48 protein-coding genes, 1 pseudogene and 1 riboswitch (2 of these 50 only partly in view) are annotated in these 57671 nt (G+C 73.6%); of the genes and pseudogenes, 26 read left to right on the top strand and 23 right to left on the bottom strand.

The window, feature by feature from the left end; genetic code table 11:
* Both EYB28_RS02040 and EYB28_RS02035 read left to right on the top strand, forming a co-directional pair.
* Nucleotides 1–158 carry the final stretch of a discoidin domain-containing protein gene (locus EYB28_RS02040; RefSeq protein ID WP_240930345.1) on the top strand. 3112 nt of this gene lie to the left of the window's left edge, so 158 of the gene's 3270 nt are visible here — the last part of the coding sequence; the start codon falls outside the window, past its left edge; its stop codon occupies nt 156–158.
* A 188-nt stretch (nt 159–346) separates the two neighbouring features.
* Nucleotides 347–931, top strand: a complete 585-nt coding sequence (locus EYB28_RS02035) for a DNA-3-methyladenine glycosylase I (RefSeq protein WP_166844425.1) — start codon at nt 347–349, stop codon at nt 929–931.
* 25 nt (nt 932–956) lie between these two features.
* Here EYB28_RS02035 and EYB28_RS02030 read toward each other — a convergent pair whose 3' ends face one another.
* Genes EYB28_RS02030 through EYB28_RS02010 form a run of 5 tightly spaced genes read right to left on the bottom strand, consistent with a single transcriptional unit; the run spans nt 957 to nt 6318 of the window.
* A complete protein-coding gene (locus EYB28_RS02030) occupies nt 957–2033 on the bottom strand; it encodes a LacI family DNA-binding transcriptional regulator (protein WP_166844423.1) in 1077 nt (358 codons plus the stop codon).
* Nucleotides 2034–2070: 37 nt separating this feature from the next.
* Nucleotides 2071–3267 carry an ABC transporter permease subunit gene (locus EYB28_RS02025; protein ID WP_240930344.1) on the bottom strand — a complete coding sequence of 399 codons (1197 nt, stop codon included), beginning with the start codon at nt 3265–3267 and terminating at the stop codon, nt 2071–2073.
* Nucleotides 3264–4067 carry an ATP-binding cassette domain-containing protein gene (locus EYB28_RS02020; protein ID WP_166844421.1) on the bottom strand — a complete coding sequence of 268 codons (804 nt, stop codon included), beginning with the start codon at nt 4065–4067 and terminating at the stop codon, nt 3264–3266. Before EYB28_RS02020 ends, EYB28_RS02025 begins: the two co-directional genes overlap by 4 nt.
* A complete protein-coding gene (locus tag EYB28_RS02015; protein WP_166844419.1) occupies nt 4064–5203 on the bottom strand; it encodes a sugar ABC transporter substrate-binding protein in 1140 nt (379 codons plus the stop codon). Before EYB28_RS02015 ends, EYB28_RS02020 begins: the two co-directional genes overlap by 4 nt.
* Complete coding sequence (locus EYB28_RS02010) at nt 5200–6318, bottom strand: ROK family transcriptional regulator (protein ID WP_166844417.1); 1119 nt, start codon at nt 6316–6318, stop codon at nt 5200–5202. Before EYB28_RS02010 ends, EYB28_RS02015 begins: the two co-directional genes overlap by 4 nt.
* A gap of 297 nt (nt 6319–6615) precedes the next feature.
* On the opposite strand from EYB28_RS02010, the gene EYB28_RS02005 reads away from it, so the two are divergent.
* The 4 genes from EYB28_RS02005 (at nt 6616) to EYB28_RS01990 (ending at nt 13667) form a co-directional block, all read left to right on the top strand.
* Complete coding sequence (locus tag EYB28_RS02005; RefSeq protein ID WP_166844416.1) at nt 6616–7914, top strand: ABC transporter substrate-binding protein; 1299 nt, start codon at nt 6616–6618, stop codon at nt 7912–7914.
* A 142-nt stretch (nt 7915–8056) separates the two neighbouring features.
* Nucleotides 8057–8959, top strand: coding sequence for a carbohydrate ABC transporter permease (locus EYB28_RS02000; RefSeq protein ID WP_166844414.1), 903 nt, complete (start codon nt 8057–8059; stop codon nt 8957–8959).
* Complete coding sequence (locus EYB28_RS01995) at nt 8956–9861, top strand: carbohydrate ABC transporter permease (protein ID WP_166844413.1); 906 nt, start codon at nt 8956–8958, stop codon at nt 9859–9861. Before EYB28_RS02000 ends, EYB28_RS01995 begins: the two co-directional genes overlap by 4 nt.
* A gap of 152 nt (nt 9862–10013) precedes the next feature.
* Nucleotides 10014–13667, top strand: a complete 3654-nt coding sequence (locus EYB28_RS01990) for a discoidin domain-containing protein (RefSeq protein ID WP_166844411.1) — start codon at nt 10014–10016, stop codon at nt 13665–13667.
* A gap of 52 nt (nt 13668–13719) precedes the next feature.
* Here the strand turns inward: EYB28_RS01990 and EYB28_RS01985 are convergent, their stop codons facing one another.
* Together EYB28_RS01985 and EYB28_RS01980 are read right to left on the bottom strand one after the other, a co-directional pair.
* Nucleotides 13720–14406 (bottom strand): GntR family transcriptional regulator, encoded by a 687-nt coding sequence (locus EYB28_RS01985; RefSeq protein WP_205710815.1) that lies wholly within the window; start codon nt 14404–14406, stop codon nt 13720–13722.
* A 96-nt stretch (nt 14407–14502) separates the two neighbouring features.
* The gene (locus EYB28_RS01980; protein WP_166844407.1) at nt 14503–15321 is read right to left on the bottom strand and encodes a hydroxypyruvate isomerase family protein; all 819 of its coding nucleotides are present in this window, start codon (nt 15319–15321) and stop codon (nt 14503–14505) included.
* A gap of 69 nt (nt 15322–15390) precedes the next feature.
* On the opposite strand from EYB28_RS01980, the gene EYB28_RS01975 reads away from it, so the two are divergent.
* From EYB28_RS01975 to EYB28_RS01945, 7 genes are all read left to right on the top strand, one after another.
* Nucleotides 15391–17493, top strand: coding sequence for an alpha-amylase family protein (locus tag EYB28_RS01975; protein ID WP_166844406.1), 2103 nt, complete (start codon nt 15391–15393; stop codon nt 17491–17493).
* Nucleotides 17494–17560: 67 nt separating this feature from the next.
* Complete coding sequence (locus EYB28_RS01970) at nt 17561–18427, top strand: NAD(P)-dependent oxidoreductase (protein WP_166844404.1); 867 nt, start codon at nt 17561–17563, stop codon at nt 18425–18427.
* Entirely contained in the window at nt 18424–20418 is a 1995-nt protein-coding gene (locus tag EYB28_RS01965; protein ID WP_166844402.1) for an alpha-amylase family protein, read from the top strand. The genes EYB28_RS01970 and EYB28_RS01965 overlap by 4 nt, the downstream gene beginning before the upstream one ends.
* Nucleotides 20419–20506: 88 nt before the next feature.
* Nucleotides 20507–21799, top strand: coding sequence for an ABC transporter substrate-binding protein (locus EYB28_RS01960; protein WP_166844400.1), 1293 nt, complete (start codon nt 20507–20509; stop codon nt 21797–21799).
* 10 nt (nt 21800–21809) lie between these two features.
* The gene (locus EYB28_RS01955; protein WP_166844398.1) at nt 21810–22763 is read left to right on the top strand and encodes a carbohydrate ABC transporter permease; all 954 of its coding nucleotides are present in this window, start codon (nt 21810–21812) and stop codon (nt 22761–22763) included.
* A complete protein-coding gene (locus EYB28_RS01950; RefSeq protein ID WP_166844396.1) occupies nt 22756–23661 on the top strand; it encodes a carbohydrate ABC transporter permease in 906 nt (301 codons plus the stop codon). The genes EYB28_RS01955 and EYB28_RS01950 overlap by 8 nt, the downstream gene beginning before the upstream one ends.
* Complete coding sequence (locus EYB28_RS01945; RefSeq protein WP_166844394.1) at nt 23658–24632, top strand: D-2-hydroxyacid dehydrogenase; 975 nt, start codon at nt 23658–23660, stop codon at nt 24630–24632. The genes EYB28_RS01950 and EYB28_RS01945 overlap by 4 nt, the downstream gene beginning before the upstream one ends.
* A 22-nt stretch (nt 24633–24654) precedes the next feature.
* Here the strand turns inward: EYB28_RS01945 and EYB28_RS01940 are convergent, their stop codons facing one another.
* The 3 genes from EYB28_RS01940 to EYB28_RS01930 form a co-directional block, all read right to left on the bottom strand.
* Nucleotides 24655–25095 (bottom strand): MauE/DoxX family redox-associated membrane protein, encoded by a 441-nt coding sequence (locus EYB28_RS01940; protein ID WP_166844393.1) that lies wholly within the window; start codon nt 25093–25095, stop codon nt 24655–24657.
* A gap of 124 nt (nt 25096–25219) precedes the next feature.
* Nucleotides 25220–27091: a glycoside hydrolase family 2 protein gene (locus EYB28_RS01935; protein WP_166844391.1), complete on the bottom strand. Its 1872-nt coding sequence runs from the start codon at nt 27089–27091 to the stop codon at nt 25220–25222.
* Nucleotides 27092–27165: 74 nt separating this feature from the next.
* Nucleotides 27166–28305: a LacI family DNA-binding transcriptional regulator gene (locus tag EYB28_RS01930; RefSeq protein ID WP_166844389.1), complete on the bottom strand. Its 1140-nt coding sequence runs from the start codon at nt 28303–28305 to the stop codon at nt 27166–27168.
* 124 nt (nt 28306–28429) lie between these two features.
* Here EYB28_RS01930 and EYB28_RS01925 point away from each other — a divergent pair, with 124 nt between their 5' ends.
* The 4 genes from EYB28_RS01925 (at nt 28430) to EYB28_RS01910 (ending at nt 33710) form a co-directional block, all read left to right on the top strand.
* Nucleotides 28430–29851: an extracellular solute-binding protein gene (locus tag EYB28_RS01925; protein WP_240930343.1), complete on the top strand. Its 1422-nt coding sequence runs from the start codon at nt 28430–28432 to the stop codon at nt 29849–29851.
* Between the two features lie 14 nt (nt 29852–29865).
* The gene (locus EYB28_RS01920) at nt 29866–30828 is read left to right on the top strand and encodes a carbohydrate ABC transporter permease (protein WP_166844387.1); all 963 of its coding nucleotides are present in this window, start codon (nt 29866–29868) and stop codon (nt 30826–30828) included.
* A 1-nt stretch (nt 30829) separates the two neighbouring features.
* Nucleotides 30830–31753 (top strand): carbohydrate ABC transporter permease, encoded by a 924-nt coding sequence (locus EYB28_RS01915; protein WP_240930342.1) that lies wholly within the window; start codon nt 30830–30832, stop codon nt 31751–31753.
* 646 nt (nt 31754–32399) lie between these two features.
* Nucleotides 32400–33710 (top strand): ABC transporter substrate-binding protein, encoded by a 1311-nt coding sequence (locus EYB28_RS01910; RefSeq protein ID WP_166844386.1) that lies wholly within the window; start codon nt 32400–32402, stop codon nt 33708–33710.
* 27 nt (nt 33711–33737) lie between these two features.
* On the opposite strand, the gene EYB28_RS01905 is transcribed toward EYB28_RS01910, so the two are convergent.
* Nucleotides 33738–34769, bottom strand: coding sequence for a LacI family DNA-binding transcriptional regulator (locus EYB28_RS01905; RefSeq protein WP_166844384.1), 1032 nt, complete (start codon nt 34767–34769; stop codon nt 33738–33740).
* Between the two features lie 120 nt (nt 34770–34889).
* On the opposite strand from EYB28_RS01905, the gene EYB28_RS01900 reads away from it, so the two are divergent.
* On the top strand, nt 34890–36044 hold the full coding sequence (locus tag EYB28_RS01900) for a Gfo/Idh/MocA family protein (RefSeq protein ID WP_166844382.1): 1155 nt from the start codon (nt 34890–34892) through the stop codon (nt 36042–36044).
* Nucleotides 36041–37132: a Gfo/Idh/MocA family protein gene (locus tag EYB28_RS01895; protein ID WP_166844380.1), complete on the top strand. Its 1092-nt coding sequence runs from the start codon at nt 36041–36043 to the stop codon at nt 37130–37132. The genes EYB28_RS01900 and EYB28_RS01895 overlap by 4 nt, the downstream gene beginning before the upstream one ends.
* A 61-nt stretch (nt 37133–37193) precedes the next feature.
* Here the strand turns inward: EYB28_RS01895 and EYB28_RS01890 are convergent, their stop codons facing one another.
* The 6 genes from EYB28_RS01890 to EYB28_RS01865 all read right to left on the bottom strand — a co-directional run bounded on the left by EYB28_RS01890 (nt 37194) and on the right by EYB28_RS01865 (nt 42780).
* Nucleotides 37194–38300, bottom strand: a complete 1107-nt coding sequence (locus EYB28_RS01890) for a hypothetical protein (protein WP_166844378.1) — start codon at nt 38298–38300, stop codon at nt 37194–37196.
* Between the two features lie 109 nt (nt 38301–38409).
* Nucleotides 38410–39279, bottom strand: coding sequence for an SDR family oxidoreductase (locus tag EYB28_RS01885; protein WP_166844376.1), 870 nt, complete (start codon nt 39277–39279; stop codon nt 38410–38412).
* A gap of 122 nt (nt 39280–39401) precedes the next feature.
* Nucleotides 39402–40088, bottom strand: a complete 687-nt coding sequence (locus EYB28_RS01880) for a response regulator transcription factor (RefSeq protein WP_205710814.1) — start codon at nt 40086–40088, stop codon at nt 39402–39404.
* 37 nt (nt 40089–40125) lie between these two features.
* Nucleotides 40126–41370 (bottom strand): sensor histidine kinase, encoded by a 1245-nt coding sequence (locus EYB28_RS01875; RefSeq protein ID WP_166844375.1) that lies wholly within the window; start codon nt 41368–41370, stop codon nt 40126–40128.
* A gap of 132 nt (nt 41371–41502) precedes the next feature.
* Nucleotides 41503–42150 (bottom strand): 1-acyl-sn-glycerol-3-phosphate acyltransferase, encoded by a 648-nt coding sequence (locus EYB28_RS01870; protein WP_166844374.1) that lies wholly within the window; start codon nt 42148–42150, stop codon nt 41503–41505.
* A gap of 60 nt (nt 42151–42210) precedes the next feature.
* Nucleotides 42211–42780, bottom strand: a complete 570-nt coding sequence (locus EYB28_RS01865; protein ID WP_166844373.1) for a TetR/AcrR family transcriptional regulator — start codon at nt 42778–42780, stop codon at nt 42211–42213.
* A gap of 108 nt (nt 42781–42888) precedes the next feature.
* Here EYB28_RS01865 and EYB28_RS01860 point away from each other — a divergent pair, with 108 nt between their 5' ends.
* Nucleotides 42889–43731 (top strand): alpha/beta fold hydrolase, encoded by an 843-nt coding sequence (locus EYB28_RS01860; RefSeq protein WP_166844372.1) that lies wholly within the window; start codon nt 42889–42891, stop codon nt 43729–43731.
* A gap of 4 nt (nt 43732–43735) precedes the next feature.
* Here the strand turns inward: EYB28_RS01860 and EYB28_RS01855 are convergent, their stop codons facing one another.
* A complete protein-coding gene (locus tag EYB28_RS01855) occupies nt 43736–44968 on the bottom strand; it encodes an NYN domain-containing protein (RefSeq protein ID WP_166844371.1) in 1233 nt (410 codons plus the stop codon).
* Between the two features lie 109 nt (nt 44969–45077).
* Between EYB28_RS01855 and EYB28_RS01850 the strand changes: the two genes are divergently transcribed.
* Nucleotides 45078–45980, top strand: coding sequence for an NADP-dependent oxidoreductase (locus EYB28_RS01850; RefSeq protein ID WP_166844370.1), 903 nt, complete (start codon nt 45078–45080; stop codon nt 45978–45980).
* Here EYB28_RS01850 and EYB28_RS01845 read toward each other — a convergent pair.
* Entirely contained in the window at nt 45970–46380 is a 411-nt protein-coding gene (locus EYB28_RS01845) for a nuclear transport factor 2 family protein (RefSeq protein WP_166844369.1), read from the bottom strand. The genes EYB28_RS01850 and EYB28_RS01845 overlap by 11 nt on opposite strands.
* Nucleotides 46381–46528: 148 nt before the next feature.
* Nucleotides 46529–46635, top strand: a riboswitch (SAM riboswitch).
* A gap of 5 nt (nt 46636–46640) precedes the next feature.
* Between EYB28_RS01845 and EYB28_RS01840 the strand changes: the two genes are divergently transcribed.
* The 3 genes from EYB28_RS01840 (at nt 46641) to EYB28_RS01830 (ending at nt 51012) form a co-directional block, all read left to right on the top strand.
* Nucleotides 46641–47651 (top strand): methylenetetrahydrofolate reductase, encoded by a 1011-nt coding sequence (locus EYB28_RS01840; protein ID WP_166844368.1) that lies wholly within the window; start codon nt 46641–46643, stop codon nt 47649–47651.
* Nucleotides 47652–47722: 71 nt separating this feature from the next.
* A complete protein-coding gene (gene metE / locus EYB28_RS01835; protein WP_166844366.1) occupies nt 47723–50122 on the top strand; it encodes a 5-methyltetrahydropteroyltriglutamate--homocysteine S-methyltransferase in 2400 nt (799 codons plus the stop codon).
* A gap of 386 nt (nt 50123–50508) precedes the next feature.
* Nucleotides 50509–51012, top strand: a complete 504-nt coding sequence (locus tag EYB28_RS01830) for an FBP domain-containing protein (RefSeq protein WP_166844365.1) — start codon at nt 50509–50511, stop codon at nt 51010–51012.
* A 107-nt stretch (nt 51013–51119) separates the two neighbouring features.
* Here the strand turns inward: EYB28_RS01830 and EYB28_RS20250 are convergent.
* Nucleotides 51120–51206 (bottom strand): annotated as a pseudogene (locus tag EYB28_RS20250) (ATPase); the annotation flags it as partial.
* Between the two features lie 300 nt (nt 51207–51506).
* Between EYB28_RS20250 and EYB28_RS01815 the strand changes: the two are divergent.
* Nucleotides 51507–51932: an Hsp20/alpha crystallin family protein gene (locus tag EYB28_RS01815; protein ID WP_166844363.1), complete on the top strand. Its 426-nt coding sequence runs from the start codon at nt 51507–51509 to the stop codon at nt 51930–51932.
* Between the two features lie 90 nt (nt 51933–52022).
* Here EYB28_RS01815 and EYB28_RS01810 read toward each other — a convergent pair whose 3' ends face one another.
* The 3 genes from EYB28_RS01810 to EYB28_RS01800 form a co-directional block, all read right to left on the bottom strand.
* The gene (locus EYB28_RS01810) at nt 52023–52244 is read right to left on the bottom strand and encodes a hypothetical protein (RefSeq protein WP_166844361.1); all 222 of its coding nucleotides are present in this window, start codon (nt 52242–52244) and stop codon (nt 52023–52025) included.
* A gap of 95 nt (nt 52245–52339) precedes the next feature.
* Entirely contained in the window at nt 52340–56410 is a 4071-nt protein-coding gene (locus EYB28_RS01805) for a phosphodiester glycosidase family protein (RefSeq protein WP_166844359.1), read from the bottom strand.
* Nucleotides 56411–56578: 168 nt separating this feature from the next.
* A complete protein-coding gene (locus EYB28_RS01800) occupies nt 56579–57064 on the bottom strand; it encodes a MarR family winged helix-turn-helix transcriptional regulator (RefSeq protein WP_166844357.1) in 486 nt (161 codons plus the stop codon).
* A 39-nt stretch (nt 57065–57103) separates the two neighbouring features.
* Here EYB28_RS01800 and EYB28_RS01795 point away from each other — a divergent pair, with 39 nt between their 5' ends.
* Nucleotides 57104–57671, top strand: the 5' portion of a protein-coding gene (locus tag EYB28_RS01795; protein WP_166844355.1) for a DMT family transporter. It continues 410 nt past the right edge of the window; only the first 568 of its 978 coding nucleotides appear in the window; it begins with the start codon at nt 57104–57106; its stop codon lies beyond the right edge, outside the window.

Raw genomic sequence — 57671 nt, 5'->3', positions numbered from 1 at the left:
ACGACCACAAGTCCGGCTACGGCATCTGGGCCAACCCGCTGCCCGAGCCCCGCCAGGGGCCCGCCGTCGGGTCGGCGACGTTCACCGACCTCACGTTCTCGGGCAACGACCAGGACGTCCGGAACGAGACGTCGACGTTCGAGATCGTGCGCCGCTGACACGACGAGCGTCTCTGTTCGTCAGGATCCGGAGCATGGATCCTGCCGAACAGAGACGCTCGATCGGCGTGCGGGTCAGCGGTGGGGACAGGCTCGTCACGGTGAAATGCCGCCCCCACGACATGGGCGCTGCACCGGCCTGTGGAGGAGGGCGCCCGCTGTCGGCGCCTCCCGGCACGATGGACCGCATGACGACGCCCCCTCCTGCCCCGCCGGCGGCCGCCCGCTGCTTCGGCGACGACGACCCCCTGTACGCCGCGTACCACGACACGGAGTGGGGGGTGCCGGTGCACGGGGAGGCGGAGCTGCTCGAACGCATCGCCCTGGAGGGGTTCCAGTCGGGGCTGTCGTGGCTGACGGTGCTCAAGAAGCGGCCCGCGTTCCGGGAGCTGTTCCACGGCTTCGACCCCCAGCGGGTGGCCGCGTTCACCGGCGACGACGTCGAGCGGCTGCTGGGCGACGCGCGGATCATCCGCAACCGCCAGAAGATCGAGGCCACCGTGGGCAACGCCCGGGCGCTGCTCGCGCTGCACGCGGAGGGGCGCACCCTGGACGAGCTGTTCTGGTCGTTCGCCCCGCCGTCGCGCGCCGAGCGCGTCGCCACCTGGCAGGACGTCCCGGCGACCACCCCCGAGTCGGCGGCGCTGGCGAAGGCCCTCAAGGCCGTGGGGTTCCGCTTCTTCGGCCCCACGACGGCGTACGCGGCCATGCAGGCCTGCGGCCTGGTGGACGACCACCTGGCCACGTGCCCCGTCGTCACCGGCGGGCGATAGGCGGCACCCGACCCGCGGGGCGGGGTCAGCCGGCCGGCGGTGGCACCTCGCCGCTGCCGCGCGGCACCAGGCGCGTCGGCACCACCACGAGCTGCGCCGGCCGGTCCGGGTCGGCCGCCCGGGCGACGGCGAGCGCCGCGGCCCGCCGTCCCATCTCCGCGGCGTCGTACCCGACGACGGTCACGTCGAGCAGGTCGGCGAGCTCGAAGTCGTCGAACCCGACGAGGGCCACGGCGGCCGCACCGGGCGCACCGTCCCGGCGCTCCCGCAGCGCGTGCAGCGCGCCGACGGTGATCTTGTTGTTCGCCGTGACGAGCGCCGTCGGGGGCTGCGGCAGCGCGAGCAGCTCCGTGACCAGGTCGCGGGCCCGGTCCGCGTCGTGCGCACCGTCGCGCACGTACCGGTCCGGGTCGGGCACCCCCGCCTCGGCGAGGGCGGCCACGAACGCCTCCCGGCGCTCCCGAGCCGTCCAGAGGCGGGGGACGTCGGCGACGAGCCCCACGCGCCGGTGGCCGGAGGCCAGCAGGTGCTCGACGGCCGCGCGCATGCCGCCCCGGTTGTCGATGACGACGGTGTCGGCGTCGACACCCGCGGCCGGCCGGTCGATGAGGACGACGGGCAGCCCGGCGTCGAGCTCGGCACGCAGGGCCGCGTGGTCGTCCGAGGTCGGGGTGACGACGAGGGCGCCCACGCGCCGCTCCGAGAGCTCCTCGGTGAGCAGCACCTCCCGCGCGGCGTCCTCGTCGGTGCTCGCGGTGATGAGCTGCAGGCCACGGCCCCGCAGCTCGCGCTCGATGCCGCTGGCGATCGCGGAGTAGAAGGGGTTGGCCAGGTCGCCGGTGACGAACCCGACGAGGCGCGACGACCCGCCGCGCGCGAGGTCCGCGGCGACCGCGTTGCGGCGGAACCCGAGGTCGTGGGCCGCCGTCCGCACACGGTCGCGCGTGGCCGCGGCGACGTTGGGCTCGTCGTTGAGCACGCGGGAGGCCGTCTTGAGACTCACCCCGGCCCGTGCGGCGACCGCGGCGAGCGTAGGACGCCGGGCGCGCCGGCCGCCCTCGGTCCTCGCCGGCGCCACCGCCGTCTCGCCACCGTCAGCCATCGTGCCTCCCTGGAGGGTCGTGCCCGCGGTGCGGGCGTCAGGTCTCCCGCCGCCGGCGCAGGATCGTGTCGATCACGATAGCCACGACCAGGACCGTCCCGGTCACCATGGACTGCGTCGCCAGGTCGAGGTCGAGCAGCGTCAGCCCGTTGGCGATCGACTGGAGCACGAGGACGCCGACCAGGGCGGACCAGGCGCTCCCCCGGCCGCCGAACATGCTGGTGCCGCCGATGACGGCGGCGGCGATCGCGGTGAGGTACGTGTCGGCGCCGCCCGTGCCCTGGTTGGCCGCGGCGAGGCGTCCCGCGGCCAGCACGCCGCCGAGGGCGGCCAGCGTGGAGCAGGCCACGAAGCACGACACGACGGTCCGGGTCACGGCGATGCCGCCGAGCCGGGCTGCCCGGCGGTCGCTGCCGACGGCGCGCACGGACCGGCCCCAGCGGGTACGCCGCAGCAGCACGTCGACGGCCACCACCAGCGCGACGAACAGCACCACGGACCAGCCGACGCCTCGCCCGGTGCCGAGGTAGGCGACGGTGCCGGCGAGCACGAGGGCGAGCAGCCCGGTGCTCGCCAGGACGCGCCCGACCGACGGCGCGGGCAGGTCCGCGCGCACGCGGCGCGACCGGTCGGCGAACCGCAGCGCCCCGGTGACCAGCACCACGCCGGTGACGAGCGCCCACGCGACGGCCGAAGGGAGGAACCCCTGCTGGACGGTGCGCACCAGCCACGACTCGAACGGCAGGTTGATGGACCCGGCGGGCCCCAGCACGCGCGTCTGCACGCCTGCGAGGAAGAGGAGGCCGCCGAGCGTGAACACGAAGCTCGGCACGCCGAGCCGCGCGGACAGCATCCCGTACCCGAACCCCACGGCGACGCCGACCGCGAGCGCCACCAGGATCGCCAGGGCGACCGGCCAGCCGAGGTCGACGGTGCCGACCGCCACGACGGCCGCGGCGAGCCCGCTGACCGACCCGACGGACAGGTCGATCTGCCCGACGAGCAGCACGAGCACGACGCCCAGCGCGATGACGCCGACGGGGACGCTCTGCAGGGTGAGGTTGACGAGGTTCTCCGCCGAGAGGAACGCGGGGTCGACGGCGCCGAGCACGACCCAGATCACGACGAGCGCGCCGAGCATCGGGAGCATGCCGAGCCGCCCGGCCCGCGCCCGCGCGGCGAGCTGGGAGGACAGGCCTTGTCGGGCGGCCGACGCCCGCTCCAGGGCGCTCACGACGCCACCGTCCGGCGTCCGGCCGTGCTGCCGCGGCCATGCCCGCCGGGGCGCACCGCCCCGGTCATGGCGGCGAGGAGGTCCTCGTAGGAGGCGTCGCCGGTGAAGACGTCGTGCACGCGCCCGAGCCGCAGCACGAGGATGCGGTCCGCGACGGCCTGCAGGTCGGTGGCCTGGTGGCTGACGAGGACGACGGCGTGGCCGCGCTCGCGCAGTCGCACCACGAGGTTGAGGACCTCGGCGGTCTGCCGGACGCCGAGCGACGCGGTGGGCTCGTCGAGGACGACGACGCGGGGCGAGCCGAGCAGCGCCCGGGCGATGGCGACCACCTGGCGCTGGCCGCCGGACAGGGTGCGCACGGGTTCGCGCACCGAGGGCACGCTGGCCCCGAGCTGGTCGAGCAGCGCCCACGCCTGGCGCTCCATGGCGACCTCGTCGAGGAGCGGGCCACGGCGGGTCTCGTGGGCGAGGAACAGGTTCTCCACGACGTCCAGGTCGTCCATGAGCGCCAGGTCCTGGAAGACGGTGGCGATCCCGAGGGCGCGGGCGGTCGCGGGCGGGTCGAGGACGACGGGCGCTCCGTCGAGGAGGACCTCGCCGGCGTCGGGGCGGTGAGCACCCGCGACGACGCCCGCCAGCGTCGACTTGCCGGCCCCGTTGTCGCCGACGACGGCGAGGACCTCGTGGGGGTGCACGTCGACGTCCACGTCGACGAGGGCGTCGACCCCGCCGAAGCGTTTGGACACTCCGCGCAGGGAGAGGACGGGGGCCGGCCGGGACCGGTCGTGGTGGGCGGTCACGGGGCGGGCTCCTCGTCGAGCAGGCCGGCCGACCGGCAGGCGTCGGCGTACGGCGGGGTGCAGATGTCGTCGGTGGTGTGCACGTGACCGTCGACGATGACGCGGCCGACGTCGTCGACGCCGACCGCGCGGGGGGCGAGCAGCAGGGTGGGCACGCCGCGGATCGTGGCGGTGGCGCGGGGGGACTCGCCGCGCAGCACGCGCACGGCGAGCTCGGCGGCGGTGCGGGCCTGCTGGTCGGTGGCCTTGTAGACGGTCATGTACTGGTCGCCGCTGACGACGCGCTGCACCGCGGCGAGCTCGCCGTCCTGCCCGGTCGTCGGCGGCACGGGGTCCAGGCCGGCGGCCTTCATGGCGGCGACGGCACCGCCGGCGATCCCGTCGCTGGCGGCGAAGACGCCGTCGACCCGGCCGCCGTAGCGGGTGAGCATCGCCTCCACCCACTCGGTCGCCTTGTCGGGGCTCCAGTCCGGTGTCTCGTACTCCGCGAGCACCTCGATGTCCTCTCCGTCGAGCGCACGGTGGGCGCCGGCCGCGAGCGCCTTCGCGTTGGGGTCGGTCGACGCGCCGTGCACGAGCAGGACGCCGGGCCGGCGCCCGTCGCCGTCGTGCCCGTCGCCGTCCTGCCCCGTGCCGTCCTGGTCCGCGCCGTCCCGCACGGCCCCCACGAGCGCCTCACCCATGAGGTAGCCGATGAGCTCGTTGTCGAAGGAGACGTAGTAGTCGGCGCCGTCGACGAACCGATCGTAGGCGACGACGGGGACCCCGAGCCGGTGGGCCTGCGCGACGACGCCCGCGGCGGCCACGCCGTCGACGGCGTCGAGCACGAGCACGTCGACGCCGCGCGCGAGCATCGACTCGGCCTGCTCCTGCTGGGCGGCGACGTCCTGGGCGGCGTTGGCGTACAGCACGCGGCACGCGGGGCAGCGCTGCTCGACGACGGCGACGAACGTCGGGTGGTCGCTGGTCTCGTAGCGCGCCGTCTTGGCCTCGGGCAGCAGCAGCCCGACGGTGCCGGTGCGCAGGCCGGGGGACGCCGCCTCACCGGGGGCGTCGTCGTCGGCGGGCGCTCCGCACCCGGCGAGGAGGGCGGCGGTGGCGAGGAGCGCGGCGAGCAGCGCGCCGAGGCGGGTCATGCGCTCACCCCCAGCGCGCCGCCCACGCGGGCCCGGTCGAGCGCGAGGGTGAGGGCGCCGCGCACCTCGGCGGTGGCGCCGTGCTCGGAGGGCACCACGCTCACGGGCCCGGAGACGCTCGGCATGGTGCGCTGCTCGACGACGGTCCGCATCGGTCCGAGGAGGATCTCGCCGGCGTCCGCGAGCTGGCCGCCGACGACGACGATCTCCGGGTCGACGAGGTTGCACAGGCTGGCGGTGGCGACGCCGAGGTGCTGGCCGGCGTCGAACAGCACCCGGCGGCAGCCGGGGTCGCCGGCGCGTGCGGCGTCGATGACGTCGCGCAGGGTCAGGGGCCCGCGGCTCTCGGACAGCATGGCGAGCAGGACGCCGGCGCCGGCGAAGGTCTCCAGGCAGCCGCGGTTGCCGCAGCGGCAGATGGGGCCGTTCTCGTCGATCGTCACGTGGCCGATCTCGCCGGCGACGCCGCCGCGGCCGTGCACGATCCGCCCGCCGAGCACGATGCCGCCGCCGATGCCGTGCGAGACGCGCAGGTACGCGACGGCGTCGTGCCCCGCGCCGGCGCCGGAGCGGGCCTCGGCGAGCGCTCCGAGGTTGGCGTCGTTGTCGACGTGGACGGGGGCGCCGAGGTCGTCGGAGAGCGTGCCACCGACGTCCACCTCGTCCCAGCCGCGCATCATGCCGACGGTCGCGATGCGCCCGGTGCGCACGTCGACCGGCGCGGGGACCCCGACGCCGACGCCGAGCAGCTCGTCGGGGGCGGCGTCGACGTCGAGCAGCATCTCGCGCACGAGCAGGGCGGCGCGCTGCAGCCCGGTGTCGGCGCGGTGGTCCGGCGCGAGCGGCATGCGCTGGTCGGCGAGCACGCGCATGGACGCGTCGGCGAGGGAGACGCGCAGGGACCGGGTACCGAAGTGCACGCCCGCGACGAGCCCGAGGCCGCGCGCGAGGGTGACCTGCAGCGCGCGGCGGCCGTTGCGGGTGGAGTGCGCGGTGTGCAGCACGCCGGCGGCGGTGAGCTCCTTGACGATGTTGGAGACGGTGGCCGGCGACAGGCCGGTGACGCCGGCCAGCTCGATCTGCGTGAGGGAGCCACGCTGCTGGACGGCGCTCACGATCCGGGCTCGGTTGGCCTCACGCAATGAAGTCTGGGAGCCCGGGGTCACCCGGTCTGCGCGCACCCGGTCAGGATAGCGGCCGACCTGGCCACGTCCACGGCACCGCCACGACCGTTGAATCTACGAACCTCACGCAAAGATCACGATCCGGCCACTCTTGCGTTCACTTCTTGACACCAAGATTCTCCGGCGCCTTGGATGGGCGTCGGGACAGGGCGCACGGACGCGCCCCACCGGCGGGAGCGACGAGGTCGCCGCCGGCGCCCACACCGACGACGGCGTAGGGGAACGACGATGCGACTGAACCGCAGGACCAGCGCGACGGTGGCCGGCGCCGCCCTCGTAGGCCTGGCACTGACCGCGTGCGGCGGCGGAGGCGACGACGGAGGCGGCGGCACCGACGAGACCGGCGGCGGCGACGCCAGCGAGGTGGAGGTCTTCACCTGGTGGGCCGCCGGGTCCGAGAAGGCCGGCCTCGACGCGCTCGTGGGCGTGTTCGAGGAGCAGCACCCGGACACGGAGTTCGTCAACGGCGCGGTCGCCGGCGGCGCCGGCTCCGCGGCGAAGGACCTGCTCCAGACCCGCCTGCAGGCGCAGGACCCGCCGGACACGTTCCAGGCGCACGCCGGCGCCGAGCTGCAGGACTACATCGACGCGGCCCAGATCGAGGACGTCTCGGACCTGTACGACGAGTTCGGGCTCACCGACGCCTTCCCCGCCGACCTCGTCGACCGCCTGTCCACCGAGGACGGCGCCATCTACTCGATCCCGTCGAACATCCACCGCGCCAACGTCGTGTGGGCCAACCCCACGGTGCTGGAGGACAACGGCGTCGACCCCGAGGCCACCTACGACGACCTCGACGCCTGGATGGCGGACCTCGACAAGCTCCAGGACGCGGGGGTGACCCCCCTGTCGGTCGCGACCACCTGGACGCAGGTGCACCTGCTGGAGACGGTGCTCCTCGCCGACCTCGGCGCCGAGGCCTACTCGGGCCTGTGGGACGGCTCCACCGACTGGGAGGGCAGCGAGGTCACGGCTGCCCTCGAGGACTTCGAGCAGCTCATGGGCTACACGAACTCCGACCGCGACGGCCTGGACTGGCCCGAGGCCACCCAGATGGTCATCGACGGCCAGGCGGCCTTCAACGTCATGGGCGACTGGGCCGTGGCCGCGTTCGAGGAGCAGGACAAGAAGCCGGGTGACGACTACACCTACTTCCCGGTGCCCGGCTCGGACGGCACGTTCGACTTCCTCGCGGACTCGTTCACCCTCCCGGTGGGCGCCCCGCACCCCGGTGGCGCGAAGGCGTGGCTGGAGACCGTCGGCTCGGCCGAGGGCCAGGAGGCGTTCAACAAGGCCAAGGGCTCCATCCCGGCCCGCACCGACGTCGACATGTCCACGTTCGGCGAGTACCAGCAGTCCGCGGCCGAGGCCTTCGGCAGCGACACCATCGTGTCCTCGCTCGCGCACGGCGCCGCGGCCCCCGTCGCGACCCTCAACGCGATCTCGGACGCGACGAGCAAGTTCACCACCGGCGCCTCGGACCTCGCGGCGTACCAGTCCGAGCTGGCCGCGGCCGCTCAGGGCTGACCCCCGACCGCCGGGCCCCAGACCGGCAACGACGTCGCGCGCCGTCTCCCCCCGGCGGCGCGCGACGTCGTCCCCGCCGGCCGCGCGGCCACCCCTGGGCCGCGCGGGCCGGCACCCCCGCCCCTCCACCGGGAAGACCACCATGCTCAAGTCGCTCCGCCGCGCGGGACCGCCGCTGCTGATGCTCCTGCCGTCCCTGATCCTCGTCGGCGTCTTCGTCTACGGGCTCATCGGCGTCAACTTCTCCACGTCCGTCACCGACAACCACACCGCGGCCCAGGCCACCGGCCAGGAGCCGTCCTCCGTCGTGTGGTTCAGCAACTACCTCGACCTGCTCGGCACCGAGGCGTTCCAGCACTCCCTGCTCAACCTCGTGCTGTTCACGGTGACGTTCCTCGTCGGCACCATGCTGATGGGCTTCGGGTGGGCGTGGCTGCTCGACCGCCCGATCCGCGGCGAGGGCTTCTTCCGCTCGATCTACCTGTTCCCGATGGCCGTGTCGTTCGTCGCGTCCGGCGTCGTGTGGCGGTGGCTGCTCAACTCCAACCAGGGCGAGAGCGCCTCCGGCCTCAACCGGCTGTTCCAGATGATCGGGCTGGACTTCCTGCAGAACAACTGGTGGAACAACGTCACCTTCGGCATCCTCGCCATCGCGATCCCCGCGATCTGGCAGCTGTCCGGCTACGTGATGGCGCTGTTCCTCGCCGGCTTCCGCGGCATCCCCGAGGAGCTGCGCGAGGCCGCGCGCATGGACGGCGCCAGCGAGTGGAAGCTGTACCGGCACGTGCTGTTCCCGCAGCTGTCCCCGATCGCGCTGTCGGCCCTGATCATCATCGGCCACATGTCGCTGAAGTCGTTCGACCTCATCATGTCGATCTCCAAGCCGGCGAACTACCAGACCAAGGTGCCCGCCGTCGACATGTTCGTGTTCAAGTCGAGCTTCGACTACGCGAACGCGGCCGCCGTCGGCGCCATCCTGCTCATCATCGTGGCCGTGGTCATCGTGCCCTACCTGGTCCACTCCAACCGATCGGAGAAGCGATGACCGCCGTCACGCCCGGGACCGCCCCCACGGCCTCGACCGGGGCCGGCGACCGCGTCGACCTCGGTGCCCGGGGCGGGCGCGCCCGCTTCAGCCGGGGCCGCACGGTGCGCTACGCCGTGCTGCTCCTCTTCGTCGTCATCGTCCTCATCCCCGTGTACGTGCTGTTCGTGACGAGCTTCAAGGGCGCCGGCGACGCCGCGCCGGCCCGCGCGTGGAACCTGCCGCAGCTGTGGACCACGGAGAACTGGCAGACGGCGTGGACCACGCTCGGGCCCGCCATCGGGCGCTCCCTGCAGATGGTGATCCCCGCGGCGATCATCTCCGCGATGCTCGGCTCCCTCAACGGGTACGTGCTGTCCCGCTGGTCGTTCAAGGGCGCGAACATCGTGTTCACGCTCATCCTGTTCGGGATGTTCATCCCGTACCAGGCGGTGATGATCCCGCTCACGCAGCTCGTGCTCGACCTGGGCATCCCCGGCGGCATCCCGACACTGATCCTGCTGCACGTGGTGTACGGCATCCCGATCACCACGCTCATCTTCCGCAACTACTACATGACGGTGCCGCACGAGCTCGTCGAGGCCGCCCGTGTGGACGGCGCCGGCATGCTGCGCACCTACTGGTGGGTCATCCTGCCGGTCTCCATCCCCAGCTTCGTGGTCGTGCTGATCTGGCAGTTCACCAACGAGTGGAACGACTTCCTCTTCGCGGTGTTCTTCTCCTCCAGCCAGAACGGCCCCGTCACCGTGGCGCTGAACAACCTCGCCAACGGCGCGCTGCTGCAGAACTACGGGGTGTCGATGGCGGGCGCGCTCCTCGCGTCCCTGCCGACGCTGCTCGTCTACATCATCCTCGGCAAGTACTTCATGGGCGGGCTGATGTCCGGCTCCGTGAAGGGCTGAGCACCTCCGTCACACGTCTGGTCGGCAGTTCCCGTTCTGGTCGGCAGCTCGAGCTGCCGACCAGAACGGGAACTGCCGCGCCGATCGATCCGCAAGGCCGTTCATACCGGTCCGACAGCGCTGTCAGACCCCCTCACCGTCGAGAGGACATCATGAGACGCACCACCTCCCGCCGACGCCGCGGCGCGACGGCCCTCGCCGCCGCGACCACCGCCGTCGCGCTTCTCGTCCCGGCCGCGGCCGCGCACGGAGCGCCCGTGCCCGGGACCACCGCGCACAGCGCCCCGGCGGCCGCCGAGCACGGCGCGCCCGACCCGATCGCCGCGGACTACTACGAGGCGCTGCTGCGCCACACGCGCTGGGCCGAGACCGTCTGGGACGACTCCGCCGGCGTGTACCAGGCCAAGGACTTCAACTTCGCCGTCGTCCTGGGCAACGCCGTCCTGCTCACGCACGGCGAGTACGACGCGGACGTCGCCGGCGTCCCCGAGGCGGAGCTCCGCGCGCACACGCTCGCGACGATCGAGCACTATGCGGCCACCAACCGCCTCGTCGACCCCGACGGCACCTGGGGGAAGCGGCTCTTCTGGGACTCCACGTTCCAGTCGTACTTCCTCGCGGCCGGGCAGCTGCTCTGGGACGAGCTCGACGCGACGACCCGGACCCACCTCACGACGATCGCCACGGCGCAGTCCCGGTACACCGCCGACCTCGACTTCGGGGACGACCCGCTGTCGGGGCACTGGACCGCCGAGTGGCCGACCGGCAAGTTCGAGGGCGACACCGCGCAGGAGGAGGCCGGCGTCTACACGCAGGCCCTCGCGCCGGGCCTCGCCTGGGCGCCGGACGACGCCGACGCGGCGCGATGGGCGGACCAGCTCGGCGACTGGGGCCGCAACGCCGCCGGACAGCCGACCGCCGACCGCAACAACCCCGCCGTCGTGGCGGGGAAGCCGGTGTCGTCCAACACGATGCAGACCGTCCACGACACGTACCTCGTGGAGAACCACGGCTCGTTCGGGCCGCACTACCAGTCGGACATCTGGCGCTCCGGCGGGCGCAACGCGATCCACTTCCTGCTGCGCGACGAGCCGCTGCCGGAGATCCTCACCCGCCAGCCGAACTCCGCGGAGCTGTGGGAGTCCATCGAGCTCGTCATGTCGGCCCAGGGCGAGCCGTTCATGCCGATGGTCGCCGACCGCGAGTTCCTGTACGGACGCGACGTGCTCCCGATGGCCTTCCTCGGGCAGGTCCTCCGCGACCCGGACGCCGCCCGCGCCGAGGCGTCGCTCGCCGCGGCGCTCGCGGACTACCAGGCGTACCCGCCGGTCGACCGCCTCACCAAGTTCTCCGGCGAGCCGAAGTACGAGCCGGAGGCCCGCGCGGAGATCGCCATCTCCTACCTCCTGCACGTCGAGGCCGCCGAGTCGCCGGACGGGCCGGTCGAGCCGACGGCCGCCGACGAGCTCTTCGCCCGCCTCGCCGGGGTGCGCGACTTCGGCGCCGGGCCGGGGCTGACCGTCCAGCAGTCGGCGGAAGCGTGGGCCGCAGCCGGCAGCCGCCGCGGCTTCGTGAAGTTCCCGTGGGTGCCGGGCCACGACTCGTGGCTGTTCCACGTGTCGGGGTCGACGCCGTTCCTGTACCCGAACCCGGGCGCGACGGTGGACGACCGTCACGTGACGACGTACACGACGCCGCGCGACGGCTTCGAGGGCACGTCGTCCGTGTTCCGGGTCGGCGACGGGTACGCCGGGCAGGCCACCCTCCCGACCGGGTCCGCCGTCTACGCCTCGACCGGGGCCGGGCCCGACGACGCGAGCCTGTCGGTGCGCAACCTCGACATGGACGGGTACGCCGGGCTGGACGGCTCCCGCACGTACACGACGGCGGAGGGCGAGACGACCGAGGCCCTGCCCACCACGTGGCCGGCCGACACCTCCGACGCGAACGCCGCCCGGGTCGACGACCTCACCTTCGGCCCGGTCACCGCCCGGTACGTCCGCGTGCTCGGCCAGCAGGGGCACCCCCGGTACGGGTACTCGCTGTACTCCTTCCACGCGTACGGGTCCGACGACGAGTCGGCCGCCGACCTCGCCGCCGGCCGCCCGGCCGCGGCGTCGAGCGAGGACACGGCGAACGGCCGGACCGCGGCGACCGTGACGGACGACGACGCGGCGTCCCGGTGGGCGGTCGCCGTCGACGAGCGGACGCGAACCGACTCCTGGGTCCAGGTCGACCTCGGCGAGCAGACCACCGTGGGCGGGGTGCGCCTCGCATGGGAGGCGGCCGCCGGCGAGCGGTACCTCGTCCAGACGTCGACCGACGGCGAGACGTGGCGCACCGCGACCGCCTACGGCAGAGCGCCGGAGGACGTGAACGTGCACCGCCTCGACACGGTGGACCTGGTGCCGCCGGGCGCGGACGACCCGGCGCCGGTCACCACCCGCTACGTCCGGATGCAGGGCGTGCGCGGGAATCCCGAGTACGGCTACTCGCTCTATCACCTGCGCGCGTTCTCCCCCGACGGGATCGACGTCGCCGCGGGGCACCCGGCCACGGCGTCGAGCGCCGACGGCGGGAAGCCGGCGAGCGCCGTCACCGACGGCGACGGGAACACGCGCTGGGCCGTCTCGCGGGCGGACCGCACCCGCGCCGACTCGTGGATCCAGGTCGACCTGGGCTCGCCGGTCGACGTGGCGCAGGTCCAGCTCGGCTGGGAGGCGGCGGCCGGCCAGGAGTACCGCGTGCAGACGTCGCTCGACGGCGAGACCTGGCACGACGCCGCGTCGTTCCGGTACACCGGCGACGAGGTGCTGACCTCCGACGGCGGGTGGCTGAACGTCGAGGGCGAGGCCGGTTTCGTCGTCCGCGGCACGGACGCCCCGCTGACGGTGTCGCGCGCGAGCGACGAGCGGCACGTCGTGCGGCTCGCGGACGGCACGGACGGCCCCCGGCTGGTCGAGATGCTCCCGGGCGGCGCGGACGCCACGTCCGCGCAGGCCGCGCGGCCTGCGCCGGAGTCAGACGACCCCGGTGTGCTCGTCAGCCTCCTCGACGGCTACCTCGTCGCGTTCAACCTCACCGCCGCCGACGTGTCGACGACCGTCACCGTCCCGCACGACGGCGGCGCCGTGCCCGTCTTCGCCGGGACGCAGCGGATCGGCGAGGACACCACGTCGCTCGACGTGACCGTCCCCGCCGGCGACGCCGTCGTGCTCGCGCCCCGTGCCACCGTGGCCCGGCGGGGCGGGACGGCTCCAGCGGGCGTGGAGGTCGCCGTCGACGACGCCCGGACCTTCGCGGTGACGGGCCACGGACCGGTCGTCGTGCACCACGCCGAGACCGGCACGACGCGCACCGTCGGTGCCTCCCCCGCGGGCACGCCGCTGCGGTTCGGCGCCGCGACGCCGTTCCCCGTGGCCGACCACGCGCTCGCCACGCTCACGTTCCCGGCGTCGGTGCTGCCCGACGGCATGACCTCGCCGTCGGCCGCGGTGGACGGCGATCCGTCGACCGCGTGGACGCCCGGGCCCGGCGGGCGCATGGTCACCGACCTGGGCAGCCCCCGCGAGATCGGGCAGGTCGTGACGTCGTGGGCGCGCGGGGGCGCCCCCTGGGCCGTGGTCGCGGTGAGCGACGACGGGCTGACGTTCACCGACGTCGGCACGATCGGGGCCGGGGCCCGGACCGGCAGCCTTGACGTCGGGCGCACGGCCCGGTACGTCGCGCTGACCACGGAGTGGCGCGACGGCGACCCCGGCCTCTCGACGTTGCGGGTGCTCCCGCCCGGCGCGTCGGCGGACTGACCTCAGGTGCCCCGTCCTCGCCCTCCGCGAGGACGGGGCCGCACCGGCGTGACTACGCCGATGCCTCGCCGGGCTCGCCGCCCACCTCGGCGAGGACGCGGTCCCGGGCGCGCACGAGATGGTCGGTCAGGGTGGTCCGCGCCGCCTCCTGGTCGCCCTCACGGATCGCGTCCATGATCGCGGCGTGCTCCGCGACGACGTGCGTGGGCGTCGTCCGGCGGTGGGCGGAGTACTGGCCCATCGTCAGGTGGATCTCGCCCGAGATCATCTCGTACATCCGAGACAGCCGCTCGCTCCGCAGACCCTGGACGAGGCTCCAGTGAAACGCGATGTCGGCCTGAACCTGCTCGGCGAAGTCCTCGCTCCGCGCGGCACGATCCATCGCGTCCTGCGCCCGGGTCATCTCGTCCGGAAGCAGGCGGCGCCCGGCGAGGTGGACGGCCGCGGCCGACTCGAACGTCGCCCGGCTGAAGTAGAGGTCCTGGATCTCGGCCGCGCTCAGCCGCGGGACGACGGCGGACTTGTGGGCCACCCGACGCAGCAGGCCCAGACTGGTCAGGCGCTCGAGGCAGGACTTCGCGGTCGGCCGGGCGACGCCGTACTCGTCGGCGACCCGCTGCTCGGTCACCTTCTCCCCCGGGGAGATGTCACCGTTGATGATCCTCGCCCGCAGGGACTCGAACAGCGCCTCCGTCAACGACGCCGGACCGAGCTTGTACTGGCTCGCACTCGTGGGCACGTCTTCTCCTTCGCTTCCCACCGCTGTCTCGGGGGCGGCCCTGCCGCGACGCCTGAGAAGTCGTCTGTCGGGCCACCCCGACAGACATCATGACAGTCAGGACGGCACCCGGCCGTCCGGTGCGCCCCAGGCCAGGGAGCTCGTGGTGTCGCAGGTCGGCTTGTACTCCGCGGCGACCGTCCCGGCGTAGCCCGCGCCCCGCAGCGCACCGGCGAACGCCTCCCAGCCGACGGCGCCTGAGCCCGGCTCCCCGCGGCCGGGCGCGTCGGCGAGCTGCACATGCCCGACCCTCCCGGCGGCCTCGTCCGGCACGGCCGCCACGTCGACGCCGTTCGAGGCGAGGTGAAAGGTGTCCAGCAGGAGGGCGAGGCGCTCGCTACCGACCTCGGCGGCGAGCCGCAGCGCGTCATGGTGGGTGGTCAGCGGGTAGGACCCGTTCAGGCCGACCGCGAGGGGCTCGACCAGCACCGTGCCGTCGACGTCCGCGACAGCATCCGCTGCGCGGCGGTAGGCCCCGACGGCGGCCGCGCGCTGGACGGTGCCGTCCACACCCGCGTCGAGCTGACCGAAGAGCAGGTTGAAGCCCCGGCAACCGGTCGCCCGGGCGACACGAAGGAGGGCCTCCGCGTTCGCGTCGAGCTCGCCGGCGCGCTCCGGCCGGCAGGCGACCCCTCGCTCCCCCGCGGGCATGTCCCCCGCGAAGAAGTTCAGCCCGGTCAGCCGGACGCCGGCGTCGTCGACGAGGCCGGCCAGCTCGTCCAGCCGGTCGTCGCCAGGATGCGGCTCGGCGAACGGCCACCAGCTCTCGACGGTGGTGAACCCCGCGTCGGCCGCCGCCCGGAACCGGTGCTCGTAGGGCACCTCGGTGAACAGCAGGGAGACGTTCGCGCTGACCTCGTAGTCGCTCCATCGCATGCCACCATCTTGGCATCAGATGCGATACATGTCATCATGTCTGACAATCAATGAGGATGGGAGTTGCCCGTGACCTTCACGGATGCTCGGCCGGCGGCCCACGACGGGCTGCGCACGCCGCACTGGTACAGGACGGCCACCCGGTGGACCCAGCTGACGTTCACCGACGACGACCCTGCGGTGCTGGACGTCGACTTCTGGATCGACGTCATGCGCCGCTCCCGGTCCAACGCGCTGTGCCTCAGCGCAGGCGGGTACATGGCCTTCTACCCGACCCGGATCCCGTACCACCACCGCAGCGCGCACCTGGGCGACACCGACCCTTTCGGGGCGCTGGTCGACGGGGCGAGGCGGCTCGGCATGCACGTCATGGCGCGGGTCGACCCCCACGCCGTCCACCAGGACGCCGCCGACGCCCACCCCGAGTGGCTCGCCCGGGACGCGCACGGGGACCCGATCCCCCATGCCTCCATGCCCGGGCTGTGGTGGACCGATCCGTTCAGCACCTACCACCGCGAGTTCACGACCGAGGTCGCCCTCGAGATCGTGCGCGAGTACGACGTCGACGCCGTCTTCGCCAACCGCTGGGAGGGACACCGGGGCGTCTCCTACACCGAAGAGACGGCCCGGCGGTTCCTCGCCGACTCCGGCCACCGGCTCCCGCGCGAGGACGACCCGGACGACCCGGCCTGGCCCGCCTGGACCGCATGGCAGAGCCGCCGGCTGAGCGAGCTCGTGGTGCTGTGGGACGACGCCGTGCGCGCGGTGCGGCCCCACGTGCGCTTCATCCCCAACCGCGGAGCCAACCTCACGCGCGACCTCGTGCCCGAGCTGGTGGGCGACCGCTACCCGATGTTCTTCGTCGACAAGCAGGGACGGTCGGGCACCGAGGCGGCCTGGGAACCGGGCAGGATCGCCAAGCGCGCCCGCGGCCTGCACCCGGAGCGGCCGGTAGCGCTCATCACCTCCGTCGGCCCCGAGGACCACGAGAAACGCTGGAAGGACTCCGTCGCCGACCCGCACGAGACCGCGAGCCTCGTGATCGACGGCTTCGCCCAGGGGGCGCGCCCGTGGTTCACCAAGTTCAAGGCGGAGTGCTTCGACACTCGCTGGGTCGCGCCGGTCGTCGAGGCGTTCCGGCTCCACGAGAGGTGCGAGCCCGTGCTCGGCCGCCTCCGGCACACCGCCGAGGTCCTGCTGCTCGACAGCCGGGCGAACTCCGGCGGGCACCGCGGCCACGAGGACGGCGTCTACCAGGCGCTGCTGGAGGCGCGCATCCCGTTCGAGTACATCGCCGACGACGCTCTCACGGCCGACCGGCTCGCCGAGGTACGGGTCCTGGTGCTGCCCGCGTGCCCCGAGCTGTCCGCCGACCACGTGCGCGTGATCGAGGAGTACGTCGCGGGCGGCGGCAGCGTCGTCGCGGCGTTCGACTCGGGCCTGACCCGGGACGGGACCACGATCGCCCTCGGCGACCTGCTCGGCGTCCGGCTCGTGCAGGGCGTCCGCGGGCCCGTGAAGAACAAGTACATGACGATCGAGGCCGACCACCCCGTCGCCGCGGGCTACGACGGCACGCGACGGATCGTCGCCGGCACCCGGGTGCTCGACGTCGAGGCGGCACCGGGCGCCGAGGTGGTCTTCCGCTTCGTGCCCGACTACCCGGACCTGCCGATGGAGGAGGTCTACCCCCGGCCCGGCGATGCCACACCGGCCGTCGTGGCGCGCGAGCACCCCTCCGGCGGGCGCACCGTGCACCTCGCCTTCGACGCCGGGGAGGTCTACTGGGAGTCTCTCCAGTCCGACCACGGACGGCTCCTGGCCAACGCGGTGCGCTGGGCGCTCGGCGACGAGCCGGAGCGGGTCCGGGTGGACGGCGCGGGGCTCGTCGACATCGCCCTCCTCGATGGGGACGACGAGCTCGCCGTGGCCGTCGTGAACCTCACCAACCCCATGGCGATGCGGGGGCAGCAGCACGAGCTCCTCCCGCTCGCCGACCAGGAGGTGCTGGTCCGGCTGCCCGAGGGCGCCGAGGACGTGCGCGCGCGACTGCTCGTCGACGGCCGCACCGCACCCGTGACCGTCACCGGCGGCACCGCCCGCGTGCACCTCGACCGGATCGACCGGATCGAGGTCGTGCACCTCGAGTGGCGGTCCCCGACCTCCCGCTGACCCCCGGCACCCGCCGAGCATCCCGGAAACCGCCCGTCCGACGACGGGCCCGACCCCAGGAGGACACGTGCGCATCGGATTCATCGGCCTGGGCGTCATGGGCGCACCCATGGCTCTCAACCTCGTCCGCGCCGGGCACGAGCTGACCGTGCACCGCGTCAAGGAACGCTCCCGCCACCTGCTCGACGAGGGGGCCACGGCCGCGGCGTCGCCGCGCGAGGTCGCCGAGAAGGCGGAGATCGTCGTGCTCATGCTGCCCGACACCCCGGACGTCGAGACGGTCCTGCGCGGCGACGACGGCGTCCTGGCGGGCCTGCGACCAGGGACGCTCGTCGTCGACATGAGCTCGATCTCCCCCGTCGTGACGGTGGACCTCGCCGCCGCGGTCCGCGAGGCGGGCGGCGAGTACGTCGACGCACCCGTCTCCGGGGGCGACGTCGGCGCCCGCGACGGCACGCTGACCGTCTTCGTGGGCGGCGACGACGGCCCGGTCGCCCGGGCGACGCCCCTGCTGGAGGTGCTCGGCTCGACGATCACCCACATCGGCCCCGTCGGGGCCGGCCAGGCCGCCAAGGTCGCCAACCAGGTGATCGTCGCCGGGACCATCCAGGCCGTGGCCGAGGGGCTGGCGCTCGCGGAGGCGGCGGGCATCGACGCCGGCACGGTCCGCACGGCGCTCTCCGGGGGGTTCGCCTCCTCGCGGATCCTCGACCTGCACGGCCGGCGGATGATCGAGCGCGCCTTCGACCCGGGGTTCCGCCTGCGCCTGCACCGCAAGGACCTCGGCCTCGCCCTCGAGGCGGCCGAGCACCACGGCGCCGCCGTGCCCGGGACCCGCGTCGTCGCCGCCCAGATGGACGACGCCCTCGCGCGCGGGTGGCAGGAGCTGGACCACTCCGCCCTCTTCCGCCTGGTCGGCGAGACCGACGCATGAGCGGCCGCTGGTGGGAGGCGCCGTTCCGGACCTTCCAGACGAACCTGCGCGAGGTCGACGCCGACCTCGACGTCGACGCGGTCCTCGACGACATCGAGGCCTACGGGGCCGACACCTGGCTCCTCAGCGTCGGCGGCATCGTCGCCAACCACCCGAGCTCCCTGGCCTCCCAGACGGTCAACCCGGCGCTGGCCGCCCGCGCGTCGGGGGACCTCGTCGGCGACGCCGTCGCCGCCGCCCGGTCGCGGGGGATCCGGGTGCTGGGCCGCATGGACTTCTCCAAGATCGACGCCCGCCGCGCGGAGGAGCACCCCGAGTGGTGCTTCGTCTCCCCGGACGGCGCGCCGCAGGTGTACAACGGCTACCGCAGCACGTGTCCCAGCGGGGCGTACTACCAGCGCGAGGCGTTCGACGTCCTCACCGAGGTCCTCGACCGCTACGACCTGGCGGGCTTCTTCCTCAACTGGATGTCGTTCAACGAGCGCGACTACAGCCGCCGGTACTGGGGCGTGTGCCGCTGCGCGGCCTGCCTGGCCGCCTTCCGGGAGCACTCCGGCGGCGTCGCGCACCCGACCGGCCCCGACTCCCCCGGCTACGCGGCGTGGCAGTCGTTCGCGGCGGGAGTCCTCGACGACCTGCACGCCCGGCTGCGCGCGCACATCCGGGACCTGGCGCCCGACGTCGCCCTCGTCCTGGGCGACCGTGCGGACGTCACGTTCCACGAGGCCAACAACGCGGTCGGGCGGCCGCTGTGGCACCACAGGACGGCTGAGGCGGTCAGCGCCGCGCGCTCGGGCGACGACGGGCGGCCCGTCTTCGTCAACGCGGTCGGCTTCGTCGACATGCCCTACCGCTGGGCCGGCGAGGACCCCCACCACTTCGCGCAGCACCTGCTGCAGGCGGTCGCCCACGGCGCACAGCCGTCCACCTACGTGATGGGGACGCCGGCCGACAGCCCGTTCGAGGCGCTGCGCGTCGGCGGGGAGGTCACCCGCTTCCACCGCGACAACGCCGACCTCTACGCCGGCCTCGTCTCGACGGCCCGCGTCGCGCTGGTCCGGGGCTCGGGCGACGGCGCGGCACAGGGTGCGCGCCGCACCGCGGAGTTCCAGGGCCTGTACCTCGGCCTGCTCGAGTCGCACGTGCCCTTCGACGTCGTCCGTCAGGACCGCCTCGCCGGTCTGGCCCCCGACCGCTACGCGCTCATCGTGCTCCCGGACGTCGGCGTCCTCGCCCCCGGGGAGCTCGCGGCCGTGGAGGCGGTGCTCGCCGCCGGAGGCACGGTCGTGGCCACCGGCGACTCGGGCTGGTCCGACGGCGCACCGCAGGTCCACGGCGCGGAGGCCGTGGCCCGGGAGACGGCCGTGTACGCCACGGAGGAGTCGGTGCGCTCGCTGCACCTGCCCACCGGCCCCGACGGCGGCGACCTGCTGCCGGTCGTCGGGCCCTTCCGGGTGCTCGCCCCCGGGCCGGAGGCCGAGACCGGCTGGCACGCCGTGGGGCGTGCCCTCTACGGGCCGCCGGAGAAGTGCTACGGGCACGCGGCGACCCCGCACCCCGGCTGGGTGTCGGGGGCCGTGGGGGGCGGGCGCCTGGCCCTGGTGCCCTGGCGTCCGGGGCTGGTGTACCGCGAGCTCGGGCTGAGCCGCGCCCGCGACGCCTTCGTCGCGCGGCTCCTGGCCCTGGCCGGGCCGGGGCTGCGGGTGGACACCGACCTGCCCGCCCAGCTCCAGGTCGTCCCCGGGAGCACCGGCCGGAGCACGGTGGTCCACCTGCTCAACCGTTCCGGTGACGCCCCGCAGCGCTTCACCGCGCCGCTCGAGATCGGGGCCGGGACGCTGCGCGTGCCCGCCCGCGGCGAGCCCGTCGCCGTCCGGGCGCGGGTCGCCGGGAGCGAGCTGTCCTGGGCCCTCGACGGGGCGGACGTCGTCGTCCGCACCCCGGCCGTGGGGCTCTTCGAGGCCCTCGAGATTCGATGGCATAACAACTAGACGTGCAATCTTGACAGGCAATCTTGCCTGACTCAGGGTGGAGCAACCGAGCTTCACCCGACCACCTTCCAATGACGGGAGAGTCACCATGCGTGAGCTGAGCCGACGGAACTTCTTGGTCGCCGTGGGGGCGGCCGCCGGCACCGGGATCCTGGCGAGCTGTTCGGGCGTCGCCGGGGGAAGCGGCGGCAGCGGGGAACGGACCCTGCGCTACGCCTTCTGGGGCAACACGGTGCGCCAGCAGAACTACGAGCAGGCCTTCGGGCAGATGAAGTCCGCTCTCGACATCACCCTCAACGTCGAGTTCGCCGACTACGACGCCTACCAGGAGCGGATGACGACCCAGATGGCGGCGGGCAACGTCGCCGACATCTTCTGGGTCCCGTCGCCGCACGTCATGACCTACGAGGCCAACGACCTGTACCTGCCGCTCAGCGAGATCTCGTCGCTGGACCTGTCGGACTACTCGGAGGCCGACCTGCGCGACTTCGAGCTGGCGGGAACCCTCAACACGATGCCGTTCGGCATCTTCGTCCCGGTGGTCCGGTCCAACCGGACCATGGCCGAGCAGGACGGGGTCGAGATCCCCGACGACTGGGACTGGGACTGGCTGGCCGACTTCGCCGCCGACTACTCGAAGAACGCCGGCGGCGAGCGCAAGGCCCTGTCCTACGGCGCCGACCACGACCTCTCCTTCGAGGCATGGCTGCGCCAGCACGGCGAGCAGCTGTGGACCGAGGACGGGCAGATCGGCTTCAGCGCCGACGGCCTCGGCGCCTGGATCGAGTGGTGGGAGAAGCTGCGCACCTCGGGCGCCACCACGTCCATCAGCGAGCAGGACGGCGTGTCCCCCAGCTGGGAGGACGTCGGCGACCGCTGCCTGCTGTGGTTCGGCAACTCCAACCACATCGTCGACGACTCGGCGATGTACCCGGAGACGGACTTCCGCCTCCACCAGCCGCCGGCCGCCGCCGACGCCACCGAGGGACACCCCTTCCTGTACTTCCCCCGCATGGCCGTCTACCAGCAGGCCGCCGAGGAGCGCGCCGAGCTGGCCGGCGAGGTGGTCGGCTACTGCACCTCCGACGTCGAGATGCAGAAGGTCGTGGGCCTGACCATGGGCGTGCCGCCGAACCCGCGCGTGGCCGAGGAGTACGCGCAGTTCGCGACGCCGGACGAGCAGGAGATGCTGCGGATCACCACGCAGGCCCGCGAGGCCGACCGGCTCCCCCGGTACGAGGCGCCGCCCGGCACCAGCGCCTGGCGCACCACGTTCACGCGCGTGCTCGAGGAGGTCACGGTCGGCCAGGCCGGCGTCGCGGCGGCGGCGGAGTCCATGATCGCGGAGATCGAGCGCGGCATCAGCCGGGCCGCGGACTGAGCGAGGCACCATGACGCTCACCCCGATCCGACCGGCCACGCCGGCCGAGACTCCCGTGCCACGCCGGGCGCGGCGCCGGGCTCTCGGCCGGCAGGACGGCGTGGCCCACCTCTTCATGGCCCCCTGGCTGGTGGGGCTCGTCGCCATCACGTTGATCCCGATGCTGGCGTCGCTCTACCTGTCCTTCACCGACTACAACATCCTCAGCGCGCCGACGTTCGTCGGGGCGGAGAACTACGAGCGGATGCTCGACGACTCCCGGTTCTGGGCCTCGGCGCGCGTCACCCTCGTCTACGTGCTGGTGTCGGTGCCGCTCCAGCTCGCGTTCGCGCTCGGGCTCGCCCTCGTCCTCGACAAGGGGCTGCGCGGCCTGCCCGTCTACCGCAGCGCCTACTACCTGCCCTCGCTGCTGGGCACCAGCGTCGCGGTCGCCGTGCTGTGGCGGCAGATCTTCGGGCACGACGGCCTGGTGAACCAGGCGCTCGGCTTCTTCGGCATCGAGGGCACGAACTGGCTCCAGAACCCGTCGACGGCGCTCAGCACGCTCATCGTGCTCAACGTCTGGACGTTCGGCTCGCCGATGGTCATCTTCCTCGCCGGCCTCCGCCAGCTCCCGGAGGAGCTCTACGAGGCCGCCCGCGTGGACGGCGCGTCGGTGGTGCGCCAGTTCGCGAGCATCACGGTGCCCCTGCTGACCCCGATCATCTTCTTCAACCTCATCCTGCAGACGATCGGGTCGTTCCAGGCGTTCACGCAGGCCCACGTCGTGAGCGGAGGCACGGGAGGGCCGGTCGACTCGACCCTCTTCTACACGCTGTACATCTACCAGCAGGCCTTCGTGAACTTCGACATGGGGTACGCGTCCGCGCTCGCCTGGGTCCTGCTCGGCGTGATCGCGGTGATCACCGCGGGCCACTTCCTCCTGTCCAGGTACTGGGTGTTCTACGGAGACTCCGATGACTGACCTCGCCGCACCCCCGACCACCACCCCGTCGCCGGCCGGGCCCCACGTCGAGAGCGCCTCGGCGACGCGGGCGCGGCGGCGGGGCGAGATCGTCCGGCACACCGGGCTCATCCTGTTCGGGCTCCTCATGCTGTACCCGCTGATCTGGATGGCGGTCAGCGCGTTCAAGCCCTCGCACCTGGTCCTCACCGACCCGGGGCTCATCCCGACCGAGCTCACCCTCGACAACTTCCGCGCGGGGTGGCGCGTCGCCGGCTACCCGTTCGTCGTGTTCTTCGGCAACTCGCTCGTGCTTGCCGTGAGCTGCATCGTGGGGAACCTCGTGTCGTGCTCCCTGACGGCGTACGCGCTCGCCCGCATGAACTTCCGGGCGCGCAAGCTCTACTTCGGGATCGTGCTGGTGTCGGTGATGCTGCCGATGCACGCCACCCTGATCCCGCAGTACATCGTGTTCTCGGAGCTCGACATGGTGAACACCTTCGTGCCGCTGGTGCTGCCGAAGTTCCTCGCCACGGACGCCTTCTTCGTGTTCCTCATGATCCAGTTCATCCGCGGGATCCCGCGCGAGCTGGACCAGGCCGCCTGGCTGGACGGCGCCGGCCCGTTCCGCGTCTTCTGGCACGTGATCCTGCCGCTCATGCGCCCCGCACTCGTGACGACGACGATCTTCACGTTCATCTGGACGTGGAACGACTTCTTCGGCCAGCTCATCTACCTCACGGAGGCGCCGGTCTACACCGTGCCGGTCGCCCTCAACGCCCTGGTCGACTCCCAGTCGGCGCAGGGCACCGGGACCCTCATGGCCATGTCCGTGCTGTCACTCGTGCCGATCCTGTGCTTCTTCGCGTTCGCCCAGAAGCACCTCATCCGCGGCATCTCCACCACGGGGCTCAAGTGAGCGGCCCGGCGGCGGGGGCCGCGATCCTGGTCGCCCCCGGCTCCGGCCTCGACGCCGGGGCCGTGCGGTCGGCGGCGCCAGGCCACCCGGTGCACGAGGTGACCGAGCCGACGCCCTGCGCCTGCGCCCGCGGCGGCGTCCCGCTCGCGGACGTGGGCGTCGTCCTCGGCGCCTCGCCACGGGACGACCTGTCGTTCCTGCCCGGGCTGCGCTGGGTGCACAGCGGCGCGGCGGGGGTCGACGGCTGGCTCGCGGCGGGCACGCTGCCCGACGGCGTCACGCTCACGTCCGCCGCCGGGAACGGGGCCGTCCCCCTCGCGGAGCACGCACTGATGCTCATGTTGATGCTCAGCCGGGACGCTCCGCGCTGGACCGCCGCCCAGCGACGCCACGAGTGGGACCGGTTCACCCACGGGGAGCTGGCGGGGGCCACGCTCGGCGTCGTCGGCTACGGCAACAGCGGGCGCGACCTCGCGCGCAAGGCCCAGGCGTGCCACATGCGGGTCCAGGCGCTGCGGCACACGCCGTCCGGCCCGAGCGACGGCGACGTCCGCCTGCTGTACGGGGCCGACGGCCTGCGGGAGCTGCTCACGACCAGCGACCACGTCGTCGTCACCGCACCGCTCACGCCCGCCACCCGCGGGCTGATCGGCGCGGACGAGCTCGCGCTGCTGCGGCCCGGAGCATTCGTGGTCGTCGTCTCGCGCGGCGGGATCGTGGACGACGACGCACTGGCCGACGCCGTCCGCGCGGGGCGGCTCGGGGGCGCCGGTCTCGACGCCCACGCGACCGAGCCGCTGTCGCGGGAGAGCCCGCTCTGGGACCTGCCGAACGTCGTCGTCACTCCCCACAACGGCGCGACCACCCGTGAGACGGCCGAGCGCGGGCGCGGGATCGCGCTCGACAACGTCGCCCGCTGGGTGTCGGGGCGGCCGCTGCGCAACGTCGTCGACCCCGAGCGCGGCTATTGACGCACGCCCCCGGGCCACCGTCTCATCCACGCACGGCGCGGCGCAGCGCCGGCCACGCCCCGCTCGACCACAGCGCCCACGCCACCAGCACCGGCTGGAAGAAGAGCCGGCCCAGCCGCTTCCCGTCCGTGTCGAGGCCGAACCCGTCCTTGCCCTCGAGCCACTGGGCGACGTTCCCCGGGAAGATCACCACGAAGAACGCCGCCACGAGCAGCCCGGCGGCGACCTTCCACCGCGGCAGGACGACGAGCGCACCGCCCAGGGCGATCTCCGCCGCCCCGGACGCGAGCACGGTGACGTCCTCGTCCACGGGGAACCACGCCGGCACCTGGGCCTGGAACTCCTCCCGCGCCACGGTGAGGTGCGTGATCCCCGCTCCGGCCAGCGCCGCCCCCAGCGCGATCCTGGCCAGGGTGCGGGGCGTCGATGTCGGGGCGGGGCGCGTCAGCTGCTGGAAGTCCATGAGGCGATCCTCGCCCCGCGGCCGCGTCAGCACATCCTCGGCCGACCGGTCAGGGCGGCAGTCCGGGATCGGGTCGGCAGTTCAGACTGCCGACCGATCCCGGACTGCCGCGGTGATGCCTCGGTCAGGCGTCGTCGCGCTTCTCGAACGCGGCGGGCCGTTCCTGCACGGCCCGGACGCGGTCGACGTCGAGCTTCTCGGAGCGGTCGAAGCGGTAGATCCCGTTCTGCTCCTGGAACACGTCGGTGAGCTGCGTGTAGCAGTAGCCGAACATCAGCGGATCGTCGAGCAGGGCGTCGGTCAGGCCGGCGAACCGGGCGTGGAACTCCTCCTCGTCGGCGACACGCTGGCCGTACCCCCACGACTCGGCGCGGTCGTCGCCCGCCGCGGCGGCCGCCTCCTCCGGGTTCCACCAGATGCCGCCGTACTCGCTGCAGAAGTACGGCTGCCCGCGGTACGGCAGGGAGATCGGGCCCTCCGGGTAGTCGTTGGCCCAGGGCTCCCCGGTCGCCAGCCCGGCCATGTCCCGGGCGAACGACCGCGGGTCCTGCTCGTAGTGGTGGGAGTCCCACACGTCGGTCTCGAGCACGCGGTGGGAGTACCCGCTCGCGTCGAGCACGGGGCGCGACGGGTCCGCGAGCTTGGTCGCGAGGAACATCGCGCGCGTGACGTCGTCGAGCTGCGTGATCCGGTCGTGCAGCAGCTGGTGGGTCTCGTTGAGAGGGCACCATCCGACGATCGACGGGTGGGAGACGTCCCGCTCCAGCGCCTCGAGCCACTCCCCCACGAACGACGTCGTAGGCCGCTGGTGGTCCTTCGACGTGCCGAAGCCCCCCGCGCCCCAGTCGCCGAACTCCCCCCAGACGAGGTAGCCCAGCCGGTCGGCGTGGAACAGGTAGCGCTCCTCGAACACCTTCTGGTGCAGGCGCGCCCCGTTGAAGCCCGCCCGCAGGCCGAGCTCGACGTCTCGGGCGAGCGCCGCGTCGGACGGCGCGGTCATCAGGGACTCCGGCCAGTAGCCCTGGTCGAGCACGAGCCGCTGGAAGACGGGCTCCCCGTTGATCCGGACCGCCGTGCCCTCGATCGCCACGGACCGCAGGCCGGCGTAGCAGCGGACGGCGTCGACGACGGCGCCCGTCGCGTCCTGCAGCTCGACCTCGACGCCGTACAGGTGCGGGTCGCGCGGGGACCACGGCCGCACGCGGTCGGCGGGGAGCTCGACGCGCACCGACGGCGCCAGGTCGAGGTCGGCACGGGCGGAACGGGTCGCGACGACACCGTCGCCGTCGCGCACCGTGACGACGACGCGGTGCCCGCGCCGGTTCTGCGTGAGGGGCACGCGCACGTCGAGCGCCTCCGCGGCGAGGTCCGGCGTGATCCGGGGGCGGCGCAGGCTCGCGGCCGGCACCGGCTCCATCCACACCGTCTGCCAGATGCCGGTGGTCCGCGTGTAGTGGCAGTCCCTGTTGGCGTACAGGCCGGACTGCTTGCCGCGCGCCTGCGGGATGCCGCGGTGGTCGCGGGCCCGGACGACGACGGTCACGGTGTCGCCCGGAGCGGCGACCCCGTGCAGGTCGGCGACGAACGGCGTGAAGCCCCCGCGATGGCGCACCACCTCGGTACCGTCCACCCAGACGGTGGCGTCGTGGTCCACCGCGCCGAAGTGGAGCAGCACGTGCGTGCCGTCGCCGTCGACGTCCGCCCAGCCGGCGGGGATCGTCACCTCGCGGCGGTACCAGACGGCCTCGAGGAAGTCGGTGTTCCCGACACCGGACAGCTCCGACTCGGGGGCGAACGGGACGGTGATCGTCCCCTCGAGCGGCCGGTCGCGCAGCCCGCGCTCCAGGCCCGAGTCGCCCTGGTCGATCTCGAACCCCCACGGGCCGTTGAGGTTGAGCCACCGGTCGCGCACCGTCTGCGGACGCGGGTACTCGGGGCGCGGGACGTCGCCGACCGTCGGGGCGGAGGGCGGGTCGAGGCGGTCGAGAAGGGTCATCGTGGTGCTCCGTTGCGTGGACGACAGTGCTGCGGATGATTCAACATCGCCCCGACCGAGAATGCAACGTTGAATCAGAGAGGGTGACCCCGACGCCCTGGCTCGCGCGCCGCTCGGCTGCTCTCCCGCACCAGCAGCCGGTGCGGGACCACGACGTCCACCTCCGTGTCCTCACGGTCGCCGGACGGCCGCTCCACCTGCGCGACGACCCTGTCGACGGAGGTCTCCGCGATGGAGCGCAGGTCCGGAGCCACCGTCGTCAGGGACGGGTTCGAGTACCGCCCGTCCTCGGTGTTGTCCCACCCGGTCACGGCGACGTCCTCGGGCACGCGCACCCCGTTGAGCCGGAGCGCGTGGAGGGCGCCGAGCGCGAGCTCGTCGTTCGCGCACACCAGCCCGTCCACCTGGTCGATCCGCGGCAGAACGCCCTCCACGGCCTCGACGCCCGCCGGACGCGAGAACTGGGCGACCGGGAGGATCCAGCGCGGGTCGGGCTCGACCGCCTGCGCGACGTGCGCCTCGCGGTAGCCCTGCACCCGCAGGGCCCCCGTGCGGTCGTCGACGGGTTCGGCGCCGACGAAGGCGAGCCGGCGCCGCCCCGTCGTGAGCAGGTGCTCCGTGACCTCGCGCGCGGCCCGGACGTTGTCGATGCTCACGTGGTCGGTGGCCCACCGCCGGTCCCGGCCGGGGTCGTCGCGCTCGCCGAGCAGCACCATCGGCGTCTCGCCCCGGACCTCGGCGATCTCGGACGGCCCGATCGCCAGCGGCGAGAAGATGATCCCGTCGATGGCCTGCACCCGGAACCCTCGCGCCACCTGCAGCTCCGCTTCCCGGTCGGTACGGGTCTCCTCGATGAGCACGCGGTAGCCCCGCGCCCCCGCCACCTCGATGACGATGTGCGCGAGCAGGGAGAAGTACGGCGAGTGCACCCACGGGACGGCGAGGGCGAGCGTGTTCGTGCGGCCCTGGCGCAGCTGGCGCCCCGCCAGGTTCGGGCGGTACCCGAGCTCGGCGATCTTCTCCTCGACGCGAGCGCGGGTCGCGTCCCCGACGCGCCCGGTGCCGTTGACGACGTTGGAGACCGTCTTCCACGACACCCCGGCCGCGACCGCCACGTCCTTGATGCCGACGCGGCCGCTGCCGCGCCGCCGAGCCCGCGCCGGCGTACCGCCCTCGGCCGGGAGCGGGCCCCCGGCGCCGTCCTCCGTCGTCATCGAGCACAGCCCCTTCGTCGCGTCGCCGGTCGACGGCGCCGTCGACACTCGCTCTTGACGGCCCGCGGTCGCTAGTCCATCGTGGTTCCACGTTGGAGCGCAACGTTGCATCCCAGGAGGGTCGATGATGACCATGCAGCGCAGGTTCGCGACGCCGAGAGGGGGGCGGCCGGTCCGCACCCCCCGCCGAGGCTCGCACCCGTCCGGACCCGGCGAGACCGGTGGCGACGGCCGACCACTCAGCCGGCGCGGCCTGCTGCAGGCCGCCCTCGTCGGCGCCGGCGGCGTCGCGCTCGGCGGGGCGCTGTCCGGCTGCGCGACACCCACGGCCTCGGGCGCCGGCGGCACGCCGGTCATGCTCTGGGACCTGTTCTCGGGTGGTGACGGAGCGCTCATGCAGGAGATGGTCGGCGCCGTCGCCGCCGCCAACCCGGACATCGCCGTCAGCTCCACGACGCTGGCCTGGGGCGCCCCGTACTACACCAAGCTGGCCATGGCGTCGTCCGGCGGGCGCCCGCCCGAGGCCGCCGTGATGCACATGTCGCGGCTCGGCGGCTATGCGCCCGGCGGGCTGCTCGAGCCGTTCGACCTCGACGCGCTCGCCGCCCTCGGCGTCACGCAGGACGACTTCGCCCCCGCCGTCTGGGAGAAGGCGCAGTTCGAGGGGCAGCTCTACGCGCTGCCGCTGGACACGCACCCCTACATCGCCTTCCACAACCCCGAGATCGCCGGTGAGGCGGGCCTCCTCGACGGCCAGGGCAAGCTCGACGTCGCCCCCGGGCCGGACGCGTTCCTCGACGCCGGCCGGGCGATGGCCGAGGTCACCGGCGAGACCGGTGTCTCGTGGGGCTACCTGCGCGACCCCGCCGGGTGCTGGCGCATGTTCTGGGGGCTGTACAACCAGGCCGGGGGCGGCTACGAGCTCACGCAGGGCCGGCCCGCCGAGCTCGACGAGGGCGCCGCGACCGAGGTCTTCGAGTTCCTCCAGGCCATGGTCGACGGCAAGGTCGCGGCGCGGAACCAGGACGGCAACGCCGCGTCCGGGCGTTTCATGTCGAACCGCACCGGGCTGATGTTCGCCGGCGAGTGGGACCTGCCCATGTTCCGTGACGCCATCCCGGACGTCGGCGCCACGCCGTTCCCCGCCATCTTCGACGCCCCCGCCAACTACGCCGACTCGCACGCGTTCGTGCTGCCGAGGCAGGCGCACCCGGACCCGGCCGCACGGGAGGCGACCTACCGCGTCCTCGCCGGGCTCCTCAAGGAGGGCCTCACGTGGGCCTCCGCCGGCCACATCCCGGCGTACCAGCCGGTCGTGCGGACGGCGGAGTACCAGCAGCTCACGCCGCAGCGGGACTACGCGCCCGCGGCCGAGATCGCCGTCTTCGACCCGGACGCCTGGTTCACCGGCGGCGGCAGCGACTTCCAGACCCGCATGGGCGACTCCATGACCGACACGCTGTCCGGCAAGGCGTCCCCCGCCACCGCCGTCGAGCGCATCCTCAGCGAGATGAACCGTTTCCTCTCGCAGCCCAGCCCCGCCTGATCGAGAGGACGACGATGACCGCCTCGAGCACGTCACTGAGCGCTCCCGTCACGCGCCTCCCCGGTCGCGCGACGGGCTCCCGGACTCGCACCGGAGCCGCCGCCGCACGCAGACCGCTGCGCGAACGCGACCGCTCCGGGTACCTGTTCGTCGCCCCCTTCGCGGTGGCGACCGGGCTCTTCCTGCTGTGGCCGACGATCTACGGCCTGTGGATGAGCCTCACCGACCAGAGCCTCACCGCCACGGAGAGCTCCTTCATCGGCTTCGACAACTACGTCGAGGCCTTCGGCGACCCGCAGGTGTGGACGACGTTGTGGCACACCGTGTGGTTCACGGTGCTGAGCACGGTGCCCCTCGTGATCGTCGCGCTCGTCATGGCGCTGCTGGTGCACACCGGCCTGCCCGGCCAGTGGGTATGGCGCATGGCGTTCTTCGCCCCGTTCCTGCTGACCAGCGCCGTCGTCGCCTCGCTGAGCTCGTGGCTCTTCCAGCCCGACATCGGCCTGCTCGACACCTGGCTCGCGAACCTCGGCCTCGGGCCGGTCGGGTGGCTCACCGACGAGAACGTCGCGATGTTCTCCATCGCGCTCGTCACCGTGTGGTGGACCGTCGGCTTCAACTTCCTGCTGTACCTGGCCGCGCTGCAGGGCATCCCGCAGCAGCAGTACGAGGCGGCCACGATCGACGGTGCGGGCGGCTGGCGGCGGCTGTTCGCCATCACCGTGCCGCAGCTCAAGACGATCACCGGCGTGATCGTCGTGCTGCAGCTCCTGGCGTCGATGAAGGTCTTCGACCAGATCTACCTGCTCACCGCCGGGGGGCCCAACGGGAGCACGCGGCCGATCCTCGAGTACGTCTACGACATGGGCTTCACCAACTACCGGCTCGGCTACGCCTCGGCGATCTCGTACGTGTTCTTCGCACTGATCCTCGTGTTCACCCTGGTGCGGCTCCTGCCCACGAAGAAGGAGGCCTGACATGGCCGTCCCCGCGTCCGTCTCGACGATGGTCACCGCGCGCAGGTCGGCCCTGCAGCAGACCCGGGCCGACAACCGCACGCTCACCAAGCTGACGATCGGCCCCTCGCCATGGGTGCGGGCCGGCGCACTGGCGGCGCTCGTCGTCCTCGCCGGCCTGTGGTTGCTCCCCCTCGCGTGGGGCGCCGTGACCAGCTTCAAGCACGAGGCCGAGGCCGCGCTGCCGGCGTCCTGGTGGCCCTCGCAGGGCTGGACGCTCGACGCCTACCGGCAGGTGCTCGGGCACAGCGAGCTGCTGGGCTGGATGTGGAACAGCCTGGTCGTCGCGGCGCTGGTGACAGCGCTGACGGTGCTGATCTCCGCGATGGCGGCCTTCGCGTTCTCCCAGACCCTCTTCAAGGGCAGGGGTCTCCTGCAGTTCCTCACCCTCGCGTCGATCATGATGCCCGGCCAGATCCTCATCGTGCCGCTGTTCAAGCAGATGCAGGCCATGGGCCTCGTGGACTCGGTCGCGGGCATCGTGCTGCCGCAGGTCGTCGCGCCGGTGATGGTCTTCATCCTCAAGCGGTTCTTCGACGCCGTCCCCGGCGAGCTGCTCGACGCCGCCCGCATCGACGGGGCCGGCACCTGGCGGATGTTCTGGACGATCGTGGTCCCGCTGTCGAGGTCGATCCTCGTCGCGGTCGCGATCTTCGTGTTCATCGGCGCGTGGAACAACTTCCTGTGGCCGTTCATCGTCACGACCGACCCGCAGTTCATGACTCTGCCCGTCGGCCTGTCGACCGTGAAGAACGCCTACGGCGTGCAGTACGCGCAGAACATGGCATCCGCGATGATCGCGGCGCTGCCCCTGCTCGTCGTGTTCATGCTCTTCCAGCGGCGCATCGTGCAGGGCGTGGCGACGACGGGGATGGGCGGCCAGTAGTCCCGCGAGGCTGTCGCCCCGGGACCCGCCACGTGCCGGGTCCCGGGGCCGCCCCGTGCCTCGTCATCCGAGGTCGCACGACAACAACCGGCACGCCGGCCCTTGACAGGGCCGCCAGCGATGAGCAATCTGGAGACCCCGGCGCATGATACGTATCATATTGGAACCAATGGAGGATCCGTGAGCCACCGGACCGGCGACCGCCACCCAGGACGACGACAGGCATCGCACCGTCCCCGCATGCCTCGAGCAGGGGCATGGCCCTCGGAGCTCGTGGACCGGGGCGCCCACCGCCGTGGACGGCAGTCCCTCCCTGATGACACCCGTGCCCCTCGGCGCCCGCGGAGCCACGTATGAGCGCGATCGGCGAGTCCGTGACGACTGCCGCACCGGGCCCGGCCCCAGCTCCACGAGGCGGCGGCGACGCGTCGCAGCGTCGGGTCTCGCGTGCTGGTGACATTCGTGCCGGGTATGCGTTCTTTCTTCATCCTCTTCCAGCGCTACATCGTCGACGGCGTCGCCACCCAAGGACTCAAGGGCTGAGAGGACGACCCACCCACCGGACCAGCGGCACGACTGCACCACGAGACCTGGGGACGCCGTCCCCGACCGACCAGACCCGCAGAGAAGCGGGACGGAGGACACCATGAAGCTCGCACGAGATATCACCACCGCGGCCACGCTGGCGCTGGTCCTGAGCGCCACCGCTGCCTGTGGGCAGGGCGGCGGGAGCACCGGTCCGGCGGAGCCCGTCTCCACCGACGAGGACATCACCCTGACGTTCACGTGGTGGGGCAACGACGACCGCGCCGAGCGCTACCAGGAGTCGATCGACCTCTTCGAGGAGGAGTACCCGAACATCACGATCCAGACGCAGTTCCAGTCCTGGAACGACTACTGGAGCGCGAGGTCCACGGAGGCGGCGGGCAGCGCGCTGCCCGACGTGATGCAGATGGACGCCGGCTACGTCCGGCAGTACGGGGCGACGGGTCAGCTCGCCGAGCTCGACGGCCAGATCGGCGTCAACCTCGACGTGGACGGCGTGGACGACTCCGCTCTGGCGTCGGGCCGGATCGAGGGCACCACCTACGCCGTGCCGGTCAGCCTCAACACCCAGTCGCTCATCTACAACACGAAGCTCCTCGACGAGCTCGGCATGGAGCCCCCGGCCGAGGGCTACGACTGGGACGACCTGATCGCCTGGTTCTCCGACGTCGCCGAGGCCGGCGCCGATCACGACCCGCGGGTGTACCCGATCGGGGACATGACGGGGAACAGCCCGTGGTTCCAGCAGTGGTTGGTGCAGCAGGGCAAGGCGCCGTTCACCGACGACGGCGAGATCACGTTCACCGAGGAGGACGTACGGGCCTGGGCGGACCTGTGGGCGCCGCTGCGCGAGGCTGAGGCGTTCTTCCCCGCCCAGCGCGCGGCGCAGCTCGAGCCGAAGACCGGCATCAACTCCAGCGAGGTCGTCGCCGAGGCCAACTGGGACACGCTGATGCCGAACTACACCGCCGAGCTCGGGAGCGACGACCTGGACCTCATGCCCATCCCGACGGGTGACGACGGCCAGAAGATGTACTGGCACGCCGGCGTCATGCTCTCGGCGTCGGCGAGCTCCGCCCACCCGGACGCAGCGGCCGCGTTCATCGACTTCATGACCAACGACCCGCGCGTCGGCAAGATCTTCGGCACCAGCAAGGGCGTGCCCGCCACGCAGGCCCAGAGGGACGCGATGACGGTGAAGGAGGGATCTCCGGACGACCGCCTCCTGACCTACGAGGACGCGATGAGCGACGAGATCACCGAGCCCGCTCCCGTCCCGGTGGAGGGCTACGGTCAGATCGAGCTCGAGATGTCGCGGCTCGCCGAGGAGATGGAGTACGGGAACATCTCGGACGACGAGTTCGTGGACCAGTGGTTCGCGTACGCCCAGGACACCGTCCAGGCGGACTGACCCGGACGCCCCGCGGAGCCCGGCCCCTCAGGGCGTGGGTGCCGCGGGGCGCCCACCTGTCGACTCGCGCCAGCAGACGCGCTGGATGGGTGCCGCCGCGGCGGGTCGCTCTCCGCGCAGGGCTGCGACCAACCGACGCATGGCGGCCCGGCCCGCCTCCGGGAAGTCGACGGCGACGGTGGTGAGCGACGGAGACATGTAGGCCCCGACCGGCGAGTTGTCCCAGCCGGTGACGACGAGGTCGTGCGGCACGGACCAGCCGCGCTCGGCGGCACCGCGCAGCACCCCGGCCGCGAGGATGTCGCTGGCCGCGATCACGGCGAGCCGTGGCGCGTCCTCGGGAAGGTCGTGGACCGCGCGGCGCGCCGACTCGGCACCCCAGTCTCCGCCGATGACGCCGAGCGACTCGACCCCGTCCTCGGCCAGGCTCGCGACGGTCCGCCGGTACACGTCGCGCCGGGCACGGGCAGAGACGTACTGCTCAGGGCCGGCCACGTGCACGAAACGCCGGAAGCCCGCAGCGGCGAGGGTCGTGACGAACTCCTCGATCGGGCTCGCGTCCGCGAGATCCCCCACGGTGCGCGACTTCTCGTCGAACGCCGCCTCGGCGACGACCGCCGTCACGCCCGCCTCGTCCTCCGGCTGCTCCTCCGCGGCCGACAACGCCTCGGGGAGCACGGGCACGAGGGTGAGGATGCCCTCGTACTGCCGGCTCGCGGCGAGCTCGCGCACACGCGTGGTGCGCTCCTCGATCGTCCCGTCGACGCTGTGCGTCTCCATGACGTAGCCCGCGGCCTCGGCGGCCTCCCCGGCACCTGCCAGCACCCGGACATGGTTGTCGAGCGTCAACCCGGTGACCACGGCGAGCCGGCCGGAGCGGCGCGTGCGCATGGAGCGGGCCGCCAGGTTGGGGCGATAACCGATCGACTCGGCGACCTTCAGGACGTGCTCGCGCGTCGACGCGGAGATCGTCCCCCGGCCGGTGAGAGCGTACGAGACCGCCGCCTGGGAGACGCCGGCGAGTCGCGCGACGTCACGGCTGGTAGGAGGCTTCGGCACCCGTACAGTATGGCCTCCTTCCCGCCGCCGCTGCTCACGACGCCTTGACACGGGTGCCACCTGCGGGCACGCTGGAGACGCACCGAATTATACGTATCATGCCGTTCCATCGGAGGAACCATGCTCACCATCGGGATCGTCGGCACGGGCGGCATCGCGCGCGCCCACGTCGACGCCTACCAGCGGTTCGCGCGGGAGTGCGAGATCGTCGCGCTGTGCGACCCCGCCCCCGGCCGGGCCGAGGCGCTGCGCGCCGAGCTCGGGATCGACGGCGCCCGCGTGTACACGGACGCGACCGAGATGCTCGCCGCGGAGAAGCTCGACCTCGTCAGCGTCGCGACGCCGCCGTCCACGCACGCGGAGCTGTCCATCGAGGCCCTGCGGGCCGGCGTCGACGTGCTCGTCGAGAAGCCCATGGCCCCTTCGCTCGAGGAGTGCGACGCGATGATCGCGGCGGCGAAGGACAACGGCCGCCTGCTGTCCGTCGTCGCGCAGAACCGCTTCCGCGACGACATCGCCACCCTCAAGGAGGTGCTGGACTCCGGCCTCGCCGGGCCCGTGACGCACGCGCAGGTGAGCTCGTCGTGGTGGCGCGGCACCGAGTACTACGACCTGTGGTGGCGCGGCACCTGGGAGAGCGAGGGCGGCGGCTGCACCCTCAACCACGCCATCCACCACCTGGACATGACCCTGTGGATGCTCGGCTCGCCGAAGGCCGTGACGTCGGTGCTCACCAACGCCGCGCACGAGAACGCGGAGGTCGAGGACCTGTCGGTGAGCGTGCTGCAGTACGACCGGGCGCTCGCCGAGGTCACCGCCTCGGTGGTGCACCACGGCGAGGAGCAGGCCATCGTCGTGCAGGGCCGCGACGCGCGGGTGTCCCAGCCGTGGAAGGTCGTGGCGGAGACCGCCCGCCCCAACGGCTTCCCCACCCCCGACGGCGACATGGAGCTGGTCGCGAAGATCGAGGCCGTGGCCGCCGCGCACCGGCCGCTCGCGCACACCGGGCACGCCGGCCAGGTGGGCGACATGCTCGACGCCGTCCGCGAGCGCCGTCGTCCCGCCGTCGACGGCGAGGACGGGCGCCGCGCCATCGAGCTGGTCACGGCGATCTACGCGGCCGGCATCGAGCGCCGCACGATCGACCTGCCGCTGCGGCCCGACGACCCGTACTACCGCACCGGCACGCTCGTGGAGCGCGCCCCGCACTTCTACGACAAGACGGCGTCGGTGACCGAGCAGGCGGGCGAGATCACGGTGGGGGCCAAGGCATGAGCGCCATCAGCGCGGCGAGCACCGCGAGCGGGGCCGCGTACGCGCCCGAGCCGATCCCCGCGCCGGTGGTGGAGCCCGGCGAGTTCGTCTTCGCGGCGGCCCACCTGGACCACGGCCACATCTTCGGGATGTGCGAGGGCCTGGCGGGCGCGGGCGGCACGCTGAAGTGGGTCTACGACCCGGACCCGGCGAAGGTCGAGGTGATGCGGCAGAAGTTCCCGGACGTCCGCGTCGCCCGGAGCGAGGCGGAGATCCTCGACGACGACGAGGTGCGCCTCGTCGCGGGTGCCGCGGTGACGTCGGAGCGGGCCGCGCTGGGCCTGCGCGTCATGGAGGCGGGCAAGGACTACTTCACGGACAAGGCGCCGCTCACGACGCTCGACCAGCTCGCGGCGGCGCGCGAGGCGACGGAGCGCACGGGCCGCAAGTACGCCGTGTACTACTCCGAGCGCATCCACGTGGAGGCCGCGGTGCTGGCCGAGCAGCTCGTGGACCGGGGCGCGATCGGCCGCGTGCTGCAGGTGATGGGCATGGGACCGCACCGGCTGGGGACGGGCCGCCCGGACTGGTTCTTCACCAAGGAGAGGTACGGCGGCATCCTCTGCGACATCGGCAGCCACAACTTCGACCAGATGCTGCACTATGCCGGGGCGAAGGACGCGGAGATCAGCCACGCGGCGATCGCGAACTACCACCACCCGGACCACCCCGAGCTGGACGACTTCGGCGAGGCCGGCATCGTCATGGACAACGGCGCCACCGGCTACTGCCGGGTGGACTGGTTCACGCCCGACGGGCTGAGCACATGGGGCGACGGGCGCACGTTCATCCTCGGCACCGACGGCTACATCGAGCTGCGCAAGTACGTGAACGTCGGCACCGGCGAGGGCGGGGGCCACGTGTTCCTCGTCGACGGCGCCGGCGAGCACCACCTGACGGCGAACGGCCAGGTCGGCTTCCCGTACTTCGGGCGTCTGGTGCTCGACTGCCTGGAGCGCACGGAGAACGCGATGACGCAGGAGCACGCGTTCAAGGCGGCGGAGCTGAGCGTCCTGGCCCAGCAGGGCGCGCGGGTGCTCACGCCCTGAGCGACCGGGCGGGCTCCCCCGAGCGCGGTGCGCGACCGGTCGCCCGGTCGCGCACCGCGGGTCAGCCCCGCCCGCACGTGCGGCAGATGCCGCGGCGGCGCAGCCAGTAGGCGTACGTCGCGGCGCCGAGCGCCACCGACCACAGCGGCCAGAAGAGCTCCGGCACGATCGCCGCCCAGTTGGTGGCGAGGTCCCCGGTCAGCGGGCCGGCGCCGTCGGCGAACATCCCGATCATCGAGATGCCGGCCGGCATGACGACGACGGCGACCAGCGACGCCGGCACCACCGCGAGCCCCACGGGCACCCGCCGTCCGGCGAGCCCGAGCATCCACCGGGGGAAGACCTCGCCCCACCGCTGGTACAGGCCGAGCGTGAGCACGGCCCCGAGCAGGGCGAAGGTGCCCAAGCCGACCGGGCCGATGAGCTGGATGCCCTGCAGCTGCTCGACGTGCACCCGGTCGAAGCCGAGCGGGATGCCCAGGGCCCACGCGAGCCGGGTGACGGCGTAGAAGGCGGGGATCGCGGCGGCCACCAGCGCGGCGGTGCGCCCCCACCGGGCCGCGGCGGCCGGCGCCGTCCACGCCGGGTCCGCGCCGTCGGGCCGGCGCCCGCACCGCTCGCACGCGGCGACGGTGCGACGGGCGTACCGGACGGCGGCGACCGCGAGGAGCACCGTCCCGACCAGCACGACGACCTGGAACAGGAAGCCCGGCTGCACGTAGACGTCCAGCCGGCCCCGCACCTCGGCGCTGAACAGGGACATGACCGCCATCGCCGGCAGGTAGCCGAGCCCGGCGAGCACGGTGGCGTCCACCAGCAGCAGCGCTCCGGCGCCGACGAGGGCGACCGCGGCGAGCGTCGCCGCGCGCACCCCGCGCGAGGGCCTGCGCCCCCACAACATCGAGGCGGCGGCGAGCAGGCCGAGGACGGCGAGCGCGGCCACCCCGGTGGCCAGATGCTGGGCCGGCACGTCGCGGAGCAGGCCGTCGCTGAGGGCCGTGGCGTCCGGGGCCGCGGCACCGCCGACGACGGTCCGGGCGGCGACGACGGCGGCCGTGCCCGCGGCCCACCAGGCGACGGTGACGCCCGCGAGACGGCGCGAGCGGCGTCCCGGCGGAGGCGCGGACGGGTGGGCGGGGGTGCGGCGGGTCAGGTCGTGGGTGCTCATACCTGCACCCTCGTCCGCAGCCCGGCGGGGCGGATCACCCGCGCTGAGGGACCCGCTCCCCCGCACGGGGGAACGCCGCTCCGGGTGTTCCCCGACCCGTGGCGAGGGCTCAGCGGAAGTCGTCGGCGTGGTCGGCGGCCCACCGGCGGAACGGCGTCGCGGCCCGCCCCGTGAGCTCCTGGAACGTGGTGGTCACCCCGTCGCGGTTGTCGACCATCGCGGCCCAGGCCTCCAGCGCCGCGTCGGCGGTCTCGGCGGGCCAGCCCCACTCGTCGAGGATGACGGTGCGCATCTCCTCCGGCGGGATCTCCTCGTACCGGACCGGCCGGCCGATCGTCTCGCCGATGATCGCCGCCTGCTCGACGTGCGTGAGGATCTCCGGTCCGGTGATCACGGGGCGGGCACCGAGCAGGTCGTCCGCCGTCAGGGCGAGGACGCCGACGGCGGCGACGTCGGCCTCGTGCACGAGGGAGCGGCTGAGCCGCTCGTACGGACCGCGGACGACGCCGGTCTCGCGGACCTGGTCGGCCCAGCCGAGGGTGTTGGTCGCCATCCCGCCGGCGCGCAGGAACGTCCACTCCACACCGGCGTCCTCGACGAGGCGCTCGAGCACGGCATGAGAGCCGATGATGCCCTGCGACGGCGCGCCCCGGTCGTCGGGGACTCCCTCGGCGGAGAGGTAGACGATCCGGCCCGCGTGCTTCGCCAGGCGGGCGACGAGCTCGAGGGCCCGCTCGTCGGCCTGCAGCGTGGGGAAGGAGAGGAAGACGGCGTCGACGCTGTCGAGGGCGGCGTCGAGGCCCTCCGGGTCCGACAGGTCGCCGCCGACGACCTCGACGTCGTCGGGCAGCACGGCGCGGGACGGGTCGCGGGTGAGGGCACGGACACGGACGCCGCCGCGGTCGCGCAGCTGGGCGACCACCTGCCCGCCGACGTTGCCCGTCGCGCCGGTCACCAGGATCGTGGGGTGGGAGCTCATGGTTTCCTACCGTTCGTCGTGGGTGCCGCCCCGGCCGGGACCGGCGTCACCTACGCTCGAGCCTCAACCACACTTGAGGTCAATCGCGGGACTGCGAGGTTCGTCGACGGCGAACGGGCAGGTCAGCGCGCCCGCACGAACCCGGACTCGTACGCGCGCACCACGGCCTGCGTGCGGTCCCGCACCCCGAGCTTGGCGAGCACGCCCGCCACGTGGGAACGCACCGTCTCGACCCCCAGGTACAGCTCGGCCGCGATCTCCGCGTTCGACATGCCGGTCGCCACGAGGCGCAGCACCTCGCCCTCCCGCTCGGTGAGCCCGGCTCCGCGCAGCGCGTCGCCCGACGGCGGGCGGAGCGCGGCGAGCCGCCGGACGGCGTCGGGGAACAGCAGCGAGTCGCCGCGCGCCACCAGGCGCACGGCCTGCGCGATCTCCTCCGGCCGGGCGCGCTTGAGCAGGAACCCCTGGGCACCTGCGTGCAGCGCGTCGAGCACGTGGTCGTCGTTCTCGAACGTGGTGAGCACCAGGACCGTCGGGGACGGTGACCCAGGGCGCTCCCGGGCCATCAGCGCCCGGGTGGCGTCGATCCCGTCGACCCGCGGCATCCGCACGTCCATGAGGACGACGTCGGGGCGCGTCTCCGCCACCACCTGCGGCACCTCGGACCCGTCGCCGGCCTCGCCCACGACCTCCAGGTCCGGCTCGGCGTCCAGGATGGCCCGCAGGCCCGCGCGCACCAGCGGCTCGTCGTCGACGAGCAGCAGCGTCGTCGGGCGGGTGGCCGTACCGGTGGGGGTCTGCGTGCTCACGCCGTCGATCCTGCCGTACCCGGCGCCGACGTGACGGTCAGAGCAGCGGCAGACGGGCGCGGACGCGCCACACGTCGCCGTCGGCACCGGCCTCCAGGTCACCGCGCAGCAGGCGCACCCGGTCGGCCATGCCGTCCAGGCCGCGGCCGCCGCCGGCCGGACGACCGGGAGCGGGCCCGTGGGCACCGAGCGCGTTGGTCACCTCGACGTCGACCGACCGCGGTCCGCGGGCCACACGGACGGTCACCGGGGCGCCGGGCGCGTGCCGGACGGCGTTGGTGAGCGCCTCCTGGACCACCCGGTAGGCCTCGTGCGCGACGGCGCGCGGGACGCCGTCGTCCGCGAGCGCCCCGTCCGCGGCGTCGAGCCGCACCCGCGTCCCGGCCCGGACGGCGTCGTCGGCGAGCGCGGGCACGTCGGCGAGGGTGCGGGCCGGGGCGCGGCCGGCACCCCCGTGCTCGGGGCCCCGCAGCAGCCCGAGCACGTGGTCGAGGTCCGCCATCGCCGTACGGCCCGTCTCCTCGATGGCGGCGAGCGAGCGGCGCGCGGCGTCCGGGTCGGTGTCGAGCTGCCGCGCCGCCGCGGCGGCCTGCAGGGTCGTGATCGTCAGGGCGTGCCCGACCGAGTCGTGCAGCTCCCGCGCCAGCCGGCCGCGCTCGGCGAGCCGGCGCGCCTGCTCCTCGAGCTCCGCGACCCGCGCCGACTGGTCGGGGCCGAGCAGCGGCACCGCCGCCTGGCGCAGGACGGCGCGCGCCCCCGTCGTCAGGTAGGGCAGGGCGAGCAGCAGCGCGACGGCGAGCAGCACCCACGCGACCGGGTTCCGGGTGATCAGCGGCACCGCGCCGACCAGGAGCGTGCGGTCGGTGCCCGCCGCGGAGAGGACGAGCTGGGTGGCCAGCGGGACGGCGACGAGCAGGCCGAGGGTCACGACGGCCCCGAGCGTCAGGTGGAGCGCGTACCAGGCGGCGCCGCGCCAGCGCGACGCGGCGGAGGGGCGCCCCGCGGGCTCCGGCAGGTCCGCGGCGTCGACGTCCAGGAACGTGCGCACGGCGAGGACCTCGAGCGTGCGCACAGGCGCGAGGAACGGCGGCGCGCACACGATGACCGCCGTCACGACCGCCAGCACGACGACGGCGGCGCGCGGTGTCTCCGGCGAGAGGAACATCTGCGCGAACCCGGCTGCCAGCGTGCCGTACGCGCCGGCGAGCACGCCCCCGATGACGAGGTAGACGCCCGCCCGCACGGTCGTCGCGCTGGTCAAAGGAGCGAGGGCGGCGCGCATGGAAACAGTCTTTCAAGCGCGGCGCCGGCGCGCCTCCCCCGCCCGGGGGACCGTTGTGGGCGCGATTTCGGGGACTTTCCGCATCCGCATAGTCCCCGAAATCGCGCTCACAGCACGTCTGGGGGCGAAAGCTCAGGCGGCGAGCTGCTGACCGCTCATCTTGTGGATGGAGTCCATGACGTGGTCGGTGAGCTCGCGGCGTGCCTGCGCCGGCTTCGAGCCGGCGGTGAGCTGGCGCGACGGGTCGATCGGGGCGCCGAAGTGCACCTGGATGCCGCGCGTCGGGCGCGGGAGCCGCCGGCCGACCGGCTGCACCTTCTCGGTGCCGCGCAGCGCCACCGGCACGACCGGCGCGGGGCCGGCGAGCGCGAGCCACGCGACGCCGGTGTGCCCGGGGTGGAGCCGGCCGTCGCGCGAGCGCGTGCCCTCGGGGTAGATGCCGAACGCGTCGCCGCGCTTGAGCACCTGGAGCGCGTCGTCGAGGGAGCGCTGGCCGGCGCGCGGGTCGTCCCGGTCGACCGGGATGTGGCCCATGGTCGTGAAGAACCAGCGGGAGACGCGGCCCTTGAGTCCGCGGCCCGTCCAGTACTCCGCCTTGGCGATGAAGGTGACGTGCCGCGGGACGACGAGCGGGATGATGATCGAGTCGATGAACGACAGGTGGTTGCTCGCCAGGATCACCGGACCACGCCGGGGCACGTTGTGCAGTCCCGTCACCTGGGGGCGCAGCAGCACGTACACCAGGAGCGACAGGACGAGTCGCAGAAGCCGGTAGGTCACCGACCCATTGTGCCCCCTGCTCCGCACGGGCCCGTCGCCGGGGCGCGTGCAGGCCGGTGATCAGGGATTTCGTGCCTCGGCGGTGTCGAGCAGCGCCGCGGCGGCCCGGCGCGCCTCGCGCGCGACGGCGGCGTCGTGGGTGATCGCGGCGGTCGTCTGCGCCCCCTCGACGAGGAGCACCACCTGCAGGGCGACGGGGTCGGGCAGGCCGGCGTCGCGCACGAGGCCGAGCACGTGGTCCCCGAACGCCTCCTTGTGGGCACGCACGGCGTCGGCGACGCGCGGGGAGGTCGCGCCGAGCTCCCCGAAGGAGTTGATGAAGGCGCACCCGCGGAAGCCGTCCTCGCGGAACCAGGCGTCGAGGAAGTCGAAGACCGCGAGGATCCGGTCGCGCGGGGTGGCGGCGCCGGCCGCGGCGCGCTCGACGCCCCGGGTCCACTGCCGGGTGCGCAGCGCGAGCACGGCGACGACCAGGTCCTCCTTGGAGGGGAAGATCGAGTAGATCCGCTTGAGCGAGACGCCGGCCTCGGCCCGGACGGCGTCCATGCCGACGGACTGGACGCCGCGGGCGTAGAACAGCCGGTCGGCGGCCGCGACCACAGTCTCGCGCGCCGCACGCTCGTCGAGCATCGTTCACCCTTTCGTCGCCCCGTCCCCCTTGCGGGGAGAACCATCGTTCTCTACTGTAGCGAACAAGGAGAGAACGACCGTTCTCCCCCATCCGGAAGGAGCACCACCATGGGCTACATCACCGTCGGGCAGGAGAACACCACGGACGTCCAGCTCTACTACGAGGACCAGGGCGCGGGTCAGCCGGTCGTCCTCATCCACGGCTACCCCCTCGACGGCCACAGCTGGGAGCTCCAGACGCGCGAGCTCCTCGCCGCCGGGTACCGCGTCGTCACGTACGACCGCCGCGGGTTCGGCGCGTCCAGCAAGGTGGGCTCCGGCTACGACTACGACACGTTCGCCCGCGACCTCGACACCGTCCTGGAGACCCTGGACCTGCGCGACGTGATCCTCGTCGGCTTCTCCATGGGCACGGGCGAGCTGGCCCGGTACGTGCGCAACCACGGCCACGAGCGGGTCGCCAAGCTCGCGTTCCTCGCCTCGCTCGAGCCGTTCCTCGTCCAGCGTGACGACAACCCGGAGGGCGTACCGCAGGACGTGTTCGACGGCATCGTCGACGCAGCCCGCGGCGACCGGTACGCCTGGTTCACCCAGTTCTACAAGGATTTCTACAACCTCGACGAGAACCTGGGCACGCGGATCTCCGAGGAGGTCGTCCGCGCGAACTGGACCACGGCCGTCGGGTCCGCCCCGGTCGCCGCCTACGCCGTCGTCCCCACCTGGATCGAGGACTTCCGGCCCGACGTCGAGGCCGTGCGCGCGGCCGGCAAGCCGACGCTGATCCTGCACGGCACGAAGGACAACATCCTGCCGATCGACGCCACCGGCCGCCGCTTCCGCGCCGCGGTGCCCGAGGCCGAGTACGTCGAGGTCTCCGGCGCCCCCCACGGCCTGCTGTGGACGCACGCCGACGAGGTGAACGCCGCCCTGCTGGGCTTCGTCGGCCGCTGACGCCTCAGCCGGCCGTCAGCACGTAGTCGTCGGCGTCGTCGTCCCACGCGAGGGCGACGGCGCCGGCGGCCTGCGCGCCCTTGGCGAACTGCAGGAACCCGCGGTAGCCGAGCGCCTTCTCCGAGAAGTCGGGCCGGCGCTTGCGCACCTCGTTCTTGAGCCCCGACAGCGGCGCGCTGCCGCCCGCGTCCTGCACCACGGTGCGCAGCAGCCCGAACGCGCCCTCGGTGTCCTGCTGCTCGGGCAGCGCCACCTCCGGGTCTCCGGTCGACGGCCCGGACGCCAGCACCACGAAGCCGCGGTCGGCGAGGAAGCGCAGGAACTCGCCGAAGCTGCGGAAGCCGTAGTCCGACTCGCTGAACGTCGGGTCCTTGCGCACGAGCGTGCGCTTGAGCATCGACGCCGTGACCGTGCCGCTGGAGGAGGCCTGCAGGTCAGCCAGCGTCTGCGCGACCCGCACCTCCATCGTCGGCTCCTCGCCCGCGGTCTCCTCGACCTCGTCGCTCTCGTCGACCTCCTCGGGCTCCGGCTCGGCGGGCGTCGCGGGCTCGACGGCGGGCTCCGCCGCGACGGGCGCCTCCGTGACCGTCTCCGACGTCTTCGCCGCCGGCTCCAGCGCCGCGATGTCGGAGGCGAGGGCGGCCGCGGCGTCGACGTTCGCGGCGGGCTCGGCGGCCTTCTTGCGCCGCCCGCGGCCGCCCTTGGCCCCACCGCGGCCCGAGCGCGACGACGCGGGCTTGGCCTCGCTCGCGTCGGGCACGTCGACGCCCTCGAGACGGTCGTAGAAGAGGAACTCGTCGCAGGCAGACGGCAGCAGCCGCGACGTGGAGTTCTCCACCCCGACGCCGATCACGCGCTTGTCGAGCTCGCGCAGCTTGTGCACCAGCGGGGAGAAGTCCGAGTCGCCCGTGCACATGACGAACGTGGTGATGTACTCGCGCTCGAACGCCATCTCGATCGCGTCCACGACCATCTTGATGTCCGCCGCGTTCTTCCGCGACGCGCCCATGCGCTGCGGCATCTCGATGAGCTCCACCTGGTGGCGCGTCAGCGCCCGGCGGTCCTCGTCGAAGTACGACCAGTCCGCGTACGCGCGGCGCACGACCACGCGCCCCCGCGCGGCGAGCGCGTCCGCGATGGGCTTGAAGTCGAACTGCATCCCGCCCAGGTGCTCGCGGGCGCCGAGCGCCAGGTTCTCGTAGTCGAGGAAGACGGCAAGGCGCTCTTCGGTGTCCATGCCCGCCAGGCTACGGCGTCGCGGGCACCCGGTGCGCGGGCGAGCCGCCGCGCGCCACGTGCCCGCGGGCCCGACGATGGGTCGTGGACGGTCGGACGAGGGAGGGTCGATGCAGGCGGTCGTGTACGAGGAGCTGGGCGGTCCCGAGGTGCTGCACCTGGCGGAGGTGCCCACCGCGGAACCGGGCCCGGGGCAGGTGCGCGTGCGGGTGGAGGCGGCCGCGATCAACGGGTGGGACGTGAAGTCCCGCGCCACGCGGACGGCCGGCATGCCCGCGCCGCGCTTCCCCGTCGTGCCGGGCCTGGAGGCCGCCGGCGTCGTGGACGCGCTCGGCGACGGCGTGACGGGCGTGGCGCCCGGCGACCGCGTCGCGGGTTTCACCACGGGCGGTGGCTACGCCGAGCAGGCCCTCCTGACGACGTTCGCACCGGTCCCGGACGGGCTCGACGCCCCGCGGGCGGCAGCGACGCCGGTCGCGGCGGAGACCGCGCACCGGGTGCTGCGCCTGCTGGGCGTGCGCGACGGCGAGACCGTGCTGGTGCACGGGGCCGCCGGGTCGGTCGGGGAGCTGGCGGTCCGGCTCGCGGTCCACGCCGGGGCGCGCGTGGTCGGGACCGCGTCGCCCCGCCACCAGGACCGGGTCCGCGCGCTCGGGGCGGCGGCGACCACGTACGGCCCGGGATGGGCCGAGCGCGTGCGTGCCCTGGCTCCCGACGGGGTGGACGCCGTGCTCGACGCCGCGGGCGCGGGCGTGCTCCCCGACTCGATCGCCCTGCGCGGCGGGACCGACCGCGTCGTGACGATCGCGGACCCCGCCGCCTCGGACCTCGGCGTCGAGTTCAGCTCCTCGTCGCGCCGGGACCCGGTCGAGCTCGCCGCCGACCTGGCCGCCGTCGCCCGGGACGACCTCACGGTGACCGTCGCACGGGTGCTGCCGCTGGGCGAGGCCGCCGAGGCGCACCGGCTGGTGGAGACCGGCCACCCCGGAGGCAAGGTCGTGCTCACGCCGTGACCGGCGCGTCGCCCGCCGGCACGACGGTCGTCATGAGGGCGAGCCATCGCCCGTCCCGCCGCACGAACGCGTCGCTCACCCACTCCTCGGCGGTGAACGCGCGGCCGCGCCACGTCCCGGCGTTGGCGCTGCGGGAGAAGGTGGTCGCGGTGTCGCCGTCGGCGCGTGCGGTGACGACGTCGAACGTCATGCGCGAGTGGGTGAGCTCGCCGGAGCGGACCACCGCCAGGAAGCGGGCCCGGTCGATGACGTACCGGTCGGTCCCGACCAGCGCCCACGTGGGGGCGACGAACGCGTCGATGCGCTCCGGGTCGTTGGCGACGACCGCCGCCGCCCAGTCACGCAGGAACGCCGCGAGCTCCGCCCGCAGCCCGCCGTCCCCGGCCTCCTCGCCCGCCACCGGCCCTCCCTCCGACGTCGTCCCGCCCGATGGTGCCCCGCGGGCACTCCCCGATCATCCGGCCGCGGCTCACGCCACGCACCCCGTCGGTCTCACCTGCTGAGCGGATTTGTGCTCGCATCGCGGAAGTTGCCTACGATCGAGGGACAAGCCATCCAGAGCGGCCGAGAGTCCTGGCTCGACGACGCCGCAGCAACCCGTTCTCCGACGGAAGCCTCCCGAGGACGAAGGTGCTCACGCCAGGGACGATGGAGTGACGCATGGTCGCAGAGGCAACGCACCCGCACACCCCGGCGCTGCCGGCACGCCCGACGGTCTCATTCGAGCTGATGCCCCCGCGCCGGCCCGACGCTGCCCCGAAGTTCTGGGAGACGGCGCGGCGCCTGGTCGCGACGCACCCGGACTTCGTCTCGGTGACGTACGGTGCGGGCGGCGGCGACCGGGCGACCGCGCGCGACGTCGTGGCGAGGCTGCTGGAGGGCACGCCCGTGCTGCCGGTGGCGCACCTGACCTGCGTGGGCGCGTCGCGGGAGGACGTCACGGCCGTGATCGACGACTTCCTCGACGCGGGCACCCGCTCCTTCCTGGCGCTACGCGGCGACCCGCCCAAGGACCAGCCGGACTGGCGCCCGCCGCCGGGCGGGCTGCACTCCAGCATCGAGCTCGTGCAGCTGCTGCGGGAGGTCGAGGCGCGCCGCTGCGCGGCCGACCCCGGCACGGCGCTGCGCGGCGCGACCCGCCCCCTGACCATCGCGGTCGCGACGTTCCCCGACGGCAACCCCGACGCCGGCACCACCCGCGCCCAGGAGGTGCGGCGCCTGCTGGAGAAGCAGCAGGCCGGGGCGGGCTTCGCCATCACCCAGCTGTTCTACGAGGCCACCTCGTACATCGACTTCGTCGCCGAGGCCCGCGCGGCCGGCGTGACGATCCCCATCCTCGCCGGGCTGCTGCCCACGACCGAGCCGCGCCGGCTCCGTCGTGTCGAGGAGCTCATGGGCGTCCGCGCTCCCCAGCACCTGCTGGACGCGCTGGACGCCCTGCCGGACCCGGAGGCGCAGCACGCCTACGGCACGGCGTACGGCACGGAGCTCGCCCAGCGCGTGCTCGACGCCGGCGCCCCCGGCATCCACGTGTACACGTTCAACAAGTACCGTCCCGCTCTGGACCTGCTCGAGGGTGTCCACCTCGGCGGAGCGGCGCCGGCGGGCGAGCCGTCCGCCGACGCCGGCCTGGCCAGCAGGCCGTGGGTACCGGACGTCCCCGCCGTCTGACGACCTCACCCCGCCCCGCGCTCCCGGCCACCGGCCGCGGAGCCGGCGGGACCCCGACCTCAGGAGTGCTCATGTCCACCATCACCGCCGCGTTCCCCCGCGGCACCGTCCTCGGCTACCCCCGTATCGGGCGCCGCCGCGAGCTGAAGCGCGCCGTCGAGTCCCGCTGGGCCGGCCGCACCGACGCCGTCGACCTCGAGGTCGCCGCCGGCACACTGCGGCGCGACACCGTGCGCCGCCTCGTCGAGCTCGGGCTGGACCCCGAGGACGGCTCCGTGCCCGGCTCGTTCTCGTACTACGACCAGGTGCTCGACGTCGTCGCGCTGCTCGGGGCCGTGCCCGCCCGGTTCCGCGACCTCCTCGACGCCGACGACGGCTCCCTCGACCTGGACGGCTACTTCACCGTGGCGCGCGGCCGCGGCGAGGACGCGCCGCTCGAGATGACCAAGTGGTTCGACACCAACTACCACTACCTCGTCCCCGAGATCAGCGAGACGACGCCGGTCTCGTTCGCCGACCACCGCGTCGTGCGGGAGTACGCCGAGGCCAAGGAGGCCGGGGTCACGACGCGCCCGGTGCTCGTGGGCCCCGTGACGTTCCTCGCCCTGTCCAAGGCGGCCGACGACGCGGGCGAGGGCTTCCACCCGCTCGACCGGCTCGACGACGTCGTCGCGGCGTACGCCGAGCTGCTGCGCGCGCTCGGTGCCGTCGGCGTCCCGTGGGTCCAGCTCGACGAGCCGGCGCTGGTCACCGACTCGCTCGACGTGGCGCCCGAGGTCCTCGACGAGGCCGTCACGCGCGCCTACCGGGCGCTGGCCTCAGACCTCGCCCCGGCGTCCGAGGACGACGACCTCGACACGGTCCCCGAGCGACCGCGGATCCTGCTCGCCGCGCCGTACGGCGACCTGCGGGCCGGCGCGACCGACCGTCTCGCGCTGCTGGCCGGGACCGACGTCGACGCCGTCGCCGTCGACCTGGTCAAGGGCGCCGCCCCGGCCGGGCCGGTGCCGGGGCTGGAGACGAAGACGCTGGTGGCGGGCGTCGTCGACGGGCACAACGTGTGGCGCGCCGACCTGGACGCGAAGCTCGAGACGTTGGAGTCGCTCCGCGCGCTCGGGCCGGTCGCCGTCGGCACGTCCACGTCGCTGCTGCACGTGCCGCACGACGCCGACGACGAGGCCTGGGAGGGCCCGGCCGCCGAGCGCGCCGGGCGCACGCCCCGGCTGCGCCGCTGGCTCGCCTTCGCCGACCAGAAGGTCGGCGAGGTCACGACGCTCGCCCGCGGGCTCGCCGAGGGCCGCGACGACGTCGCCGGGGAGCTCGACGAGGCGCGCGACGCGCTGGCTGACCGGGCCGCCGCGGCGGGCGTCGTCGTGCCGGCCGTGCGCGAGCGGCTCGCCGAGCTGGCCGACGGCGACTTCGTCCGGGGCGCGCACGACGAGCGGGTGAACGCGCAGCGCGCGCGCCTGGCCCTGCCGCCGCTGCCCACCACGACGATCGGCTCGTTCCCGCAGACCCCGGAGATCCGCACCGCCCGGGCGGCGTGGGCGAAGGGCGAGCTGGACGACGCCGCGTACACGGCCGCGATGCGCGCCGAGGTCGAGCGCGTCGTGCGCCTGCAGGAGGAGCTCGGCCTCGACGTGCTGGTGCACGGCGAGCCGGAGCGCAACGACATGGTGCAGTACTTCGCGGAGCTGCTGGACGGGTTCGCGACGACGGCGCTCGGCTGGGTGCAGTCGTACGGGTCGCGGTGCGTGCGCCCGCCGATCCTGTGGGGCGACGTGCAGCGGCCCGAGCCGATGACCATCGCGTGGTCGGGCTACGCGGCCTCGCTCACCGACAAGCCGGTCAAGGGCATGCTCACGGGCCCGGTGACGATCCTGGCGTGGTCCTTCGTGCGTGACGACCAGCCGCTCGCCGCCACGGCGAACCAGGTGGCGCTCGCGCTGCGCGACGAGGTGGCCGACCTGGAGGCCGCGGGGGTCGCCGTCGTGCAGGTGGACGAGCCGGCGCTGCGCGAGCTGCTGCCGCTGCGCCGCGACGACCAGGAGGAGTACCTGCGCTGGTCGGTGGCGTCCTTCCGCCTGGCGACGGCGGGCGCCGCGCCGGCCACGCAGGTCCACACCCACCTGTGCTACTCGGAGTTCGGCGAGGTCGTGGGCGCGATCGACGGCCTCGACGCCGACGTGACGTCGCTGGAGGCGGCGCGCTCCCGCATGGAGATCGTGCCGGAGCTGGCCGACGCCGGCTACGCGCGCGGCATCGGGCCGGGCGTGTACGACATCCACTCGCCGCGGGTGCCGTCCGCGGACGAGGTGACCGAGCTGCTGCGGCTCGCGGTGAAGTCCATCGACCCGTCGCTGGTGTGGGTGAACCCCGACTGCGGGCTCAAGACCCGCCGGTACGCGGAGGTCGAGCCGGCGCTGGCCCACCTCGTCGCCGCCGCCCGCGAGGTCCGCGCCACCCTCTGACGCCCCGCCCCGAGGTGCCGAACATGTGGTTGGTCCGGGATTGAAGTCTTCAATCCCGGACCAACCACATGCTCGGCGGAGAAAAGTCGTCGACCGGGGCGACGGTCTCGTGTCACGATGGTCCGGCCGGTCGCGCCCGGAAGGCGCGAGCGGACCAACTTTCCGGCGAGTCCACGAGGAGAGAGCGATGCCCGGCGTCGCGGGGAGCGGGGTGGGCCATCAGGCCTGCTCGGGCAGTCCCTCCTGCCCCGGCGCCGTCGCACCCTGACACCAGTCCCAGGACCGGTCGGTGAGCGACGGCGCGGGGCTCCACCCTGCCCGCCGTCACCGGCACGACGCCACGACGTGCCGTGCCCGGTGACCCCCTGCTCACCGAAAGCCGGACCATGAACCCCCTCACCGACAAGCAGATCCGCGACAGCCTCGTCAACGCCACCCGTAGCGAGCGGCAGCGGATGATCCTCCCCGACCTCGACTCGCTCGACTGGGACCGCCTCGAGTACCTGGGCTGGCGCGACCGCAAGCAGCCGCTCGCGGCCTACGTCGTCCTGGAGGTCGACGACGCCCCGGTCGGCATCATCCTGCGGGCCTCGGACCGCACCGGCCCACGAAGCCGGGCGCTGTGCTCCTGGTGCGAGGACGTCGTCGAGACCCGCGACGTGCAGCTGTACGTCGCCCGCCGGGCCGGGCCCGCCGGCCGCAAGGGCGACACGATCGGCACCCTGATCTGCACCGACTTCCGCTGCTCGCGCAACGCCAGGCGGCGGCCCACCCACGCCGAGGTCGGTGTCGACGACGACGACGCGCGTGCCGCCGTCGTCGAGCGACGCGTCGCGGCGCTCCGCGAGCGTAGCCGGCGCTTCCTCGACGAGGTGCGCCGCACCGCCTGAGCCGGCCCCGGCCGACCATGCGGTTGCTCGCTGCCGACCATGTGGTTGCTCCGGGATTCGGCGCTCGAATCCCGGAGCAACCACATGTTCGGCACCGGACAGTCGAGCTACCGGTGGAAGCCCTCGCGCAGGTTGATGCCGTGCTCGCGCCAGGCCTTCATGGCGGCGAGCATGCCCGTCCAGCCCTCGCAGTTGCTCGCCGGCCGCAAGGTCGGCCGGGAGCGGCACCTCGCCCTCGCCCCCTGCCGATCAAGCGCATCCACGACCGGTGGATCGACGAGTACGCCCGCGCGGCCGTCGACCTGCTGGAGCGGCTCGACGACGACGCGTGAGAAGCACCCACGCCGTGTTCACCCACGGCGATCAGGAAGGTCTGGCACTCTCGCCTGGAGAGTGCTAAATCTTCAGGTGTAGCCACGGCGACGCCGGACCGACCGGCGCGCCGTCGCGGTCGGGGCCGTGGGCGCGGCCCCGTGACGAGGAGGTGGTGCGCGATGGCTACCTACTGGGACCCGTTCCAGGAGATGGATCGGCTGTTCGGTTCGTTGGCGCAGACCGGGCGGAGCGGTCCCCCGATGCCGATGGACCTGTTCCGCGAGGGCGACCACTACGTCCTGGCGGTCGACCTCCCGGGGGTGGACCCGGGCAGCATCGACGTCTCCTGCGAGGACCGGACGCTGACGATCCGCGCCGAGCGGACGCCCCGCTCCGCCGAGGGACGGTGGCTGCTGCGGGAACGCTCGTCCGGCACGATGGCACGCCAGCTGACGCTGGGCCGCGGTCTCGCCCTCGACCAGATCTCGGCCGGGTACGACGACGGCGTCCTGACGCTGACCATCCCGGTCGCGGAGGAGGCGCGACCGCGCCGGATCGAGGTCAGCCACAGCAAGAAGCCGACGGAGATCGAGGCCGGGACCTGAGCCGGCACGCCACGACCCTCGGCGGGGGAGCCCCGCCGAGGGTCGCGGCCCGTCATCGGGCGGTGGGCGGGCCCACGGCCCCGAGGATCGTCAGCGCTCGTAGCCCCCGACCATCGGCAGGCCGAACGCCAGACCGATCGCCAGGATGCCACCGACGAAGAGGTACGGGTCAAGGGTCGGGTTGCCCCCGGACGAGCCGACGCCGATCAGGGCGAAGCCCGCGACGAAGAGGACGAACGCCACGAGGACGCGCCCGAAGACGGCGCCCGACTGCTCGGACTTGACGCGCGGGTTGACCTGGAAGTCGCTCATGGTTCCGAGGATATCCCGCCGGCCCGGATCGGCAGTCCGTCCCCGGGTCGGCACACAGGTGTGCCGACCCGGGGACGGGCTGCCGACCTGAGACGTCACCGGACCCGCACGGTGAGCTCCTTGCTGCGCGTCTCCCCGACGTCGTTGGTCAGCACGGCCCGGTACGTGTACGTGCCGGGCTCGCGGCCGCTGACGAGGGTCGTGGCGGACTGCGCCTCTCCCCCGGTGCCGGGGGTGAGCTCCTGCCGGTCGATCTCGACGCCGTCCTCGTACAGCACGTAGCCCGTGGCCTGGGTGCCCCACCACTTGTTCATGGTGACGGAGTAGTCCCCGTCCCGGTCGTGGTTGTCGTGGGACAGCACCGGCGTGCCCGGGTTCGCGTCGGTGACGGTCACGGTGTGCGCCTTCCGGCAGGGCGTGGTGCCCGCGGCGTTGACCAGCTCGCACGTGTACACGTACTCGCCGTTCGCCCGGCCGGCGACCGGCACCGCGACGCGCTGCGCCTCGACCCCGTCGTACGTGAGCTCCTCCGTGTGGATCAGCTCGCCGTCTTCGTACAGCCGCAGGCCGGTCGCGTTCTCGCCGTGCCACAGGTCGACGAGCACGCGGTAGTCGCCGTCCCGCAGGCCCGTGTCCCAGCCGTTGTCGTCGCTGATCCGGGCCTCGCCGGGCGCGCCGGCGGGCACGAGCACCTCCAGCGTGCCGACCTCGCCGTTCACCTCGACCTCGACCGTCGCCCGGCCCGGCGCGACGGCGGTGGCCTCGCGGGTGCGCGGGTCCAGCGCGAGCACGGCGCCTGACGGCGCGTCGCCCGGGTCGCCGACGAAGACGCCGTCGCCGCCCCACCGGGACGAGACGGGCCAGGCGACGGGCACCTCGCGCGTGTCGTCCTGGGTGACCAGGGCGCTGACCTGCCCCGACATCCCGACGGCGAGCTCCGTCGGCCCGGAGACCGCCACCTGCTCCGCCCGGGCGTTGACCTCCCAGGCGAACCAGCCGTCCTCGCCACGGCCGCCGTCGGCGGCGGGGTCGATCCCGACCATCGACCAGCCGGTGAAGCCGCCGTCGTCGGGCGTGCTCGCCGGGCTCTTGCCGGAGTTGCCGTTGACGACGTACGGGACGCCGTCCGCGGTGGAGGCGTGGAAGACGCCGACGTGGGACCCGACCGACGCGATCGGCTTGCCGGAGTTCTCCCGGAAGTCCTCGAACCAGCCGCGCAGCGTCTCCGCCTCGACCCGGTCCGTGAGCTGGGACGCCTTCGTGGGCAGCGGGTCGTCGAGCGGGTGGTGGAAGAACGTCACCACGCCGCTCACGCCGTCGTCGGCCGCGGCGTCGTCGAGGGCCTGGCGCAGCGCGCGCACCTGCGCGAAGTCGGCCCCGAGCCGCCCGGCGGACGAGTCGAGCATGACGAGCCGCGTCGCGCCGCCCTCGCCGGTGGGGTCGGGCACGTCGACCACGTGGGTACGCTCGCCGAACTCCGCCTCGAAGTTCTCGATCGGCCCGCCCTGGACCTCGTGGTTGCCCGGCAGGTAGTACCAGGGGAAGTCGGCGTCCGCGAGGCCCTCGTCGAGCACCTGCCGGGCCAGGTCGAAGTCCGCCGGCGACGCCTCGTCGACCAGGTCGCCGTTGATGACGAGCAGGTCCGGGTCCTCGGCGACGATCTCGGCGAGCGCATCGCGCGCGCCCTGCACCGCCCCGGACTCGGGGTCACGGGCGACGAACTGCGCGTCGGACATCACCGCGACCCGCAGCGGCGCGTCGTCGGTGGCGTCCTCGGCGACGACCGCGGGGTCCTCGACGTCGGCCGCGTCCGGCACCTCGACGTCCGGCGGCACCAGCGCGCGGACGTCGGAGAGCACCAGCTCGCCCGTGTACTGGGCGGCGGCGCGGATCTCCAGGGCCCGCACCCGCTGCATCACCAGCGGGTACTGCACGCCCTCGGGGACGGCGAACTCGACCTTCCGCCAACCCTCCCAGGACACCTCGGGCCCGTCCAGGTTGGTCACGACGCCGTCGCCCTGCTGCACCTGCAGCCGCAGCCAGGCACCGTTGCCGTCGCCGTGCACCCACATGGTGACGGCGCGCGGCTGGCCGGGGATCTCGCGGCCGCCGCCGGGGACGACGGCGTACTGCCCGCGGGTGGCGGTGGACTGCGTGAAGTCGTACGTCATGCGCAGCCCGGCCGCGCCGTCGTGACCCTCGGCGGGCTCGACGGTGCCCCCCGGGGCGCGGGCGTGCGCCGAGGTCCAGTCGGCGGCGTCGGCGAAGTCGGCGACGACCTTCTCGTCCAGGGAGACGGCGACGGCCACGTCGACGCTCAGGTCGCCGGCGGTCAGAGTGAACGTCGCGGCGCCCGAGCCGTCCAGGGCCGACACCGTGAACGAGCCGTCCGCCGCGGGCTCCAGGGTCGCGACGCCCTGGCCACCCGTGACCTCGACGTCGCGCGCCTCGACGGGTGCGGCATAGCCGTCGGCGTCGTGCCCGACGACGGTGAGCGACGCGGTCGCGTCCGCGTCCGCCAGCGTGACGACCGGCTCGGGGACGCTCAGCCGCACGGGCTCGCCCAGCACGATGACGTCGGCGGTGCCGGTGGCGACGCCGTCGTCCGTCGGGGTCGCGGCGCGCACGGTGGCGTCGCCGGGCTCGATGCCGGTGACGACGCCCGAGCCGCCGTCGCCGCGCGAGACCTCCGCGACGGCCGCGTCCGTCGTGGTCCACTCCGCGGGCGCGGTGCCCACGGCGGCGCGCGACTCGTCGTACCCCTTGCCCACGAGGGTGCGGTGCAGGCCGGGGAACACGCGCAGCGCGTCGGAGGCCGGGGCGTCTCCGGTCGGGACCTGGGCGCGCACGTCGTAGGCGCGCACCCGGCCCGAGCCCGCGGGGGTGAACAGGCCGAGGGCGTTGGCGTCGAGACGCTCCGTGCCGTCGGAGGGCTGGTTGCGCACGCTGGTGCCCGCGTCGCCGGGGACCCGGGCGACCATCGTGGACGAGCCGCCGCCGTCGAGATTGAGGGCGTCGTCGGCGCCGAGCTGCTTCAGCAGGCCGCCGAGCTCGGCCAGCGACGCGCCGGTGCTGTGCGCCTGGCGCCCGTCCACGACGACGAGGTACGCGGTGCTGCCGCTCTCGTCGAAGCCGATGGCGGTGCGCGGGTGCCGGGTGGTGGCGAAGCTGCTGGTCGCGGTGGTGACCTCGCCGTCGTCCAGCAGCCAGTCGTCGGGGTCGCCGCCGATGGCGGTGGCGACCTCGCCGGCGTCGTCGCGCAACCCGTACGTCAGGCCCACCGCGTCGCCGGGCGCGAGCGTCGACAGCGCGTCGGCGGCGGCACCCGGGCGGGCGACCACGGCGCGGACGTCGTCGGGCAGGCGGCCCTCGCCGGGCGCGCCGACGGCGACGACCGTGCCGCTGGTGGCCTGCGGGTCGTCGAGGCGGACCTGCACCTCGACACCCTGCTCCCCCGCGGCGAGCGGGCGGGTGCGCGCGACGTCGCCCCAGGCGGCGTCGTAGACGGCGACACCGCCGGCGGGGACGCCGGTGACGTTGAGCCCGTCGACGGCGAGCTCCTGCTCGCCGTCCCCGGAGGGGACCGTGACGGTGCCGGTGAGGAAGAGCTCCGCGAGGCGGCCCATCCCGGACGAGTCGAACGCGACGGCCTTCTCCCGCCCGGGGGTCGCGGACTTGAGCAGGGTGCCGTCGTCCACGCCCACGCCGAGCGCGGCGCCGGAGTTGTTGATGTCGAAGAAGTCGCCGTTGACGGCCGCGACGGCGCCCTCGCCGGCGGCCATCTCGCTCACGGTGGCGTTGCCCGCGACGGCGTCGGCGCCGAGGTAGCCGACGCGCGGCCCGCCCTCGGCCCCGAGGTGCGCGACGAGCACCTCGCCGCTGAGCCAGCCGTCCGCGGACATCCGGGCGAACTCCGTGAGCTCCAGCCCGGGGGCGACCAGCCGCTCCGTGCGCTCGGTGACGAGCGCGGCGCCGTCGTCGTCCAGCGGCAGGTCGGCGACGTCGTCGCTCAGGGTGGTGGTCGGGGTGGTGCCCGCCGCGGCGGTGGCGACCGGCAGGTCGTCCTCCGGCGCCGCGACGGCGGCGGGCACGGTGAGGGCGACACCCAGCAGGGCGCCGAGCCCCGCGGTCGCCGTACGTCTGACAGGTGGCAGTGCTCGGCTCATCGGATCCTCCGCTGATCGGCGTGGGGACGTGCGCCGTCGCAGCGTCCCGCGCCCAGGTTGCCATCATCTTTCACGATGTCAACATGCCGGGAAACTCTTTACCACCCGCCGGCCCGGCACACCGTCCCGGTGAGGTTCGTCCTCGCCTGGAGCCGACGCGGCCCGCCGTCAGCCGCCGACGAGCTTGCGGAGCAGCGCCTCGAGCTGCTCACGCTCCCCGCGCGACAGGGGGGCCAGCAGCGCGTCCTCGAGCTCGAGGTGCGCGGGATAGGCCTCGTCGATGAGCCGGCGCCCTTCCGGCGACAGCGTGACCACCCGCCCGCGCCCGTCGCCGGCCCGGGCCTCCCGGACCACCAGACCGGCAGCCTCGAGCCGGTCGACCCGCTTGGACGTCGCGCCGGCCGTCACCATCGTGTGCTCGGCGAGCTCCCCCGGATTGAGGGCGAACGGGGCCCCGGCGCGCCGCAGCGCGCACAGGACGTCGAACTCGCCCTCCCCGATCCCGAACCGCCGGTAGTTCGCGACGAGCGCGGCGGTGAAGTCGTCGGAGATCCGGCGCATCCGCCCGATCACCGCCATCGGGCTCGGGTCGAGGTCGGGGCGCTCCCTGCGCCACTGCTCCACGAACGTGGCGACGCGATCGACCTCAGCCATGTCGCCATCCTACTTTCCGTGGAAAGTAGGATGGTTTCCATGGAAACTTTATCCCCGGGCCGCCGGGCCTGGCTTCGCCTCCGCTGGCCCCTCGTCGCCGCCGTCGGGCCGGTCGCGTTCGGGTCGAACTACGTCGTGACCCATCACCTCCTCCCCGGGGCCACGCCCCTGTGGGGGTCGGCGATCCGTGCACTCCCGGCGGGCGTCGTCCTCCTGCTGGTCGCGCGCCGCCTGCCGCACGGCCCCTGGTGGTGGCGGTCGGTCGTGCTCGGCACGCTCAACATGGGGATCTTCTTCTGCCTCGTGTACGTCGCGGCCCAGCTGCTCCCCTCCAGCGTCGCCGCCTCGCTGATGTCGCTCAGCCCGATCGCGATCGCCGGCGCGGCGTGGCTCCTGCTCCGCGAACGACCCACGCCGCGCGTCGTCGTCGCGGCCGCCGTGGGCGGCGCCGGCGTCCTGCTGATCGTGGGTACCGCGACCGGCGCGCTCGACGGCTGGGGCATCGCGGCGTCCGTCGCCTCGATGGCCCTCTCGTCCGTCGGCGCCGTCCTCACCAAGCGATGGCAGGACGGGACACCCGTGCTCACGGTCACCGCGTGGCAGCTCG

This window comes from Isoptericola sp. BMS4 (assembly GCF_011634835.1).
Classification (GTDB): Bacteria; Actinomycetota; Actinomycetes; order Actinomycetales; family Cellulomonadaceae; genus Isoptericola.
The sequence above is the reverse complement of the archived record's forward strand: the minus strand, read 5'-3'. Positions and strand labels throughout refer to the sequence as shown.

Bases quoted from the DNA above. Each gene is read 5' to 3' on its own strand.
- EYB28_RS01885 (WP_166844376.1), bottom strand. From the start codon at position 39,279: ATGAGCTCCCACCCCACGATCCTGGTGACCGGCGCGACGGGCAACGTC.
- EYB28_RS02005 (WP_166844416.1), top strand. From the start codon at position 6,616: ATGCGACTGAACCGCAGGACCAGCGCGACGGTGGCCGGCGCCGCCCTC.
- EYB28_RS01925 (WP_240930343.1), top strand. From the start codon at position 28,430: ATGATGACCATGCAGCGCAGGTTCGCGACGCCGAGAGGGGGGCGGCCG.
- EYB28_RS01950 (WP_166844396.1), top strand. From the start codon at position 22,756: ATGACTGACCTCGCCGCACCCCCGACCACCACCCCGTCGCCGGCCGGG.
- EYB28_RS01875 (WP_166844375.1), bottom strand. From the start codon at position 41,370: ATGCGCGCCGCCCTCGCTCCTTTGACCAGCGCGACGACCGTGCGGGCG.
- EYB28_RS01940 (WP_166844393.1), bottom strand. From the start codon at position 25,095: ATGGACTTCCAGCAGCTGACGCGCCCCGCCCCGACATCGACGCCCCGC.
- EYB28_RS01955 (WP_166844398.1), top strand. From the start codon at position 21,810: ATGACGCTCACCCCGATCCGACCGGCCACGCCGGCCGAGACTCCCGTG.
- EYB28_RS01890 (WP_166844378.1), bottom strand. From the start codon at position 38,300: ATGAGCACCCACGACCTGACCCGCCGCACCCCCGCCCACCCGTCCGCG.
- EYB28_RS01860 (WP_166844372.1), top strand. From the start codon at position 42,889: ATGGGCTACATCACCGTCGGGCAGGAGAACACCACGGACGTCCAGCTC.
- EYB28_RS01810 (WP_166844361.1), bottom strand. From the start codon at position 52,244: ATGAGCGACTTCCAGGTCAACCCGCGCGTCAAGTCCGAGCAGTCGGGC.
- EYB28_RS01840 (WP_166844368.1), top strand. From the start codon at position 46,641: ATGGTCGCAGAGGCAACGCACCCGCACACCCCGGCGCTGCCGGCACGC.
- EYB28_RS01935 (WP_166844391.1), bottom strand. From the start codon at position 27,091: ATGACCCTTCTCGACCGCCTCGACCCGCCCTCCGCCCCGACGGTCGGC.
- EYB28_RS01915 (WP_240930342.1), top strand. From the start codon at position 30,830: ATGGCCGTCCCCGCGTCCGTCTCGACGATGGTCACCGCGCGCAGGTCG.
- EYB28_RS01980 (WP_166844407.1), bottom strand. From the start codon at position 15,321: ATGCGATGGAGCGACTACGAGGTCAGCGCGAACGTCTCCCTGCTGTTC.
- EYB28_RS01965 (WP_166844402.1), top strand. From the start codon at position 18,424: ATGAGCGGCCGCTGGTGGGAGGCGCCGTTCCGGACCTTCCAGACGAAC.
- EYB28_RS01855 (WP_166844371.1), bottom strand. From the start codon at position 44,968: ATGGACACCGAAGAGCGCCTTGCCGTCTTCCTCGACTACGAGAACCTG.
- EYB28_RS01865 (WP_166844373.1), bottom strand. From the start codon at position 42,780: ATGCTCGACGAGCGTGCGGCGCGCGAGACTGTGGTCGCGGCCGCCGAC.
- EYB28_RS01895 (WP_166844380.1), top strand. From the start codon at position 36,041: ATGAGCGCCATCAGCGCGGCGAGCACCGCGAGCGGGGCCGCGTACGCG.
- EYB28_RS01990 (WP_166844411.1), top strand. From the start codon at position 10,014: ATGAGACGCACCACCTCCCGCCGACGCCGCGGCGCGACGGCCCTCGCC.
- EYB28_RS01930 (WP_166844389.1), bottom strand. From the start codon at position 28,305: ATGACGACGGAGGACGGCGCCGGGGGCCCGCTCCCGGCCGAGGGCGGT.
- metE (WP_166844366.1), top strand. From the start codon at position 47,723: ATGTCCACCATCACCGCCGCGTTCCCCCGCGGCACCGTCCTCGGCTAC.
- EYB28_RS02000 (WP_166844414.1), top strand. From the start codon at position 8,057: ATGCTCAAGTCGCTCCGCCGCGCGGGACCGCCGCTGCTGATGCTCCTG.
- EYB28_RS01995 (WP_166844413.1), top strand. From the start codon at position 8,956: ATGACCGCCGTCACGCCCGGGACCGCCCCCACGGCCTCGACCGGGGCC.
- EYB28_RS01815 (WP_166844363.1), top strand. From the start codon at position 51,507: ATGGCTACCTACTGGGACCCGTTCCAGGAGATGGATCGGCTGTTCGGT.
- EYB28_RS01920 (WP_166844387.1), top strand. From the start codon at position 29,866: ATGACCGCCTCGAGCACGTCACTGAGCGCTCCCGTCACGCGCCTCCCC.
- EYB28_RS01910 (WP_166844386.1), top strand. From the start codon at position 32,400: ATGAAGCTCGCACGAGATATCACCACCGCGGCCACGCTGGCGCTGGTC.
- EYB28_RS01830 (WP_166844365.1), top strand. From the start codon at position 50,509: ATGAACCCCCTCACCGACAAGCAGATCCGCGACAGCCTCGTCAACGCC.
- EYB28_RS02030 (WP_166844423.1), bottom strand. From the start codon at position 2,033: ATGGCTGACGGTGGCGAGACGGCGGTGGCGCCGGCGAGGACCGAGGGC.
- EYB28_RS01850 (WP_166844370.1), top strand. From the start codon at position 45,078: ATGCAGGCGGTCGTGTACGAGGAGCTGGGCGGTCCCGAGGTGCTGCAC.
- EYB28_RS02035 (WP_166844425.1), top strand. From the start codon at position 347: ATGACGACGCCCCCTCCTGCCCCGCCGGCGGCCGCCCGCTGCTTCGGC.
- EYB28_RS02015 (WP_166844419.1), bottom strand. From the start codon at position 5,203: ATGACCCGCCTCGGCGCGCTGCTCGCCGCGCTCCTCGCCACCGCCGCC.
- EYB28_RS01800 (WP_166844357.1), bottom strand. From the start codon at position 57,064: ATGGCTGAGGTCGATCGCGTCGCCACGTTCGTGGAGCAGTGGCGCAGG.
- EYB28_RS01900 (WP_166844382.1), top strand. From the start codon at position 34,890: ATGCTCACCATCGGGATCGTCGGCACGGGCGGCATCGCGCGCGCCCAC.
- EYB28_RS01960 (WP_166844400.1), top strand. From the start codon at position 20,507: ATGCGTGAGCTGAGCCGACGGAACTTCTTGGTCGCCGTGGGGGCGGCC.
- EYB28_RS01805 (WP_166844359.1), bottom strand. From the start codon at position 56,410: ATGAGCCGAGCACTGCCACCTGTCAGACGTACGGCGACCGCGGGGCTC.